This is a genomic window from Paenibacillus ehimensis NBRC 15659, from assembly GCF_004000785.1.
In the GTDB taxonomy this organism is placed as follows: Bacteria; Bacillota; Bacilli; order Paenibacillales; family NBRC-103111; genus Paenibacillus_G; species Paenibacillus_G ehimensis.
In genome coordinates this window covers 1-56,053 of sequence record NZ_BILX01000018.1, presented here as the reverse complement: position 1 = coordinate 56,053, position 56,053 = coordinate 1, and the positions used below count along the sequence as shown (strand labels likewise).

The 56,053-nt window shown below is 54.6% G+C and carries 57 protein-coding genes, 3 riboswitches and 1 other annotated feature (1 of these 61 cut by a window edge); of the genes, 17 read left to right on the top strand and 40 right to left on the bottom strand.

What is annotated here, in order from left to right:
• Together PEH01S_RS13085 and PEH01S_RS13080 are read left to right on the top strand one after the other, a co-directional pair.
• A protein-coding gene (locus PEH01S_RS13085; protein ID WP_025851804.1) for a FadR/GntR family transcriptional regulator crosses the window boundary here: on the top strand, positions 1–334 show its final stretch. Its footprint begins 371 nt before the window's first position; 334 of the gene's 705 nt are visible here — the last part of the coding sequence; its start codon lies off the left edge, out of view; it ends in the stop codon at positions 332–334.
• Complete coding sequence (locus PEH01S_RS13080; protein WP_025851806.1) at positions 331–1,584, top strand: CynX/NimT family MFS transporter; 1,254 nt, start codon at positions 331–333, stop codon at positions 1,582–1,584. The genes PEH01S_RS13085 and PEH01S_RS13080 overlap by 4 nt, the downstream gene beginning before the upstream one ends.
• 182 nt (positions 1,585–1,766) lie before the next feature.
• Here the strand turns inward: PEH01S_RS13080 and PEH01S_RS13075 are convergent, their stop codons facing one another.
• The gene (locus PEH01S_RS13075; protein ID WP_246062909.1) at positions 1,767–2,813 is read right to left on the bottom strand and encodes an HD-GYP domain-containing protein; all 1,047 of its coding nucleotides are present in this window, start codon (positions 2,811–2,813) and stop codon (positions 1,767–1,769) included.
• 189 nt (positions 2,814–3,002) lie between these two features.
• Entirely contained in the window at positions 3,003–4,586 is a 1,584-nt protein-coding gene (locus PEH01S_RS13070) for a basic secretory protein-like protein (protein WP_127485912.1), read from the bottom strand.
• Between the two features lie 205 nt (positions 4,587–4,791).
• Here PEH01S_RS13070 and PEH01S_RS35400 point away from each other — a divergent pair, with 205 nt between their 5' ends.
• Positions 4,792–4,920 carry a DUF6254 family protein gene (locus tag PEH01S_RS35400; RefSeq protein ID WP_223275438.1) on the top strand — a complete coding sequence of 43 codons (129 nt, stop codon included), beginning with the start codon at positions 4,792–4,794 and terminating at the stop codon, positions 4,918–4,920.
• 44 nt (positions 4,921–4,964) lie between these two features.
• Here PEH01S_RS35400 and pflA read toward each other — a convergent pair whose 3' ends face one another.
• The 6 genes from pflA to PEH01S_RS13045 form a co-directional block, all read right to left on the bottom strand.
• Entirely contained in the window at positions 4,965–5,690 is a 726-nt protein-coding gene (gene pflA, locus PEH01S_RS13065) for a pyruvate formate-lyase-activating protein (protein ID WP_025851810.1), read from the bottom strand.
• Positions 5,687–7,960: a formate C-acetyltransferase gene (pflB, locus tag PEH01S_RS13060; protein ID WP_127485910.1), complete on the bottom strand. Its 2,274-nt coding sequence runs from the start codon at positions 7,958–7,960 to the stop codon at positions 5,687–5,689. Before pflB ends, pflA begins: the two co-directional genes overlap by 4 nt.
• A gap of 31 nt (positions 7,961–7,991) precedes the next feature.
• Positions 7,992–10,616 carry a bifunctional acetaldehyde-CoA/alcohol dehydrogenase gene (gene adhE, locus PEH01S_RS13055; RefSeq protein WP_127485908.1) on the bottom strand — a complete coding sequence of 875 codons (2,625 nt, stop codon included), beginning with the start codon at positions 10,614–10,616 and terminating at the stop codon, positions 7,992–7,994.
• A gap of 14 nt (positions 10,617–10,630) precedes the next feature.
• The gene (locus tag PEH01S_RS35805; protein WP_275452169.1) at positions 10,631–10,765 is read right to left on the bottom strand and encodes a hypothetical protein; all 135 of its coding nucleotides are present in this window, start codon (positions 10,763–10,765) and stop codon (positions 10,631–10,633) included.
• A 39-nt stretch (positions 10,766–10,804) separates the two neighbouring features.
• Positions 10,805–11,335 (bottom strand): hemerythrin domain-containing protein, encoded by a 531-nt coding sequence (locus tag PEH01S_RS13050; protein WP_025851814.1) that lies wholly within the window; start codon positions 11,333–11,335, stop codon positions 10,805–10,807.
• 308 nt (positions 11,336–11,643) lie between these two features.
• A complete protein-coding gene (locus PEH01S_RS13045; RefSeq protein WP_025851816.1) occupies positions 11,644–11,922 on the bottom strand; it encodes an alpha/beta-type small acid-soluble spore protein in 279 nt (92 codons plus the stop codon).
• Between the two features lie 110 nt (positions 11,923–12,032).
• On the opposite strand from PEH01S_RS13045, the gene PEH01S_RS13040 reads away from it, so the two are divergent.
• Positions 12,033–12,983 carry an SPL family radical SAM protein gene (locus tag PEH01S_RS13040; RefSeq protein WP_246062905.1) on the top strand — a complete coding sequence of 317 codons (951 nt, stop codon included), beginning with the start codon at positions 12,033–12,035 and terminating at the stop codon, positions 12,981–12,983.
• Here PEH01S_RS13040 and PEH01S_RS13035 read toward each other — a convergent pair.
• The gene (locus PEH01S_RS13035; RefSeq protein ID WP_025851820.1) at positions 12,978–13,451 is read right to left on the bottom strand and encodes a hypothetical protein; all 474 of its coding nucleotides are present in this window, start codon (positions 13,449–13,451) and stop codon (positions 12,978–12,980) included. The genes PEH01S_RS13040 and PEH01S_RS13035 overlap by 6 nt on opposite strands.
• Positions 13,452–13,820: 369 nt before the next feature.
• On the opposite strand from PEH01S_RS13035, the gene PEH01S_RS35035 reads away from it, so the two are divergent.
• Positions 13,821–13,967: a hypothetical protein gene (locus PEH01S_RS35035; RefSeq protein ID WP_174807132.1), complete on the top strand. Its 147-nt coding sequence runs from the start codon at positions 13,821–13,823 to the stop codon at positions 13,965–13,967.
• Between the two features lie 138 nt (positions 13,968–14,105).
• On the opposite strand, the gene PEH01S_RS13025 is transcribed toward PEH01S_RS35035, so the two are convergent.
• The 14 genes from PEH01S_RS13025 to PEH01S_RS12960 all read right to left on the bottom strand — a co-directional run bounded on the left by PEH01S_RS13025 (position 14,106) and on the right by PEH01S_RS12960 (position 26,770).
• A complete protein-coding gene (locus tag PEH01S_RS13025; protein ID WP_127485905.1) occupies positions 14,106–14,768 on the bottom strand; it encodes a hypothetical protein in 663 nt (220 codons plus the stop codon).
• 102 nt (positions 14,769–14,870) lie between these two features.
• Positions 14,871–15,665, bottom strand: a complete 795-nt coding sequence (locus PEH01S_RS13020) for a sugar phosphate isomerase/epimerase family protein (protein ID WP_025851824.1) — start codon at positions 15,663–15,665, stop codon at positions 14,871–14,873.
• Positions 15,666–15,831: 166 nt separating this feature from the next.
• Complete coding sequence (locus PEH01S_RS13015) at positions 15,832–16,677, bottom strand: amidohydrolase family protein (RefSeq protein WP_127485903.1); 846 nt, start codon at positions 16,675–16,677, stop codon at positions 15,832–15,834.
• 48 nt (positions 16,678–16,725) lie between these two features.
• Positions 16,726–17,691: a Gfo/Idh/MocA family protein gene (locus PEH01S_RS13010; RefSeq protein ID WP_127485900.1), complete on the bottom strand. Its 966-nt coding sequence runs from the start codon at positions 17,689–17,691 to the stop codon at positions 16,726–16,728.
• Between the two features lie 153 nt (positions 17,692–17,844).
• Positions 17,845–18,597, bottom strand: coding sequence for an ABC transporter permease (locus PEH01S_RS13005; protein ID WP_127485898.1), 753 nt, complete (start codon positions 18,595–18,597; stop codon positions 17,845–17,847).
• Positions 18,579–19,361 (bottom strand): ABC transporter ATP-binding protein, encoded by a 783-nt coding sequence (locus tag PEH01S_RS13000; protein WP_164827816.1) that lies wholly within the window; start codon positions 19,359–19,361, stop codon positions 18,579–18,581. Before PEH01S_RS13000 ends, PEH01S_RS13005 begins: the two co-directional genes overlap by 19 nt.
• 28 nt (positions 19,362–19,389) lie before the next feature.
• Complete coding sequence (locus PEH01S_RS12995) at positions 19,390–20,277, bottom strand: cation diffusion facilitator family transporter (protein ID WP_127485896.1); 888 nt, start codon at positions 20,275–20,277, stop codon at positions 19,390–19,392.
• Between the two features lie 187 nt (positions 20,278–20,464).
• Positions 20,465–20,839, bottom strand: coding sequence for a (2Fe-2S) ferredoxin domain-containing protein (locus tag PEH01S_RS12990; protein WP_025851833.1), 375 nt, complete (start codon positions 20,837–20,839; stop codon positions 20,465–20,467).
• 178 nt (positions 20,840–21,017) lie between these two features.
• Positions 21,018–21,219: riboswitch (cobalamin riboswitch) on the bottom strand.
• Positions 21,220–21,290: 71 nt separating this feature from the next.
• Positions 21,291–21,440, bottom strand: coding sequence for a 50S ribosomal protein L33 (gene rpmG / locus PEH01S_RS12985; protein ID WP_010491717.1), 150 nt, complete (start codon positions 21,438–21,440; stop codon positions 21,291–21,293).
• 29 nt (positions 21,441–21,469) lie between these two features.
• Positions 21,470–22,693, bottom strand: coding sequence for a GTP-binding protein (locus PEH01S_RS12980; protein WP_127485894.1), 1,224 nt, complete (start codon positions 22,691–22,693; stop codon positions 21,470–21,472).
• Between the two features lie 200 nt (positions 22,694–22,893).
• Complete coding sequence (locus PEH01S_RS12975; protein WP_127485892.1) at positions 22,894–23,844, bottom strand: ferrochelatase; 951 nt, start codon at positions 23,842–23,844, stop codon at positions 22,894–22,896.
• A complete protein-coding gene (locus tag PEH01S_RS12970; RefSeq protein ID WP_127485890.1) occupies positions 23,841–24,890 on the bottom strand; it encodes an ABC transporter substrate-binding protein in 1,050 nt (349 codons plus the stop codon). Before PEH01S_RS12970 ends, PEH01S_RS12975 begins: the two co-directional genes overlap by 4 nt.
• Before the next feature lie 33 nt (positions 24,891–24,923).
• On the bottom strand, positions 24,924–25,724 hold the full coding sequence (locus PEH01S_RS12965) for an ABC transporter ATP-binding protein (RefSeq protein WP_127485887.1): 801 nt from the start codon (positions 25,722–25,724) through the stop codon (positions 24,924–24,926).
• Entirely contained in the window at positions 25,721–26,770 is a 1,050-nt protein-coding gene (locus tag PEH01S_RS12960; protein ID WP_127485885.1) for a FecCD family ABC transporter permease, read from the bottom strand. Before PEH01S_RS12960 ends, PEH01S_RS12965 begins: the two co-directional genes overlap by 4 nt.
• Before the next feature lie 222 nt (positions 26,771–26,992).
• On the opposite strand from PEH01S_RS12960, the gene PEH01S_RS12955 reads away from it, so the two are divergent.
• The 5 genes from PEH01S_RS12955 (at position 26,993) to PEH01S_RS12935 (ending at position 30,764) form a co-directional block, all read left to right on the top strand.
• Entirely contained in the window at positions 26,993–27,340 is a 348-nt protein-coding gene (locus tag PEH01S_RS12955) for a hypothetical protein (protein WP_025851842.1), read from the top strand.
• 125 nt (positions 27,341–27,465) lie between these two features.
• A riboswitch (cyclic di-AMP (ydaO/yuaA leader) is annotated at positions 27,466–27,601 on the top strand.
• 5 nt (positions 27,602–27,606) lie between these two features.
• Entirely contained in the window at positions 27,607–28,368 is a 762-nt protein-coding gene (locus PEH01S_RS12950) for a CAP domain-containing protein (protein ID WP_127485883.1), read from the top strand.
• A 144-nt stretch (positions 28,369–28,512) separates the two neighbouring features.
• Positions 28,513–28,596, top strand: a riboswitch (cyclic di-GMP riboswitch).
• A gap of 64 nt (positions 28,597–28,660) precedes the next feature.
• The gene (locus PEH01S_RS12945; protein WP_025851846.1) at positions 28,661–28,843 is read left to right on the top strand and encodes a hypothetical protein; all 183 of its coding nucleotides are present in this window, start codon (positions 28,661–28,663) and stop codon (positions 28,841–28,843) included.
• A 756-nt stretch (positions 28,844–29,599) separates the two neighbouring features.
• Entirely contained in the window at positions 29,600–29,806 is a 207-nt protein-coding gene (locus PEH01S_RS12940; RefSeq protein ID WP_025851849.1) for a helix-turn-helix domain-containing protein, read from the top strand.
• Positions 29,807–29,906: 100 nt separating this feature from the next.
• A complete protein-coding gene (locus PEH01S_RS12935) occupies positions 29,907–30,764 on the top strand; it encodes an NAD-dependent epimerase/dehydratase family protein (RefSeq protein ID WP_127485881.1) in 858 nt (285 codons plus the stop codon).
• A 61-nt stretch (positions 30,765–30,825) separates the two neighbouring features.
• Here the strand turns inward: PEH01S_RS12935 and htpG are convergent, their stop codons facing one another.
• The 7 genes from htpG to PEH01S_RS12900 all read right to left on the bottom strand — a co-directional run bounded on the left by htpG (position 30,826) and on the right by PEH01S_RS12900 (position 38,547).
• Positions 30,826–32,706, bottom strand: a complete 1,881-nt coding sequence (htpG, locus tag PEH01S_RS12930; RefSeq protein ID WP_025851852.1) for a molecular chaperone HtpG — start codon at positions 32,704–32,706, stop codon at positions 30,826–30,828.
• 163 nt (positions 32,707–32,869) lie between these two features.
• Positions 32,870–33,355: a YbaK/EbsC family protein gene (locus PEH01S_RS12925; protein ID WP_127485879.1), complete on the bottom strand. Its 486-nt coding sequence runs from the start codon at positions 33,353–33,355 to the stop codon at positions 32,870–32,872.
• Positions 33,356–33,400: 45 nt separating this feature from the next.
• Entirely contained in the window at positions 33,401–34,933 is a 1,533-nt protein-coding gene (locus PEH01S_RS12920) for a 2-isopropylmalate synthase (protein WP_025851856.1), read from the bottom strand.
• A 99-nt stretch (positions 34,934–35,032) separates the two neighbouring features.
• Positions 35,033–35,263, bottom strand: a binding site (T-box leader).
• A 48-nt stretch (positions 35,264–35,311) separates the two neighbouring features.
• On the bottom strand, positions 35,312–35,881 hold the full coding sequence (locus tag PEH01S_RS12915; protein WP_127485877.1) for an isochorismatase family protein: 570 nt from the start codon (positions 35,879–35,881) through the stop codon (positions 35,312–35,314).
• Positions 35,878–36,990 carry an AbrB family transcriptional regulator gene (locus tag PEH01S_RS12910; RefSeq protein ID WP_025851859.1) on the bottom strand — a complete coding sequence of 371 codons (1,113 nt, stop codon included), beginning with the start codon at positions 36,988–36,990 and terminating at the stop codon, positions 35,878–35,880. The genes PEH01S_RS12915 and PEH01S_RS12910 overlap by 4 nt, the downstream gene beginning before the upstream one ends.
• A gap of 79 nt (positions 36,991–37,069) precedes the next feature.
• Entirely contained in the window at positions 37,070–37,471 is a 402-nt protein-coding gene (locus PEH01S_RS12905; protein ID WP_025851861.1) for an Rrf2 family transcriptional regulator, read from the bottom strand.
• A 170-nt stretch (positions 37,472–37,641) separates the two neighbouring features.
• Entirely contained in the window at positions 37,642–38,547 is a 906-nt protein-coding gene (locus tag PEH01S_RS12900; RefSeq protein ID WP_127485875.1) for a DMT family transporter, read from the bottom strand.
• Positions 38,548–38,643: 96 nt separating this feature from the next.
• On the opposite strand from PEH01S_RS12900, the gene PEH01S_RS12895 reads away from it, so the two are divergent.
• A complete protein-coding gene (locus PEH01S_RS12895; protein ID WP_025851865.1) occupies positions 38,644–39,522 on the top strand; it encodes a LysR family transcriptional regulator in 879 nt (292 codons plus the stop codon).
• A gap of 76 nt (positions 39,523–39,598) precedes the next feature.
• Here the strand turns inward: PEH01S_RS12895 and PEH01S_RS12890 are convergent, their stop codons facing one another.
• Complete coding sequence (locus PEH01S_RS12890; RefSeq protein WP_127485873.1) at positions 39,599–41,701, bottom strand: multicopper oxidase family protein; 2,103 nt, start codon at positions 41,699–41,701, stop codon at positions 39,599–39,601.
• A 3-nt stretch (positions 41,702–41,704) separates the two neighbouring features.
• Positions 41,705–42,253 (bottom strand): hypothetical protein, encoded by a 549-nt coding sequence (locus tag PEH01S_RS12885; RefSeq protein ID WP_127485870.1) that lies wholly within the window; start codon positions 42,251–42,253, stop codon positions 41,705–41,707.
• 160 nt (positions 42,254–42,413) lie between these two features.
• Between PEH01S_RS12885 and PEH01S_RS12880 the strand changes: the two genes are divergently transcribed.
• Together PEH01S_RS12880 and PEH01S_RS12875 are read left to right on the top strand one after the other, a co-directional pair.
• Entirely contained in the window at positions 42,414–43,112 is a 699-nt protein-coding gene (locus PEH01S_RS12880; RefSeq protein WP_127485868.1) for a response regulator transcription factor, read from the top strand.
• On the top strand, positions 43,102–44,469 hold the full coding sequence (locus tag PEH01S_RS12875; RefSeq protein WP_127485866.1) for a sensor histidine kinase: 1,368 nt from the start codon (positions 43,102–43,104) through the stop codon (positions 44,467–44,469). The genes PEH01S_RS12880 and PEH01S_RS12875 overlap by 11 nt, the downstream gene beginning before the upstream one ends.
• Before the next feature lie 103 nt (positions 44,470–44,572).
• Here the strand turns inward: PEH01S_RS12875 and PEH01S_RS12870 are convergent, their stop codons facing one another.
• Entirely contained in the window at positions 44,573–44,896 is a 324-nt protein-coding gene (locus PEH01S_RS12870) for a winged helix-turn-helix transcriptional regulator (RefSeq protein WP_127485864.1), read from the bottom strand.
• 196 nt (positions 44,897–45,092) lie between these two features.
• On the opposite strand from PEH01S_RS12870, the gene PEH01S_RS12865 reads away from it, so the two are divergent.
• Positions 45,093–46,259, top strand: coding sequence for an MFS transporter (locus PEH01S_RS12865; protein WP_127485862.1), 1,167 nt, complete (start codon positions 45,093–45,095; stop codon positions 46,257–46,259).
• A 197-nt stretch (positions 46,260–46,456) separates the two neighbouring features.
• Here PEH01S_RS12865 and PEH01S_RS12860 read toward each other — a convergent pair whose 3' ends face one another.
• Entirely contained in the window at positions 46,457–47,059 is a 603-nt protein-coding gene (locus tag PEH01S_RS12860) for a DUF5991 domain-containing protein (protein WP_127485860.1), read from the bottom strand.
• Between the two features lie 259 nt (positions 47,060–47,318).
• Between PEH01S_RS12860 and PEH01S_RS12855 the strand changes: the two genes are divergently transcribed.
• The gene (locus PEH01S_RS12855; RefSeq protein WP_407669434.1) at positions 47,319–48,383 is read left to right on the top strand and encodes a serine hydrolase domain-containing protein; all 1,065 of its coding nucleotides are present in this window, start codon (positions 47,319–47,321) and stop codon (positions 48,381–48,383) included.
• On the opposite strand, the gene PEH01S_RS12850 is transcribed toward PEH01S_RS12855, so the two are convergent.
• From PEH01S_RS12850 to PEH01S_RS12830, 5 genes are all read right to left on the bottom strand, one after another.
• Entirely contained in the window at positions 48,380–49,756 is a 1,377-nt protein-coding gene (locus PEH01S_RS12850; protein WP_127485856.1) for an MFS transporter, read from the bottom strand. The two genes, PEH01S_RS12855 and PEH01S_RS12850, sit on opposite strands and share 4 nt — an antisense overlap.
• 178 nt (positions 49,757–49,934) lie before the next feature.
• Positions 49,935–50,360: a MarR family winged helix-turn-helix transcriptional regulator gene (locus PEH01S_RS12845; protein ID WP_025851886.1), complete on the bottom strand. Its 426-nt coding sequence runs from the start codon at positions 50,358–50,360 to the stop codon at positions 49,935–49,937.
• Between the two features lie 147 nt (positions 50,361–50,507).
• Positions 50,508–51,908 carry an MDR family MFS transporter gene (locus tag PEH01S_RS12840; RefSeq protein WP_164827814.1) on the bottom strand — a complete coding sequence of 467 codons (1,401 nt, stop codon included), beginning with the start codon at positions 51,906–51,908 and terminating at the stop codon, positions 50,508–50,510.
• Entirely contained in the window at positions 51,898–52,566 is a 669-nt protein-coding gene (locus PEH01S_RS12835; protein ID WP_127485854.1) for a FusB/FusC family EF-G-binding protein, read from the bottom strand. Before PEH01S_RS12835 ends, PEH01S_RS12840 begins: the two co-directional genes overlap by 11 nt.
• A 243-nt stretch (positions 52,567–52,809) precedes the next feature.
• Complete coding sequence (locus tag PEH01S_RS12830; RefSeq protein ID WP_127485853.1) at positions 52,810–53,415, bottom strand: hypothetical protein; 606 nt, start codon at positions 53,413–53,415, stop codon at positions 52,810–52,812.
• A gap of 193 nt (positions 53,416–53,608) precedes the next feature.
• Here PEH01S_RS12830 and PEH01S_RS12825 point away from each other — a divergent pair, with 193 nt between their 5' ends.
• The gene (locus PEH01S_RS12825; RefSeq protein WP_127485852.1) at positions 53,609–54,496 is read left to right on the top strand and encodes a fructose bisphosphate aldolase; all 888 of its coding nucleotides are present in this window, start codon (positions 53,609–53,611) and stop codon (positions 54,494–54,496) included.
• Between the two features lie 67 nt (positions 54,497–54,563).
• Here the strand turns inward: PEH01S_RS12825 and PEH01S_RS12820 are convergent, their stop codons facing one another.
• Positions 54,564–55,154 carry a DJ-1/PfpI family protein gene (locus PEH01S_RS12820; protein ID WP_025851894.1) on the bottom strand — a complete coding sequence of 197 codons (591 nt, stop codon included), beginning with the start codon at positions 55,152–55,154 and terminating at the stop codon, positions 54,564–54,566.
• Between the two features lie 160 nt (positions 55,155–55,314).
• Between PEH01S_RS12820 and PEH01S_RS12815 the strand changes: the two genes are divergently transcribed.
• Positions 55,315–56,053 (top strand): LysR family transcriptional regulator (locus PEH01S_RS12815; protein ID WP_246062904.1); only part of this gene is annotated, 739 nt, incomplete at its 3' end.

The window sequence follows — 56,053 nt, the reverse complement described above, 5'->3', positions numbered from 1 at the left end:
CTCCCTGCTGTCGGCATGCGATGCCGCCGCCGCGGCCCAGGACTTCGAAGGCTATCTCGAAGCGGACCTGAAGCTGCACCATGCCATCGTCCGGGCGACCCGCAACAGCGTATTGATCGACCTGTACGAGCATATGACGGATGCCTTGGAATCGTCCATCGACCAGACCCTCGACCTGTCGGTCATCGTAGACGGAGCCTCTCGCTCGCACTGCCAAATGGTCGACGCCATCGCCGCCCAAGACCCGAATGCGGCCGCCGAAGCCGTTCGCCGCTATATCCGGGAATCGCTGAACCTTCTGCAAGAAGATGTGCGCAAGGAGGGGTCCGTATGATTCCGGCTCAAGATACCGTCAGCTCGCGAGTACAGACCGGTGCCGGTTTAAGCCTGCTTATTCTCGGCATCGTCCTGATCGCCGCCAATCTGCGGGCCCCGTTAACGGCCGTCGGGCCGATTATCGGAGAAATTCGCGGGGAGACGGGGATTTCCAACACGTGGGCGGGCATGATGACCACCTTGCCGCTGCTTGCTTTCGCGCTCCTCTCGCCGCTCTCGCCCCGGATCGCCCGGCGGCTGGGCATGGAGCATACGCTGTTCGCCGGTCTGATCGTCCTGCTGGCAGGCATTTTGCTCCGCTCGCTGTCTTCGGTCGCGGCGCTGTTTGCAGGGACGGCGCTCATCGGGATCGCAATCGCCGTCAGCAACGTGCTGGTGCCGGCCTTGATCAAGCGGGAGTTCCCGAACAACGTCGGAACGATGACCGGGATCTATTCCGTATCCATGAATCTGTGCGCTGCTATCGCTTCGGGGGTCAGCATCCCGATTTCGCAGGGACTCGGCTTGGGATGGCGGGGGGCGCTCGGCAGCTGGGCGCTTCTGGCCATCGTCTCCCTCGCCGCTTGGCTGCCGATGCTTCGTTCGCGCCGGCGTCCGCAGGCGGTTCAGACGAGCGCGGCCGTCAAAAGCGATTCGCTCTGGCGCTCTCCGCTCGCTTGGCAAATTACGCTGTTCATGGGATTGCAGTCGCTGTTCTTCTATGTCAATATTTCCTGGCTCCCTGCCATATTGCAGGATCGCGGCATGAGCGCGGCGTCCGCCGGCTGGATGATTTCGATCATGCAGTTCGCCAGCTTGCCGGCGACGTTCTTTATGCCGATTCTGGCCGGACGGCGTTCCGATCAGCGCGGCCTGGCCGTCGGCGTCGCTTCCGTATTTATAGTCGGATATCTCGGCCTGCTGCTAACCGATACCGACTGGCTCGTTCCGCTCTGGGTCGTTCTCGTCGGCATCGGCGCAGGGTCCGGCTTCGGTCTGGCGGTCATGTTCTTCGCCCTGCGCACGAATTCGGTTCGTCAATCGGCGGAAATGTCCGGCATGGCCCAATCGTTCGGGTATTTGCTCGCCGCGGTCGGCCCGACGCTCTTCGGGTTCATTCACGACTCGACAGGCGGCTGGACCATTCCCCTGCTCCTGCTTCTCGTCGCTGCAGGCGGGCTGCTGTTGGCCGGTCTGAAGGCCGGAAAATACGGTTACGTGATGGCGGAAGGCAACAAGGAAGCGGACGCTGTCAAGGGGAATCGCTGAGCTAGTACGTCAAAACGCGGGAAGCCCGGGGAGGGCTTCCCGCGTCTTTTCATGTTACTCTGCCCGTTTCGCCAGGCCGGAACCAAGCGGACGGAGCGCAAGGGAGATCCGTGCGTGCCGTATGCAACAAAAAAGCCCGATACGGCCCAGAACAATCCGTATCGGGCGATAACGCCGTATATTCATCTCGTCCAAGCCGGCTGCACTTGCCCCGCGGCTTGCGGCTCCGCCGTCGGCAGCTTGCCTTGACGGACGAGCACCCTTAGCAGCGCTTGGGCGACCTCTGGGTCGAACTGCGTTCCGCTGTGCCGCCGAAGCTCTTCGGCTGCCGTCTCCGTTGACAGCTTCGCCCGGTAGGAGCGGTTCGTCGTCATCGCGTCGAAGGAGTCGCTGGCGGCGAGTATACGCGCGCCGAGCGGGATATCGTCGCCTTTTAAGCCCATCGGATAACCTTTGCCGTCCATCCGTTCATGATGGTGCCGGACCATCGCGGTTACGCCGAGCTCCTGCAGCCGTTTGATGCCTTTGATGATCTGGTAGCCGTCCTCCGCATGACGCTTCATGATGTCGTATTCTTCTTCGGTAAGCCGGCTTTCCTTCTTGAGAATCGACTCCGGCGTGCCGATTTTGCCGATGTCGTGAATGAGTCCGGCCAGATGAACGGCCTCCGTCTCCTGCTTGGACAAACCAAGCTCTATGGCGATTTCCCGGGCGTAGTCGGCCACATTCTTCGAATGGAACGCCGTATAGGGGTCGCGCGCGTCAATGCTTTTGGAGAACGAGAGAATCGTGTTCATGAACAGCTCCTCGTACTCTTCGCGCTGCCGAAAGTTGCGCCGGGATACAATGACGACCCGTTGCACCAACAACGCGAGCAGCAGCAAGCCCCCCGCTCCGGCAATACCGGGCCATCCGGTCCCTGTAAAATACACCCACAGCGCCGTCACCCCTGCCGAAAAGGCGCCGACCAAATAAACGTTAAACACGAATAAAGCAAATATGAGCACAGGAACCGCATATAACCCGAGCAGCGCCGGCGATTGGACATTCGTGTTGATCCAGACCGCGGCAAGCAGACTGATGAACATAACCAGCCACAGCCCGTAGCTGATTGATCTTCCCAGCGATACCGGACAAAAATACGCATTCCCTCCGATTCGTATCCCCGTATGCCACAGCTCTTCGGATTCCAGGGCATCCGTGCCGCATTCGGATTTGATCCATTCCATCTTCACTATCGTTCCCCTCCCGTTGTATGGATTGGCAGAACCGGGTAATTTGACCTACATTACCCTTAGCGTACACCCCGGGATGGGCCTTGTCAACGATAGTTCCATGACGAAAGACTCAAGAATGGGACGAAGAGAGCCGGTTCAAGCGGCAGCATTCGCAGGATGCGGACGGTGCCGGATCGCCGCTTACGGATTCGGCAAAGATTGCTGGTACTCGTTCCAAAGGGAGAGGACATCGGAACCCGTCAGCTGTTGGAACACGCTCTCGTTCCATTCCACGCCGTCGAACTCGGACAGACTTTGGTTCAACTCCCGCAAAAATCCGGGTCGCTTATGCTCGTCGATCCAAACGAAGAAATTGCCCGTCACCCCGTAGCCGTCCTTCCAGGTGCCGCCTTTTCTTACCGCCAGACGGTCGTGATAACCGACTTTGAAGCGGATCGCATCGGCCATGCCTTCGATCATATATCCGATCTGACCGTAGCGGTCGTCATCCAATTGATACAGATGCGTCAGCTCATGATACAACACGCCCAAAATCTCATGCCTTAGCGGCGTGCCGGAATTGCTGACGTTTTTCAGGTGCCGCGAGCTGATGGTGACCTGCCCCTCCACAGGGGTTCCGCCGGCCCAAGCGACCCCATCCTCGTCCTTGATGAAAATAACGACCTTTTTCGGGCCCACATCCATCCGGTTAGGATGCCCGTACAAGATTTCGTTGAGTTTCAAAATAATCAGCTTGATTTGCTCTTGGGCGTCCGGGAGCGCTTGATCGAACAGCTTGCCGTTTCCATTGGCATCCAGATTGCGGATTTCAATGCTGGGCAGGATGCTTTGGAACGGGCTGTCTTTCGGGATGAACTCGATTTCCGCAAGCTGCAGCTCGTTGCCTCCGTTGGCTTTCATATTTAGCTTATAATAGCTGTATTGCGCGTCGGAACGGACGCCATAGCTCGTCCGCTGATAGCGGTAGCGGAACTGCTCCCCTTTGCGGGTATCCAAAGTGACCCATTGCTTCCCGTCGTTCGACGCTTGAAGCGTCCATTCAGCCGGATCGCGTTCCGGGTAATCGTTGGCCGAAGTCAAGGCATAACCGTCGAGGGCGATCGGACGGTCGAAACGATAAGTGACCCAGCCTGACTTTTGGAAGGTCAGCCATTTGGTCAGGCTGGACCCGTCGTTCAGCTTGTCCTTGCCCTCGTGCGGCAAGTTTTCGCCGCTTGCCGCAATCTGCGCCTTGGCCGGCTCGGGCCACTGCCGGGCATCGTATAGCTTCACCTCGGAGAGCTGAAGAATCGATCCGCTGTGGTTGCTTAATTCCAGTCGGTAATACGCATAGGCCGTTTGGTTCGAGAAGCTGTACGTCTTCGTCTGGAATCGCCAATCGAAGCTTTCGTTCTGGCGGCTATCCAGTACGGTCCAGTCCGTTCCGTTGTTCGAGCCTTTCAAGGTCCAATCTTTCGGGTCCCGCTCCGGAAAATCGTTTGCAGAGGTAATCGAGTAGGAAGTGATCACATAAGAGCTTTGGTTCGGAAAAGCATACTGCAGCCACCCCGAGCTTTGGAAGGTCAGCCACTTGGTCTTTAACAGATTATCGAACGCATTCTCTTTCTCCTCCTCGGCTGGACTTTGGCCGTTGGACGTCACCGTGCCGCCTTGCGTTCTCTCGATGGGAAAGGCGGCGGCTTGAGCGGAAGCATCCGCCAAGGCCGACGAAGTCGCGCCTGCCAGCACGATGGCTGCAAATAAAAAAATTCGACTCTTCTTCATCCTTATATTCCTCCTTATCGTTTACTAGGCTTGATGGCCTCAGACAGCGTATGAATCGAGGACCGCCACCCTCCTCTCTGTATTTGAGATTCAATTAATATATTAACAAAAATACTATATTGTTCCAATACATGAAATAACCTTTCTGCCGACATCCTAAGGAGGCAAGGCCGATTTTTACCATGCCCGAAGGAGTTGAATTGCGATGAGCCATTCGAAACGCCGCAAGGAAAACCAATGGAAAATCCGCAAGCAAACCCAGCAGCCGCACGGTAAAATCAAGTCCTTGGCTGCGTATTCGGACGAGTACGACGCGCAGCAGTCCAGCCGCTAAATGCGCGAAAAACCCCGCAGACGGCATGTCCGCGGGGTTCCCTTCTAGGCTTGTTCTCTTCCTTGTTCGATCAAACGTTTCGCCCGCTCCAGCTCCCGGTCGCTTGGCGTCGGCACGTGCTCCAGCGGATAGGCTTTTCCAAGCTGTTCCCATTTGTAGACCCCCATCCGGTGGTAAGGCAGCACCTCCACTTTATGCACGTTGCCCAGCGAACCGATGAAGCGTCCAAGCTCCAGCAGGTCCGCCGCATCGTCGGTGATGCCCGGGATGAGCACATGGCGGATCCAGACCGGCTGTCCGCGGTCCGACAACCAGCGGGCAAACCGGAGTATTCTTTCGTTCGGCTGGCTTGTCAGCGCCTGATGCTTGTCGCTGCGGATATGCTTGAGGTCCAGAAGGACCAGATCCGTCACGTCCATCAGTTCCCCCGCATGCTCCGGCTCGCAGAAGCCCGACGAGTCCAGCGCGGTATGCAAATTCCATCGTTTCTTCGCTTCCCGAAACAGCGCGGCCACAAAGGGAGCCTGAAGCGTAGGTTCGCCGCCGGTCACGGTCAATCCGCCGTTCGAGCTGCGGTAATACGGAAGAAACGGCTCGATCTCGTCCAGCACGGACGCGACCTCTGCCACACGGCCTGTAGCCGTCTCCCACGTGTCGGGATTATGGCAGAACGCGCACTGCAGGGCGCAGCCCTGCATAAAGAGCACGAAGCGGATGCCCGGCCCGTCTACCGTGCCGAACGTATCGAGCGAATGGATGCGTCCTTTCATCCGACCGAGCCGTGGAACGTCCGGTTGATGACGTCAAGCTGCTGCTCCCGGGTCAGCTTGATGAAGTTGACGGCATAGCCGGATACGCGGATCGTCAGCTGCGGATATTCCTCCGGATGCTCCATCGCATCAAGCAGCTGTTCGCGGTTGAACACGTTCACGTTCAAGTGGTGGCCGCCGCTTGTCGCGTAGCCGTCCAGCATGGCGACGAGATTCTGCGCTCTCACGTCGGTCTCCCGGCCGAGCGCCTTCGGCACGATGGAGAACGTGTTCGAGATGCCGTCGAGGCAGTGCTCGTAAGGCAGCTTGGCTACCGATGCCAGCGAAGCGAGCGCGCCTTTGCGGTCGCGGCCGTGCATCGGGTTCGCGCCCGGAGCGAACGGCTCGCCGGCTTTGCGGCCGTCCGGCGTGCTGCCGGTCTTCTTGCCATAGACGACGTTCGAGGTGATCGTCAGCACGGACATCGTAGGCAGCGCGCCGCGGTACGTTTTATGCTTGCGCAGCTTGTTCATGAAGGACTCGGCCAGCTCCACGGCGATCCGGTCGACCCGTTCGTCGTTGTTGCCGTACTGCGGATACTCGCCGGTAATCTCGAAATCGACGGCGATTCCTTTCTCGTTGCGGATCGGCTTCACCTTGGCGTAACGGATGGCGCTCAAGCTGTCCGCCACGACGGACAAACCCGCGATGCCGCAAGCCATCGTCCGCAAAATCTCCCGGTCGTGGAGCGCCATCTCCAGCCGCTCGTAGCAATATTTGTCGTGCATATAATGAATGACATTGAGCGTGTTCATGTAGAGCTTCGCGAGCCAATCCAGCATTTTGTCATACTTGGCCATGACTTCGTCGTAGGAGAGCTCATCCGACGTAATCGGCACCGTCTCCGGCCCGACCTGAATGCCGAGCTTCTCGTCGACGCCTCCGTTAATCGCGTACAGCAGCGCTTTCGCGAGGTTCGCGCGCGCCCCGAAGAACTGCATCTGCTTGCCGATCCGCATGGCGGATACGCAGCAGGCGATCCCGTAGTCGTCGCCGAACTGCAGCCGCATCAAATCGTCGTTCTCATATTGAATCGAGCTGGTCTCGATCGACACTTTGGCGCAATATTGCTTAAAGGCATCGGGCAGATCGACCGACCACAGCACGGTCAAGTTCGGCTCGGGCGCCGGACCGAGGTTATAGAGCGTGTGCAGGAAGCGGAAGGAGTTCTTCGTTACCCGAGTCACGCCGTTCATTCCCATGCCGCCGACCGATTCCGTCACCCAAGTCGGGTCGCCGCTGAACAGCTCGTTGTAATCCGGCGTGCGCAAAAATTTCACGATCCGCAGCTTCATGACGAACTGGTCGATCAGCTCTTGCGCTTCTTCTTCCGTCAGCGTGCCGTTCTGCAAATCCCGTTCGATGTAGATGTCCAGGAAGCTGGAGACGCGGCCCAGGCTCATCGCGGCGCCGTTCTGTTCCTTAATCGCCCCGAGGTAAGCAAAGTACAGCCACTGCACCGCTTCCTGCGCATTCGTGGCCGGGACCGAAATGTCGTAGCCGTACGATTGCGCCATCCGCTTCAGCTCATCCAAGCTGCGAATCTGCTCGGACAGCTCTTCCCGGGCGCGGATGATGTCTTCCGTGATCGCATCGGTTTCGAGCTGAAGCAGATCGTTCTTCTTGTCCGCGATCAGCCGGTCCGTGCCGTAAAGCGCTACGCGGCGGTAATCGCCGATGATGCGGCCGCGGCCGTAAGCATCCGGCAGCCCGGTGATGATGCCGGCCTTCCGCGCGGTCTTCATCTCGGTCGTATAAGCGTCGAATACGCCCTGGTTGTGCGTTTTCCGGATGTCGGTGAACAACCGCACCAGCTCTTCCGGCAGCTCGAAGCCGTAAGCCTTGCAGGCGTCGACCACCATGCGGATGCCGCCGAACGGCTGGACGGAACGCTTGAGCGGGGCGTCGGTCTGAAGACCGACGATCCGCTCTTTCTCCTTGTCGATGTACCCCGGCGCATGCGATGTAATGGTGGAGACGGTGTGGACGTCGACGTCCAGCACCCCTCCGTTTTCCCGTTCCTTGCGCATCAGTACGCTAAGCTGCTGCCAAAGCTCCGTCGTCGCTTGCGTCGGTCCGGCCAGGAATTCCGAGCCTCCCGTGTAGGGGGAAATATTCCGGTCGATGAAATCCTTCACGTCGATCCGATGCTGCCACTTGCCCGGTACAAACTGACGCCAAGCCTCCGATTGTTCGGGATTCCGGTTCAATTCCGCTTCTTTTAAGCTCATAGTTGGGTCTCCTCTCCAAGATGTCGTCTCTTTATTCGAATTTCCCGTAGAACGCGTTGCGGTATACGTCCGCCAGCTCCGTCACGAGCGGCAGCCGCGGATTGGCTGTCGTACATTGGTCCTCGAACGCGCGGTCCGCCAGCACATCGACCTTCGCTTCGAACTCGGCCGGATCGAAGCCGAGATCCTGGAATCTCTCCGGAATGCCAAGCGATTGATTCAGCTTGCGCACCGCGGCGATCAGGCTGTTCACGCCTTCTTCCGTCGTCTTCGCCGGCAGGCCGAGCACCCGGGCAATTTCGGCGTACCGTTTATCTGCGATGAAATGATTGTATTTCGGGAACGAAGCGAACTTGGTCGGCTTCTGCGCGTTATACCGGATCACGTGCGGCATCAGAATCGCGTTCGTGCGGCCGTGTGCCGTATGGTATTCGCCGCCCCATTTGTGCGCCAAGCTGTGGTTGATGCCCAAGAAAGCATTGGCGAAGGCCATACCGGCGATCGTCGACGCGTTATGCATTTTTTCCCGGGCCAGCGGGTCGCCGGTGTGGAACGAATTTTCCAGATGTTCGAATACGAGTTGAATGGCTTTCATCGCCAGTCCGTCCGTATAGTCGTTCGCCATCACCGAGACGTACGCTTCTATCGCATGCGTCAGCACGTCCATCCCCGTATCCGCAACGGCCGTTTTCGGCAGGCTGTAGACGAATTCCGGATCGATAATCGCCACGTCCGGCGTCAGCTCGTAATCGGCAAGCGGGTACTTGGTGTTGCCTTTATGATTGTCGGTAATAACCGCAAAGGAGGTCACTTCCGACCCGGTGCCCGACGTCGTCGGAATCGCCACGAACTTCGCTTTCTGACCGAGGCGCGGGTATTTGTACACCCGCTTGCGGATGTCGAGAAACTTCTGCTTAAGCGAATCGAAGCTCGTGTCCGGATATTCGTAGAACAGCCACATCGCTTTGGCCGCGTCCATCGGCGATCCGCCGCCCAGCGCGATAATGCAGTCCGGCTTGAATGCAGCCATTCGGGCCGTACCGCGGTCTACCGTATCGACGGAAGGATCGGGCTCGACTTCGGAGAACACTTCGATGGCTACAGGCTGCTTCCGCTTGCGCAGATAGTACTCTAAGCGCTCCACATAGCCCAGCTTCACCATCATGGCGTCGGTGACGATCATCACCCGGGTAATGTCCGGCATTTTCTCCAGGTATTGCGTCGAGCCTTTCTCAAAATACACTTTCGGCGGCACCTTGAACCACTGCATATTGACCGTCCTTTCGGCGACACGCTTCAGGTTGAGCAGGTTGACGGCGGAAACGTTGGCGGTCGTCGAGTTATGCCCGTAGGAGCCGCAGCCAAGCGTCAGCGAAGGCAGGTTCGTGTTGTAAATGTCTCCGATCGCCCCGTGAGTGGACGGCGCATTGACGATGACGCGTCCGGTTTGCAGTCTCGCCGCAAATGCCTGAATGACTTCCTCGTTCTTGGAATGGATAACCGAGGAATGCCCCATGCCGCCGAAGGCGACGACTTCTGCCGCGCGCTCGATGCCTTGCGCCGCATTTTTCACTTTATAGCAAGCGAGCACCGGGCTCAGCTTCTCCGCAGACAGCGGATAGGCGTCGCCTACCCCCTTCAGCTCGGCCACGAGCACCTTCGTATCGGCGGGTACCGTGATGCCGGCCATAGAAGCGATCTTGACGGCCGGTTGGCCGACGATGACCGCATTGACCGCGCATTTCTCGGGGTTAATGACCAGCTTCGATACCGCTTCGGTTTCTTCGGCGTTCAAGAAGTAGCAGCCCAGCTCCTTCATCAGCTTTTTGGCTTGCTCGTAAATCGGTTCTTCCAGGATGACGGCCTGCTCGGAAGCGCAAATCATCCCGTTGTCGAATGTTTTGGACAGAATCAGGTCCGTTACCGCCTGCGGCAGATCAGCCGTCTTCTCGATAAAGCAAGGAACGTTGCCCGGCCCTACGCCAAGCGCCGGCTTGCCGGTGCTGTACGCCGCTTTCACCATGGAGGAGCCGCCTGTCGCGAGCACCAGCGCTACGTCCGGATGATTCATCAGAAGCTGGGTCGCCTCGACGGACGGATTCTCTACCCACTGAATCGCGTGCTCCGGCGCTCCGTGCTTCACGGCCGCTTCCAGCAGCGTAGAGGCAGCCGCGACGCTGGAGCGCTGCGCCGACGGATGGAATGCGAAGATGATCGGGTTGCGCGTTTTGGCGGCGATCAGCGACTTGAACATCGTCGTAGACGTCGGGTTCGTGACCGGCGTAACCCCGGCGATGATCCCGACCGGCTCGGCCACCGTTTTGTAATGCTCGTACGGATTGTTATCGATCACGCCGACCGTCTTGTTATGCTTGATGCTGTGGTAGATGTACTCGGTAGCGAAAATGTTTTTGGTAATTTTGTCCTCGTACACCCCGCGGCCGGTTTCTTCCACCGCCATCTTCGCGAGAACCATATGCCGATCGAGCCCGGCAAGCGCCATATGCTGCACAATGTCGTCCACTTGGGATTGATCCAGCTTCAAATACGCTTCTTGCGCCTTTCTTGCCCGGGCTACGAGCTTGTTCACTTCCTCGAGAGCGGCTGCTTTTGCGTCGGCTTTCACTTCTTTAACGGCCATTGATTCTTCCTCCATTCGTGTCGCTTGCGTTATTGTGGTTGGTTCGGGTCCGCTTGGTCCGGATTGGACGGCGGAACAACGCGGCAGTCGTTGCAAATCCATGAAGTGCCTTTCGGGCCTTGGCCCTTCGTCTTGCCGCATTGCTCACAGGTGATCAGATTCATCGGCATCCCCCTTCCTAAGGCCTGAATCAAAGCTGTATGTTAAGAAAATAAACTATCGATATCGTCAAGGATCTGATCGGCCATCGGGTAAACGACGTCTTCCTCCAAATTCAGGTGCTCGTTCAGAATGAGGCAGGCTTGGATCAGATGCGAGCTCGTTTCCCGGATAGCTTCCCGGGTCGGCAAGTTCAGCCGGTCCACCGATTCGATGAACGAGTCGATGAACGTTTCCGCAAGCTCGTGGTCTTTTTCCATCACCCAGAAGGACGGCATCATAGACGGACCGGAATATTTATTGAAATAACTGCAGAGTAAAGGGAACAGCTCCCGCTCCTCCCAGGTCGCATGCCGGTCCAATTCGGTGCGGAAATCCGTAATTTCCTCCCGCAGCTGCTGGAGAAGCGCCATCGCTTCCGGAACAGTTTTCATCTTTCCGACCGATTGAGCCTTGGCCTGCACTGCGGACAGCCGGATTTTTAAGGCATCGTGCTCTTCCTTGAGACGGTCCACCGCATCCATAAACCGGGTCGGACGCGCGCTTTGAACGCTGGCTTCCGTTATCGTACTCATTGAAACAATCCTCCTCTTATTGGGATTGCCTTCATTGTAACCGCAATGGAAGAAATACACTGTGAAAAAAATCACTAGTCACAAAAGGGACATAATCCGACAAAAAAACCGGCATCCACCCGGCTCCATATCGCTGTTACAACCCGATAAACACGGGCAAAAAACGGCTTGTTTCATCAAATCTCATTTTACTAATTTCAATTTATTTCGATATTATTCGACAATTATATTTTCAGCACAGCAAAAAGAGCTCGGTCTGTAGACCGGCTCTTTCGGATGAAAATTCATTCATGCGCTTGTTCCGCAGATTAACGTTTGGCTAACTGTTCCTGGGCGAGCCGAACCATCTCGCGCACCATGCTTCCGCCGATGGGCCCGCCGATCTTGCCCGCCTGTTCGGTCGAGAGCTGGCCGTTATTTCCGGGACTCAGCGGAATACCGAGCGTCTTGGCCACCTCGTATTTCACCAAATCCGGGCGGTTCGGATCGACGGCATAGCCTTTCCGGCGCATAACCTCCGACTTCAGCCGGTCCAGCGCCTGATTCGCTCCGGGCACGACCGGCGTACGGCCGCGTCTTCTTGCCATCGTGATTCCTCCTTTGTTTCCCAGTTGCAGGAACATTCGTTCCCATGTATACTTTAACCCAACAAACAGAACATATATTCGTATATCCGTGAATTATGGAGGTGTTCTCCTTGCCCTTGCAAACCCGATATGAGCCTGTCCGCGCCAAACAACTGCTGAATCCCGTCAAAGCCCCGTCCATGCCGTTCGATTGGTCGATCAATCCGTACCGCGGCTGCCAGCACGGCTGCAGCTTCTGCTATGCCCGTTCGACCCATGCCTTCCTCGGCATGGAAGCCGACGATACGTTTCAGCATCACATCCTGTACAAAGACAATGCGCCGGAAGCGCTGAAAGCACAGGTCGAACGCATGCTGCGCGCCAAGGGCGGACGAAACAGGCTGGGCCGAATCGCTATCGGCACCGCCACGGACCCTTACCAGCCTTTGGAGGGCCGCTTGAAGCTCACGCGCCAATGTCTCGAAGTGCTGGCCGCCTACCGGCTGCCGGTCAGCATCACGACGCGCTCTCCGTTGATTTTGCGCGATATCGATTTGCTCCGCAAGCTGCCCGGAAGCTCGGTGAATATCAGCCTGAATACGCTCGATAAGCGCATTTGGCGAAGCTTCGAGCCGATGTCTCCCGCTCCGGCCCAGCGGATCAAGGCGCTTCAAGGGTTGAGGCAGGAAGGTATCGACGCCGGAATTTTTATGGCTCCGATCCTGCCCTTCCTGACTGATCGGCCGGAAGAAATGGAGCAGGTCGCAAAGCAAGCCGCCGAAGCCAAAGCATGCTTCGTGATGGGATCGGTCCTCCGCTTGAGCACGTCCGAAGTGAAATCGTGGTTTTTCGGGACGCTCCGGGACACATATCCTCACTTGGTCGGCTCGTATGCCGATTGGTACGGACATTCCCCGATTGCCCCCAAAGCATATCGGGAGCAGGTCCATGCCCGGCTTGACGGGCTTCTTAAACGGTATGGGATTCCCTCGTACCTCCCTACAATCGGAGCCAAGCCTGCTCAATCGGAAAGCCCCGAAGACGATAAGCCGGTGCAGCTCGCTTTTGCACTCGATCTATGAGGATCTTCGGAACCCTTTCCACAAACGGTACAAAAAGAACAAGACCCCGCCCCATAGAAGGATGCCGAGAATCGAGAACCCTCCGTGCACTGGCGCTGCCCCTCCGAACAAGCCGAACGGATTCAGAAGGCTGCTGAGCAGCGCGCCGGCCGCAAAGCCCCCGAGAATGCCGCCCAATCCGCCCCGCGCAGGAGGCGGCGCCGTTCCCGGTGCCGGTGTCGCCGGGGTTCTCCGGACATTGTCTGCGGGCGTCCTTGCGCCGGGTGCCGGCGTATATCCCCTTCGGCCGCCGGAGTAGCCTCCTCGTCCCGAGCGGTAAGCCTCCGTCTGGTAAGTGCCCTGCGGACCGCCAAGCATATCGATATCTTCCTGACTATAAGGAACCGGCAGGCCCCCCTCCTGCGCACTCGCCGGGGTGGACAACGCGCATAGAAGAACGAGCCATAACGAAAGCAACAATTTTTTCATGCCACACCTCCTTCGCTTCAGGCAGCGCTAGGTAAAGTATCCGTCCGAAGGATGGCGGCTATGCATGATGGGCAATCGAATCTGTCTAAACAGACGGAGAGGCTGGCATGAGCCGGTTGTTCTTCTTAAGAGGAACGGCCTCTTCGTCGCTGCCCCGCTTCTGGCATACTCCTTCCTTCCTCCAACCTTTTGCACACCGATCGCCCCGCTGCGGGTAAGCGACAGCTTCCCTTCCCCACCAACCATGTTCTGCACCTCTTACAGGGCCACCTATGCCAAATTTTGTGCCGGGTGTAGGCGGCTATGGGGCCGACGGCTGCTCGGACGCGAGTCTGGCGGAGTACCGCGGACCACATCGATAAGGTGGTCTTGAGCTACAAAACGCCCGAAGCGAACTTCATCGGCAAAAATAGCTTCAAGCGCTGCTCTGACGAACACGCCAAGGCCGCTTACCTGTACGACGGCAAGACGTTCATTTCGTACGAGGACAAGGAAGGTGGTTGCAAGCCAAAATAGCTTACATTCAACAAAGGATTTGGCCGGAGCCATGGTGTGGGAATATTCGCAGGATGCGGAGAGCGGACCGGTCATGAGTAGAGGAGATCGTTGAAAGGATAAGCGCGCCTTCTCGTACAAGCGATAAGCGCGCTCGTTCTATTCCAAATAGTCTTTTCGATAAAAAAGTAACACCAAATAAACAAAAAAAATGAAGAGAAACGAAAAAAATGTGTAATAAGTAAGTTGGTTGCCATATCCAGTGGAAATCAAACCGACAATTAGAAGCACCCCGCTGCAGATAAGGCTTCCGAGAATGCTCCGATTGATTCCGGTCCACTTCGCTCTTCTCCGCATGTGACTGGAGATGAACGTGAAGCCTCCATTTTTCTTTTTGATAATCCATGCTATTCCAAGCCCAAGGGGGAACGTAACCATCTGCAGCATGAAGGTTTGATACGATGTGATATCGTGGTAATCTTCCAAAAAATAACCATACCCTATCTTAAAGAAAAGTACAACCAGTCCCTGAAGCAACAAGTACATCAAACATCCAAAACATAGCATAATCGAAGCATCGAACCAACGAATTCGATAAACGAACTTTAAGTATATGCACATGGCAAATAATTGAAATAAATTGTCTACTATCGGCTGCATAAGAACCATTCGCGCCCACAGAGAGAATACGGCAAGAACGAGCCCTAGACTGGCGACGGCCAAAAGACGATAGGATTGTCGATAACGGAAAGAAACCATTATCAGAACAAATATCGTAACCGTCTCAAGTGTGGAAAGTGCTATGGAAATGGCTAGTTCCACGTATTTTCCTCCCTTATAAAAATTGAACGAGCTGCATGCTCCTATAAAAATTCTCCAGCCCCTTTACCACGATTTTCGCCCCCTCCAACCTCTCTTTAATCTTTAAGACGGATTTCCGCTCCAAATGTTACGCAAAATTTGCAAATCTTCGAGCGCCGCTTCGTATAATGCCTCCCGGTCTTCGTTTACGCGGACTCCCTCGGTGAATTCCATCGTAAACGAGCCGCGAAAGCCCCAGCTTCTCATTAAAGCCAGCCGGTCTTTCACGAGCTCCGGCTGTCGGCTTAAGCGGACAAACCGGTTGTCCCCGTCTCGAAGCTGCACATGAGCATGGGTGATCGCAGACCCCAGCTTTTTGAACCAATCTCCGAGTTCTCCCAAGCAGAAGAACGGATGCACAATCGCCTGGAACGGCCCGTCCCCTAACCGGCGCAGCATTTCCGCAGCGGCATCGGGGTGCTCCGCGACCGTTCCCGGGTGACACTCGCATAAGATTCGGCAGTCTGCCGGCAGCAGCTCCGCCCAGCGTTTGACGTTGGCTATATAAACCGGAAGCCGCGCCGGGTCCGCACCGAGATTGAATTTAACCGCCGGGGCACGCAGCCGTTTTACCAAAGATGCAGCCTCATCACGCTTCTTCTCCGCCTCGTCGCCATCCTCGAAACCGATATACGAATTGACGATCGCTACGCGGCCTGAAGCCTCCAGCGCCGATTGCTCCCGTTCGTCCGCCAGTAGCGCGTGATTGTCCCACAGCTCCATTCCGTCGAAGCCGTCTTCTTGAAACCGTTCCTGCCAATCGCTGACTGCATAGGACGGCTTGCGCTCCGCCGCCCACCGGTTCCGTTCCAGCAATATCGTGCCGATATACAGCTTGTTCTCGTAAGACTGTGCCATCCGAGCAGCCCCTCCCGCTTCAAAATATCTTCATGGAAGCATAGCCCACCCGGAAGCTTTCGTCAAGAACGCTGTCCCCCGCCGACGGGAGCCAGCCTAGAAAAAAAGAGACCGCGCCATTGGCGCGTGTCTCTTCAACGCTTTAACTATGCTTTTATGATCCGCTTCACAACAGATGCTCCAGCTTGTAGAAGCGAAGGGCGTTTCGGCCAAAAACGGCTTCCCTCTCCGATGCCTCAAGCCCGTCGGGAAGCGCGCTGTCCAGCATCTCCACGACCTGATCGTAGCTGGCCGCCAGCAGACAGACAGGCCAATCGCTGCCGAACATGACCCGGTCCGTGCCAAAAACGGACACCACATGCCTCACATACCGGACGAACTGCTCCGGCTTCCAATTCCGGTGGTCGGCCTCCGTGACCATCCCCGACAATTTGCAGTAGAGCCGCGGGTGGGACGCTGCGGCTTCCGCTACGAGCTCGCTCCAGGGCTCCCATTCGCCCGCGGCGATTTGCGGCTTCGCGATATGGTCGATCACCGCCCGCAGATTCGGCGTCCGTTCCAGCAGCTTGAGCACCGCCGGCAGCTGATGCGATTTCAACAGCAGGTCCACCGGAAAGTCTTCCTCGGCAAAAAATTGCATCGCCTCGACGATGTGCGGCCGGAGCATGTCTTCCGCCCGCTCCATCTCTTGAATCATGGCCCGAAAACCGACAAACGACGGATGCCGCTTGAAAATCCGGTACTGCTCCCGGTAATCCGGGCGCTCCAGATCGATCCAGCCGACAACCCCTGCAATGCGTTCGGATCGCCCGGCCAGCTCCAGCATATATTCCGTGTCCGACAGCGTAGGCGCCGCTTGAACGGCAATCGTCCGGTCGATCCGGTTCGCCGCCAGATGAGCCTCCAAATCGCGCGGCTCGTAATCCCGGTACAACACGCTCATTTCCGGCGTAATCCAGCCGTAATCGCCCCGTTCCAGCTTCCAGTAATGCTGGTGCGCATCGATTCTCACCTTAGCTCCTCCTTAGCATGCGTAGTGCTTAATCTCGACTCCATTAAATTATATGCGGTGCAGTAGAATATCTATAGCCCGGCCTTCGCGGCTCGATTCGGCCGCATAATACACCAGTCCTTGCGTCCGAAGATAATCGCGTCCGCTCGTCTCGCTTTCCCGGCCTTCGCGCAGCGAATCCAGAAACTCGGTGAGCGTATCCGTTGCCACGACGTCGCTGTAATCGTCGAAGCGGGTGACGGCGCCGTCTTTGAGCACAAGCAGCTCCTTATTTTTCACTTCGATGACGCCCTCCGTCCCTTCGATACGCCAATTCCCGCCCCATTCGGTTGGTTCGCCCCGGGACGTAATCGAACCGGTATAGCTTACCGCGATCCCAGCCTCCATTTCCAGAAACGCGTACAAATTCATATTCGCGGGCTCCGCGCTCCAGCTGCCGACCGGATTGAAATTCCGGGCGAATATCCGGACGCCCTCCTTTCCGGTCAAATAGCGCATCAAATCAAAATGATGCACCGCGATATCGTCCAGCAGGCTGACGGTATAGTTGCGCTGCGTATGGTGGTACCGGTAAAATTGCACGTCGATGGCCGAAATCCGGCCGATCGTTCCGGCGTCGAGCAGCGCTTTCAGCTTCCGCATGTACGGGAAGCGGCGGTAATTTTCCGCGATCATGAACGGAATCCGTTCCTTCACGGACCGTTCCACGATCTGTATCGATTCGGTATAATCAAAAGCGATCGGCTTCTCGCACAGCACCGGCAGCCCGAGATCGAACACCCGGTTGTTGATGGCGGTATGCACATGGGGCGGCGTCACATTGACGAAAATATCCGGCTTCTCCGCTGCAAGCGCTTCCTCAAGCGAAGTATAAAAAGGCGTGTCATCCGCGCCGAGCTTTTCCTTCATCGCCGGATTAGGCTCGACGACCGCCACTTCAATCCCCCCTTTCTGCCTTAGCTTTTTGTACATGCCGAACCCGGCAACTCCCAAACCCGCCAACAGAGCTTTCATAGGCTGACGAACCTCCGCTTCGATTGTTGTCGCGAAACATCCGCTAAATTGATTCCCATTCTAACGCAACGTTTTTTAATTGTATAGATCAAGATCCGACAAAGCCGTGCAATAATGAACAAGCCTCCTTCCCGCTTAGGAAGAAGGCTTGTCCTATCCGCCTGGCCGCAAGCGGCCATCACGGGTAAACCACAGCTTGTAGCTGATCAGCCCAAGCAGCATTCCCGTAATCGCTGCCGAGGAGGAAAGCACGAACATGATCAATATTTGGTACCGCACCGCTTCGACCGGATTGGCTCCCGCCACGATCATCCCGGTCATCATGCCCGGTAGCTGAACGAGGCCGACCGTCTTCATCCCGTCGATCGTCGGGATCATGCTGGATTTGATCGAGCGCTTGAGCGACTGCTGAATCGCCTGCCGCAGCGTCGCGCCCAGCGCCAGCAAAGCTTCGATCTCGCCCCGGGAGGCCTCCAGCTCCCGCTTCATCTGGTTCAGCAGCAAGCCGGAGACGATCATCGCGCTGCCGATCGTAATCCCGCTGATCGGGATGATATACTGCGGCGTCGGCTGAATAATACCGAAGCCGAGCAGCAGCGTCATCGTGATCGCTTCCGTTGCCGTAATCGCAACGGCAATGCGCAGCCGGATGCCGGCGACGCCCTTGGCACGCTGTCCGGCGTTCCACGAGGCGACCGCAATCATCACGCCGATGATCAGTACCATGAACCAGGGGCGGTCCGTATGGAAGACGAACTGGAGCACATACCCGACGAGCAGCAGCTGCACCGCGGACCGGATAGTGCCGATCGCCACGTCCTTCTCCAGGCCGAGCTTCTGCCAGACAGAGACAAGCATGGTCACGACGACGAACACCAGCGTGCTGATTAGCGCCAGGTTGGACATTCCGCATCCTCCTTCCCGGCGGCGGCCGCAACGGATAACGCTGCCGTGAACCGGCGGCCGGGCTCCGTTTCCGGCGCATGAAAAAAATCCCGCGTCTCCCGGTTCTCCAGCAGCGTCCCCTCGGCCATAAACCATACGCGCCGGCTGACGCTGCGCGCCTGCTCCAGATCGTGCGTTACCCACAGCTGTGCGGTCCCTTCCCGCTCGTTCCATTCCCGCAGCAGCCGCTCGGCTGCCGTCCGGCTGTGCGGGTCCAAGGATGCGGTGACTTCGTCCAGCAACAGAACGTCCGGCCGAAGCAGCAGCGAGCGGACCAGGGCGAGCCGCTGCTTTTCGCCGCCCGACAGCTCTCCTGCAGGCTTGCTCCAAGCCATCCCGCCGAGACCGAGCGCTTCCATGCAGCGGGCGGCGAGCGGACGGTCGAACGGGCGGCGGTGCAGGCGGCTGACCGTGGACAGATTATCCTCCACGGTACCCGGCAGCATGACGGCCTGCTGGGCGACGTAAGCTACCTTCGTCCGCCACTCCTGCGGCTTCCATGCGGAAGCCGGCTTGCCGCCCAGCCGCAGCTCCCCCTCGTCTGCGGCGTCAAGCCATGCGAGGATGCGCAGCAGCGTGCTTTTGCCCTGCCCGGAAGCGCCAAGCAGCGCGACCATGCCGCCTTCCTCCAGCTCGGCCGTCATGCCCCTGAATAACGCAGCGCTTCCTTCACCGCCTCGCTGCCGGTATTTCGCAAGCTTTTCCATCGTTAATACGGATGCCAATCGCGAGCGCCCCCCTTTTTCAAAAAGCTTATTCATACCATGGATTCAAATGGATGAGCACTTCGTCGACATCGGCATGCCGCTCCATAATGGCCCGCTTGATTTGCCGGGAAATATCGTGTCCTTCCTGAACCGTAAGCTCGCCCGGAATGCTGACCCGCAGATCGACCAAAATATAATGCCCGTGCTCTCTCGCCCGAAGCCGGTCGATCCGCTTCACCTGCGGAATCGTTAAGATGAGGGCTGCATATTCGCCCAGCTTCTCCGGCTTCACCGCTTTTTCCATCAGCACGTCAAACGCTTCCTGCCCCATCGAGTAAGCCAGCTTCAGCACGAGAATCGATACGATAATACCGGCGAGCGGGTCGCCATAGGCCAAGTACGGGATGCTCCAAGCCTCCCCGAGCATGGCAAGCGAGATACCTACGACGGCCGCAAGCGACGCGTACACGTCGGCCAGATGGTCGTAAGCCGTAGCGATGAGTCCTTTGCTGTTCGTGCGTCTGCCGATCCGGATCGTGTAAATATACAAGGCTTGCTTCCAGACCAAAGAAACCAAGGCAGCGATCAGCGCCAGTACGCTGGCTTCCGCCGGTTCCTCGAACAGCGCGGCAGCGGCGTGATAGCCGATGAACAAGGCGGCGAGCGCCAGCACGACGGCCACGAAGGCGGAGCCGAGCACCTCGGCTTTGCCGTGTCCGTACGGGTGATCCTCGTCCGCCGGACGTTTGGAAATCCGCATCGAGCTTAATGCCGCAGCCGTCGCAATGACGTCGCCCGCATTGTGCACGCCGTCCGCAAGCAGCACTTGGCTGCCGGATAGAAAGCCGACGGTCAGCTTGAGCAGCGTCAGAACAATATTGCTGATCAGGCTGATCCACACCGCTGCAATGGAAGCATTGTTCCCCTTACTCATCATTTATGACCCCCGCCAGAACTTTTTCCCATAGGAAACAAAAAACCCCCGGCCGTCCGGCCAAGGGTTGGAAAAGCTTTTTTATGAGGCAAAACCGTCCTATGCAGAATCATAACCATCACCGCGCTCAAAAAATAACATCGACCATTATAGCACGGAATCCGGAAGGTTGCAAAACCGCTGCATATCAGCCGGCCGAGGGCTGCGGTTTGTTCGTTCCTTCGGCCCCCCGCGTCGTCGCGACGAATTCTTCCTGATACGTATAGAGAACCTGCTCCCGGATCGGGCGTCCGCCGAGCAAATGATCCCTCACCAGCTCCCGTCCCAGCTCGGGGGTCATTTCTTTGTACCAGACGCCCTCCGGATAGACGATGACGATACAAGCGTCTTCGCACCGTCCGTTGCATCGCGTTCTTGTCGTGTGAACGATGGCGTCCGCCTGCTGCCGGGCAATCTCCTCGCGGATCGCCTTGGTCACTTCCTCGCCTTGCTGTCTCATACAGCTTCCGCCGTTGCAGATAAACACATGGTGGCGCGTACCGGACAAATTCCATGTCGTCATCTTCCCGCCTCCTCCTTTTCATAAAAAGAAAAGGAGCATTCCAACCCTGTCGGTTAGAAATACTCCTTGTCAGACCCGTATCTGCATGCGCGAAATGCTCTGTCTGTAGGACAGCAGCTCCGTGCATCGGCATATCCGTTCTTCGTATCCTAACACCTCCCTATGCTCCGTAGGGTCCAGCGTGCTATCGGATCAGGCAGGTATCCTGGCTTAGGGCATCCCGCTCGGCGCCTTCCCGAAGACCTGTCTTCAGTGGCATGCTGCCGAGCGATAGCTTGAATCAAGCACCCTTCACAGTGGCGGGACCGCGACGGTTTTGCACTCGTCTTCCCTTTTAAGCTTCGGACAAGGTCCGAAGCACCCGATTCCCCGTATTCGGTTGTTATGAACCTAACGATACCCGAGGGGAGGAGGCATTGTCAATATGTTCCTGCCCCTTACCTGCCGCATCTTACCGCGTTTCCCGGTGCAGGGTAACCTTCTTGAGCCGGGGGCAGTATTTGCGGAGCTCGAGCCGTCCCGGATGAGTTTTCTTGTTCTTAGTTGTCGTGTAGTTCCGGTCGCCGCATTCGGTGCAGGCTAAAGTAACGATGACGCGCATAAGGGACACCTCCTTTCCATCTATAGGGTTTATTGCAGCAATGCCGCTTCCAATTGCTCTGTCGAGACGTTCGGCAGCCTGTCGGGCAGCAGCCGCCAATCCCCAGCCATCTCTTCATCCGTGAGCAGGCACGCGTCCAGCTCGGCTACGATCCGTTGCTTATCCGGCGCGATCCCGATCAAGACCAGCTTCGTCGTCCGGTCCCCGAAGACGGGGTCCCAATGCTGCGCCAGCTCCGGCTCCTCGGCCAGCACGGCCTGGCGCTCCGCTTCCGGGAGCGCGGCCACCCAGTAGCCGGCCGGGCCGAATTGAATCGAAGGGCCGGCCTGGCTCAAGCTTTGCGCAAGCGCATTGCGGCTCGCCAGCCACACCGTCCCCTTCGCGCGGACGATCTCCTCCGGCCAATCGGACATCCACGCCGTAAGCCGTTCGGGATGGAACGGACGGCGGCGCTCATAGACGAACGAGGTGATGCCGTACTCCTCCGTCTCCGGCGTATGATGATCGTTCATCAGCTCCTGCATCCAGCCTGCCGAGGTGCTCGCAGCTTCGAAGTCGAACAGGCCGGTGTTCAGAATCTCTTCCGGGTTCACCCGCCCCCGTTCGGCGCGCAGCAGCTTCGCCCGCGGCTGAAGCTTTCTCAGCACGCCTTCCAGCTCATTCAGCTCGCCCTCTTCTACCAGATCGCACTTGTTCAAGACAAGCACGTCGCAGAACTCGATCTGGCTGATCAGCAGGTCGACCACATCGCGCGTATCGTCCGCGCCTACGGCCTGCTGCCGCTCCAGCAGCGATTCGCCCGAGGAGTAGTCGTGCCAGAACCGGTAAGCGTCCACCACCGTAACCATGCAGTCCAACCGGCACCATCGGGACAGATCGATGCCGTGCTCTTCGTCGATATACGTGAACGTCTGCGCCACCGGCACCGGCTCGCCCACCCCGGTCGATTCGATCAGGATGTAATCGAACCGGCCGTCGAGCGCCAGCCGTTCCACCTCGCGGAGCAGGTCTTCCCGCAGCGTACAGCAGATGCAGCCGTTTGACATTTCGACCAGCTTTTCCTCCGTACGGGACAGCCCGCCCCCCTCTTGAATCAGCGCCGCATCGACGTTCACTTCGCTGAGATCGTTGACGATGACCGCCACCTTCAAGCCATGACGGTGGTTCAGCACATAATTTAAAATGGTCGTCTTCCCGGCGCCCAAATAACCGCTCAGCACCGTTACCGGTATTTTCGTTCGATCGTTTTCCATAGTCAGCAGACCTTCCTTAAACGTAATTATTACTAATAAAAATCATTGTACTGAGGCGCCCACCGTTTGTCAACGAGCAAATTTCAGTCCGCAGCGTGTTCCTCCTCTGTTTGAGGGGTTGACGTTCATTGTATTATTCAAAAAAAGACCCGCCCCCCGGCATCAACGACAGCCGGAAGCAGGTCCTCGTTCCATTCCCCTCAGTTCAAAGCACCACCCGTGCCGTGCGCATCGTCCTTGCATCGGATGCGGCGGGCAGCGTAACGGCTCAGCATATCCATAAACTCGTACGAATCGTTGAGAAACTCCGTGCGCACGAACTCCATCCCGCCTTTGGCAGCCTGCTCCCAGCAGTCAAAGCCGGCATCGTACAGCACCTCCACATTCTCGGTCAGCGACATCAGCTCGCATACGACGACGGCTTTGCGTCCGGCCGCAGCTTCCGCCTCTATGACGTCCCGTATGTCCGGGCCCAACCAAACCTGCGGCGCCGGTCCTCCGCTGCGGTACGCCAGCCTCCACGGATAGCCCCCTGCCGCCCTGGCAACGCTTCCGGCCAAAGCTTCAAACTCCGTGCAGAACCGCTCGTTGGCCTGCGGCAGCCCCGGTTGGCTGTGCGCGGTGAAGAGTACGATAAAATCGCTCCGGCCTGCCGCCGACAACCAGTCGACCGCCGAGCGAAGACGCCTTCCCAAGAGGTCGATGAACCGCGGCTCGGCCCACCAGCCCTCGATATCAAGCACGGGAAGGTCGACGCCGTTTCGCTGAAGAGCGTCCCGGACCTGCTTGCGGTACGCTCCCGTGCCAGACCGCGTATACAGCGGCGTGATCGGTAGCGTCGCCACCCGGCGTACGCCGTCCCGGATCATTTGCTCCACCGTATCGGGAACAAAAGGCGGCGTATGCTTGCAGCCGACGTATACTTTAACTTCGTCCAGCAGCAGCGCTCCGATCCTTCGCTCCAGCGCCGCCGCTTGTCTTAGCGTGACGGAGGCGAGCGGATCGCAGGTGCCAAGCTGCCGATAACGCCAGACCGCATCCTGCAGCCGGGCTTCGCCCGGAGGCTGTCCGTGAAAGATATGCGTATAGAACGGCTCGATCCCGTCGACGGACCGGACCAGCCCGTACACCGGCAGCAGTATCCCGATCATGCTCCCGCCTCCTCTTTCAAGCCGGAAGGCGCCTCCAGGAAATCCGCGATCTCTGCGATCGAATCAACGACGGCCGGATTGGCATTCACAAGCTGCTTGGCGGCCATGACCCGAACCCGGCCTTCTTTCACCGCCCTCAGAGCGCTCCAGCCCGGACTCCCGGTCAGCTCCCGGAACGCCAGCTCCTTCTTCCCTTCCCAGTCGGAGAGCAAGATGCAGTTCGGGTCCGCCTGCATCATCTGCTCGATCGTCGCTTTCGTCGTGCGGGACAGCCCCATCGCTTCGACAGCGGGCACGCCGCCTGCCAGCCGCACCAGATCGCTGGATATGTTGTCCGGTCCCATCATATACGGCCCTGTATTCGGACCTACCGGCGAAAGGACGAGCACCGTCGGTTTAGAAGCCGCTTGACGTTCCCCGACTTTGTTCCGGATCGCATCCAGCTTGCTCTTCATCCGGTCTGTCACGGCCTTGGCCTTCTCCTCTTCGCCGAGAGCCTGCCCGATCAGATCCAGTTGGTCCATGATTTGCCGAACCGTGCCCCATTCCTTAAAGGTCAGCACGGGAATGCCCGCCTGCTTCAAAATCGGATCGGCGTCCTTCTCCCCGTCATGAATCGTCGTCATCAGCACCAGATCGGGCTTGTAAGACAGCACCTGCTCCGGATCGAGCTTCGTCGCGCCCGTTATTTTGGTGCCGATCCGCTTGCCTTGCTCCGCATGAACGGACAACTGCTCGTTGTCCAAGCTGCGGGGAGCAACGACAATCCGCGAAGGATCGGCCAGCTCCAGCGCCATCTCGGCCGTATCCAGCGACAACGCGGCGATGCGTTCGGGCTTGGCCGGAACGACCACCTCGTGCTTACCGCCTGTCGCGATCGATCGCGGATAAGCCCCCGTCCCCGCCTGAGCCTTCCCCTCCGATCCGTCGGCCGGCGACGCTTGGGGACCGCACGCTGATGCGAGCAGCAGCAGCGCGAGCGTTCCTCCGAGCCGCCAAGGCTTGAAACGCGATCCTTCACTTCTTATTTGATTCCGATGCAGCATGACTTTCTCACCTTTTCCATGTTTTCTATGTATTTAATAAGCCGCCTGCATTCGAATTTCGTCCAAGGCGGTAACCGCAGGCTTGCCGGTCCGTTCGTCGCGGCGGATCGAGGCTTCCACCCCGTAAGCTTGCCGGAGCCGTTCGGATGTTACGACGCACTCCGGCGCCCCGGAAGCCAGCACGCGACCGTGCCGAAGCAGAATCAGCTCGTCGCAAAACCGCGCCGCCAAATTCAAATCATGCAAAGCGGCAACGACGAGCAGCCCGGCGTTCGTTCTTTCCTGCAGCAGCTTCATGACACGCAGCTGATGCCGGATATCCAGCGCCGAAATCGGTTCGTCCAATAGCAAAATCCGCGGCTGCTGGGCAAGCGCCTTGGCGATGAACACCATCTGCCGCTGTCCGCCGGAGAGCTCCGACACCCTCCGGTTCGCAAGCGGGGTAATCCCGGTCGTCCGCATCGCCTCCCGCACCGCTTCGCGGTCCTCTGCAGCGGCGGCGGCAAACCGCCCCCGATGGGCATACCGCCCCAGCATCACGATCTCTTCCGCCGTAAAATCAAGCTCCGCGCTCAAATCCTGCGGCACATAAGCGATATGGCGGGCGATCGTCTTAGATTTCATCCGGTGCAAGCAGGCTCCATCCAACAGCACTTCTCCGGCGGCCGGCCGGCGCAAGCCGCCCAAGGCGCGAAGCAGCGTCGATTTGCCGCTTCCGTTCGGACCGATCAAGCCAATGAAACGTCCGGGCCTCATCTCCAAATTCACGTCATGCAGGATCGTCTTCGATTCGGCTCGCTGCCACAGCTGCCGAACCGCTATGAACGTACTCATGCCATCGCCCCTTTTCCGGATTTCAGTACCATTCCCAAGAACAACGGCGCCCCGATAATAGCGCAGACAACGCCGACCTGCAGCGTCACCGGCTGGAGAACCATCCGGGATATCAGATCCGCAACCACCAAAAACACGGCTCCTCCAAGCGCGCTGGCCGGCAGCAGCACCCGGTGATCCGGTCCGGTCCATAAGCGGATCATATGGGGAACAACCAAGCCGACGAACCCGATGATCCCGCTCACCGCGACGGCCGAGCCGGTCATGAGCGAAGCGAGGCCCAGAATCAGATAGCGCACCGCGCGCACCTTCATGCCGCTGCTTTGGGCATGCTCGTCGCCAAGCAGCAGCAAGTTCAAATCCCGGGCGAAGGCGCACAACAATACGCATGAGATGAGAATCGGCACGGCAATCAGTTGCACGTGTCCCCAAGTCCGGGCTTCCAGCCCCCCTTGAAGCCAGAAAATAATGCTCCGCAGCTCCTGCTCGTTCCGCGAGCTGGCGATCAGGATGTTGATCACGGCGGACAGTAAAGCATTCAGACCGATCCCGAGCAGCAGAAGCGTCGTTACCGTAGAACGGCTGCTCCAACGCCAAACCGCAAGAATGACGCCGACGGCAAGCAGCGCTCCGGTAAAAGCGGCAGCCGGCAGCAGCCATACCCCCAGGTGGGTCAAGCCGAAATACAAAGCGCACACGGCCCCGGCAGCGGCTCCGCTGGATACGCCGACATAGCCCGGCTCAACGAGCGGATTGCGGAACAATCCTTGCATCGAAGCGCCCGAGATGCCGAGCGCCGCCCCTACAAGCGCGCCCGCCAGTACGCGCGGCAGCCGTACCTGCTCCACCACCAGCCGCTCCCGTTCCCCTGCCAAGCTGTCCACCGGAAAGGCCAATTTCTCCAGCAGCAGAGCAAGCGTTTGTTGAAACGGAACCGACACGGGTCCGAAGCCGGCAGCCAGCACGATACTGGCCAGGAGAAGCACGGAAAGCAGTCCAAAAACAAAAAACGGGGAGGAAAACATAAGATGCCGACGCTTAAACAACGGGAATCCTCCTTTTGACTTCGTTATACGCCCGATTTTCGAACGTTGCGCGACGGACGGCAAAAGCAATGTTTGTCTATGTACAAATATTTTTACCTAATGCAAAATTTATTCTATAAGGAAATTTTCTTAGCGTCAATAAAATTTGTTATTTCAGGGAAACATTCAAGAAAGCCCGATGCTTGTTCACTTGTTTTTACTATGGAGGAGGTCCTTCGATTCATGTCCGCTGTTCTTGGCTTTTCGTGTCTTTTCGTCGGTCTGGTGATCGTCAATGCCGTCTACTCTTATCAAAGCAAACACATCGATCCCGCCTTCGGGCCGACATTTCTTTTTCAATTGAAGATGCTGCCTTTGTTTCTTCCGGCGAATCTGCTGATCGGGTACGGCGTCCGCTGGGTACAGCATAGCTTCGGTCAACTGACAACGGCTCTCGTCTCGGCCAAAATCGTCGAGCTTCTCGTATGTCTGCTCATGGGATATATGTTCATGCAGGAGATCCCTACGTGGAAAACTTGGGCTGGACTTCTCATTATCATCGGCGGGTTTATACTCATGAAGTGGAAGTAAGCGGTGCTTCGGCTGGAAGACTTTGTGGGGTGAAATCTAGCGATCCTCGTGATAGACTGTAAGGGCCCTTGAGAGACCGGCCGGGCCGAGAATGCTTGGCTTATCCGGTTCTGTCGAGAGGACAACTACAATCAAGGCCGAAGCTTCATTGGAAGCGCGGGGGAACCCATTTTTTGGGGTGAAGCCAGTTTTTCTATGGCCGGGTATTGCTCTTTGACCCGAACCCGTCAGCTAACCTCGCAGGCCGAAAAAGGAGAGGATCTTTTTTGAATCGCATGAAGAAAGCCGCTTTGGTTAGTGTTTTAGCCCTGAGTTCGGTGTTCGGAGCTGGTATGGCATCTGCTTCGGCCGCACCATGCATCGTTGCCGATAACGATACGTTGTCGACAATTTCTCAAAAATACGGGGTTGATCTTGCATCGCTGCTTCAATCGAACCCGCAGCTTTCCAACCCGAATGTGATCTGGAAAGGAATGATCATCCACGTTCCTGGATACGGCAGCGGATCGCAGCAGCCGGCGACTCCGGCCAAGCCGCAACCGGTTCCTGTTAAGCCGCAACCGACGACGCCGGTGAAACCTCAGCCGACAACGCCAGCGAAGCCGCAGCCGACGACACCTGCAAAACCGGATTCCGGCTCCCAGCAAGGAACGACTCAATCCGCTTTTGCCAGCCAAGTGGTGAACCTCGTGAACCAAGAGCGTGCGAAAGCCGGCCTGAAGCCGCTTGCTTCCGACAGCGCCCTGACAGCTATGGCATTGGACAAGGCGAAGGATATGTACAACAATGGCTACTTCGATCACACGTCCCCGACGTACGGGTCTCCATTTGATATGATGAGATCTTACGGCATTCGTTATTCGTATGCCGGTGAAAATATCGCTAAAGGCCAGCGTTCTCCGCAAGAGGTTATGAATGCGTGGATGAACAGCGACGGTCACCGCAAAAACATTCTCAGCCCGAACTTTACAAAAATCGGCGTTGCTTACTACAACGGCGTATGGGTTCAAGCATTTATCGCGAACTAATAGCTTACCGTACAAGCAGCGGATCGGTCCTCTTTGTCAAGGGGATCGATATTGCTTTTTTTCGAAAAACAGGCATTTCTAAAGTTTTTTTTAGAAAATTCCGTATGAAACGATACAGACATATTCAATTGTTTACTGGTATCATGAGGTTTGGTAGGCAATGAATTCGAATCTGTATGTGGGCACTTGGATTCGAGGGAGCTAGTAGTGCAACCGGACCATCTTTCTTAGCCGTCGCTAGGAAAGGTGGTTTTTGTTTTTTTAATTATTTTCTAACTAGGGGGTATCCTAAATGAAACAACCGATAGATTGTCAACTTCTCATCGAACAATTAGAGATCCCGCTGGAAAAATTCGAAGCGTGGAAAAAAGAGCAGCTTAAACATATGAACACTCAAAGCCATGAAATAACCATGAACGAGAGCGGGCATGCCGATCATTCCGAAGCTTCTCTGCGTCCGCCTTCCGAATTGTGATTGCGGGTCGTTCGACCCTCGGTGGAGCCGAAAACAGACCAGTATCCCCCTTTTATAAGCAGGCCTTCCCCACCAGCCAGGATCGCCGTTTCCCAAGGACGGGGACATCTTGGTTCTCCACATCCCCGCCTTCGTCGCTCCGGGAGGTTTGTCCCATCTTGAGGCGTCTCCCGGCGAATCAGACTAGCAGCATATCATTTTTTGCTTCGAACATCCAAGCGGGGCCGCTACAATCATTGCCCAAGACCGAGTACATACGAACAACAGACAGAGGCAGGACACCCATATTGCTAAGCGTTGTGGGCAAAGATATAGCCAAGCGTCAGCACCTGTTGAATTTAACACTTCGGTGGCATTTTACAATTGAATTTAAAGCTATGGCAGCATGCCTAAATCCGTTACTCCTCCTAAAGCATACATTTTTCACCAGATTCTTCTTTTCGAATTTTCGCTTCGTCACTCCAAATATGTTCGAGTTCCCGAAAATCTTCAAGTAGCTTATTCAACTCTTCGACCAATACCCCTCTCTCCCCTTCGCTCTAACTGTGTTGGTACTCTCATGATTTTGTAAACATTTTGTGTTAAGATAAGGGAAAATTCATATTCTGTAGATCACATCGATTAAGTGCTGTCTATTTCTTTTTTGTTTTACTTCACAAATATATTATATGCTTTATTGAATATGAAGTCAACCATTATATTTGCTTAATTAAATATTTAGTTTTACATATCAGATAACCTTTAAGGAGTATAACCATGCCTTTCTCTTATAAACCGTTATGGAAATTGCTCGTTGAGCACGAATTGACGAAAACCGAATTTCGGGAAAAGCTGGGTTTGTCCACCGCAACGCTTGCCAAATTAGGGAAGGACGAATACGTCTCCCTGGAGGTCATCGATAAGATTTGTACGCATTTTGGCGTCCAGCCGAACGAGATCATGGAGCATAAAAAGAATCGGTAAAACCCTTCAGCGTCACAAAATGCTCCCCGTCTCTGTCTTGTATAATGAGTCAAAAAATACAAGGCATATTTGGAATGCCGTTTAACGGGAGGCAAGAAGTATGAAAATATTGGTCGCCGGAGCAACCGGTGTCATCGGGCGTTCGCTGCTGCCGATTCTGATACGGGAAGGTCACGAGGTGTTCGGCATGACGCGTAACGAAGCCTCGAAAAACGCTATTTCGGGAATGGGGGCATCCCCTCTGGTTGCAGATGCCTTAGACCGGCAGTCCGTGATCGACGCGCTTCGGGAGGCGCGGCCGGAAATCGTCATCCATCAGCTCACTTCTTTAAGCAATTATAGCCTGGAAGACAATGCCCGAATCCGAACGCTCGGAACCCGCAATCTGGTTGACGCCTCGCAAGCGGCCGGAGTGAGACGCATGATCGCGCAAAGCATATCGTGGACCTACGAACCGGGACATCATCCGGCCACGGAAGAAGTGCCTTTGGATCTGGAAGCGCCGCAGCCGCGAAAAACGACGGTCGACGGAGTGCTGGCACTGGAGCAAGCGGCTGCCGAAATGCCGGAATACGTTATTCTGCGATACGGTCTGCTTTACGGTCCAGGAACTTGGTACGACCGCAACGGGCTCATGGCCGGGAAGGTGCGGCGCAAGGAGTTGAAGGCAACTGAAGGAGTAACTTCCTTTCTGCATGTCGAAGATGCGGCGCGGGCAGCGGTCGCTGCGCTGGAATGGCCCAACGGGCCGGTGAACGTCGTGGACGACGAACCGGCTCCGGGAACCGAATGGCTGCCTCTCTATGCCGCAGCCATCGGCGCGCCCGAGCCGGATATCCAGGAAGGCAGCAATCGCGGCGAACGCGGAGCAGCCAATGCCAAAGCGCGAAAAGACTACGGCTGGGAGCCGCTTTATCGGACTTGGCGCGAAGGCTTCCTGGCAAGCTTGCCATCCTAAACGAGCGACACAACAATAAAGCCGACCCTCTCCAGGGTCGGCTTTTGTTCGTCAGCCCGTCTTACACCATAATTTTGCAGATGTCGTTCGTAAATTCGACCGGATCTTGGATCGGCAGTCCTTCGATCAACAGCGCTTGGTTGTACAAGAGTGCCGTATACAGATTCAGCTTCTCTTTATCTTGCTCGTACGCCGTCTTCAGCGATTGGAAAACTTCATGATTGATATTGATTTCCAGCACCTTTTCCGCCTTGACATTCGGGTTATTCGGCATGGCGTTCAAGATTTTCTCCATCTCGATGGTCACGTCGCCCTCCGTAGACAGACATACGGGGTGAGACTTCAACCGCTTCGATGCCTTGACGCTGGCGACTTTGCCTTCCAGCTGCCCCTTCATGTAGTCGAACAGCTCTTTGTGGTCGTTTTTGTCGGCATCGTCGTTGTCCTTGTTGTCTTCCGCTTCAATGCCCAAGTCGCCGCTGGAGACGGATTTGAATTCTTTGTCTTTGTATTTCATCAGCATTTTGACAGCGAACTCGTCGATATCGTCCGTGAAGTACAAGATTTCGTAGCCCTTGTCGGCGACAAGCTCGGTCTGCGGAAGCTTCTCGATTCGTTCGTTCGACGGTCCGGAAGCATAGTAAATATATTTCTGGTCCTCCGGCATTCTCGATACGTACTCCTCCAGCGTAACCAGCTTCTTCTCCTTGGAGGAGTAGAACAGGATCAGATCCTGCAGCACCTCTTTGTGGCTGCCGTAGTCGCTGTAGACTCCGAATTTCAGCTGTCTGCCGAACGATTTGTAGAACTGCTCGTACTTCTCTCTTTCGTCCTTAAGCAGGCTCAGCAGCTGGCTTTTGATTTTGCTTTCGATATTTTTGGCGATCAGCTTCAACTGCCGGTCGTGCTGCAGCATTTCTCTGGAAATGTTGAGCGACAGGCTTTCCGAATCGACCATCCCTTTGACGAAGCTGAAATAGTCCGGCAGCAGATCGGAGCATTTGTTCATGATCAGCACGCCGTTGGAATACAGCTCCAGCCCCTTCTCGTATTCCTTGGTATAGTAATCGAAAGGAATATTTTCCGGGATGAACAGGATCGCCTGGTAAACGACAGCCCCGTCGGCGCTGATATGGATATGCTTGAGCGGCTTGTCGAAGCCGTAATGCTTCTCCGCATAGAACTTCTCGTAATCCTCGTCCGTCAGCTCGCTTTTGTTTTTTCTCCAGATCGGGACCATGCTGTTAATGCGCTGCTCTTCCGTGTAATCCTCAAACTCGTTGTCGCTGCCTTCCTTCAACCGCTTGGAGGTAACATCCATCTTAATCGGGTAGCGGATGAAGTCGGAATATTTCTTGATGATGCCTTTCAGACGGTACACGTCCAAAAACTCGTCGTAGCTCTCGTCCTCGGTGTTCGCTTTGATCTTCAGAACGATTTCCGTGCCGACCGTTTCTTTGTCGCAAGGCTCAATCGTATAGCCGTCCGCGCCTGCCGATTCCCACTTGTATGCGCTGTCGCTGCCCAAAGCCTTACTGATCACCGTCACCACGTCGGCGACCATAAAAGCCGAATAAAAGCCGACGCCGAATTGGCCGATGATGTCATGGCCGTCCTTCAGCTCGTTTTCCTTCTTGAAAGCAAGGGACCCGCTTTTGGCAATGATGCCGAGGTTCGTTTCCAGCTCTTCCTTGGTCATCCCGATCCCGGTATCGAGGATGGTCAGCGTTCTGCTGTCCTTGTCCGGAATCACTTTAATATAGTAGCTGTCTTTGTCGAAAACCAGCTTATCGTCGGTTAACGCTTTGTAGTAAATCTTGTCGATGGCATCGCTGGCATTCGATATCAATTCTCGAAGGAAGATTTCTTTTTGCGTATAAATCGAATTGATCATCATTTCCAGTAATCGCTTGGATTCGGCTTGAAACTGCTTTTTTTCCACTCGAAATCGCTCCTTTTTGTACAATAAAGGGTGACAATGGCTGCGCACGACCACGTTGTTAGCACTCTCTATCCTTGAGTGCCATTCTTTATTTTTTATAACATTCCTCCTTTTTAATGTCAACCCAAAAGAAAAACGCTTGGAAGCCCAAGCGTCAAGCGTGTTATCCCTTTTTGACAGACGTTACTTGCCCGCGTGTCATGGCGGCCAGCTCATCCGGCGTCAGCTCGAATACGGCCTTCGGATGTCCTGCCGCCGCCCATAATTTACGGCAGTGAAACAGATCTTCGTCGATGAGTGTCAGGATCGGCTCGGGATGTCCGATCGGCGCAACGCCTCCGATGACGAAGCCCGTATGCTCCCGCACGAAATCCGCATCGGCCTTGACGAGCTTGTCGTCCATCCGGGTGGAAATGAGCTTCTCATCCACGCGGTTCACGCCGCTGGCCACAACCAGAAGCGGCTTATTCGACGTCTTCAGCCGGAAAACGATCGATTTGGCAATTTGCCCCACCTCGCAGCCTATGGCGTCCGCCGCTTCCTGCGCGGTTCGCGTGCTGTCCGGCAATTCCACAACCCGGTTCGGATATCCCAAGTCCGACAATTTGTCCTGCACGCGCTGCGCGCTTTCCTTTAACTGGCTGTTCAAAACGTGTCCCTCCGATCGATCCGGACGGTCGATCCGGCCTATTTTTCAGTCTTTGGCAAGGTCCAGCAGGATGCCGTTAATGCCGTTCAGGAAAGCATTCGCGCTGGCCTTGATAATGTCCGTGTCCATCGCCCGTCCGGAATAGATTTTGCCTTGGTGCTCGATCCGGATGTTGACCCGGCCGACCGCCTCCTTGCCTCGGGACAAGCTGTTGATCTTATAATCCTTCAGCTCGATCTCCAGACCGACCAGCGTTTTGATCGCGCTGTACAACGCGTCGATCGGACCGTCGCCCACGGCGCTCCCTTTCATCGATTCGGTGCCCTTGTTCAATTTGACTGTCGCCGTCGGATACAGATCGTTGCTGACTACCTGGAAGGACTCCAGCTCGTATAGCTGCTTGCTGCTCTGCTCCACGGTACGGTGATTCGTTACAAGATAAAATACATCGTGATCGTACACTTCTTTCTTCGCGTCGGCCAAGGTAAGGAACTTCGCGAACAGCTGCTCGAAATCGTCGGCATCGCTCGTATCGAAGCCCATTTTCTCGACGGCGTTCTTGAAGGCGTGCCGGCCGGAACGGGCGGTCAGGATCAGCTCCATGCTGTCCGCACCGACCTCTTCGGGCGACATGATTTCATATACGCGCTTGTCTTTCAGCAAGCCGTCCTGATGGATGCCGGAGGAGTGCGCGAAGGCGTTGTCGCCGGTAATCGCTTTGTTCACCTGCACATCCAGCCCCGTTAAATGGCTGACAAGCTTGGAGGTTCTATGCAGCTCCGTCGTATTGATATTGGTATAGGCGTTAAAATAGTTCTCCCGGACCTTAAGCCCCATCACGACTTCCTCCAGCGAAGCGTTGCCTGCCCGCTCGCCCAGTCCGTTAATGGTGCACTCGACCTTCTCCGCCCCGTTCTTGATCGCGCTCAGCGTATTCGCCGTGGCCAGTCCAAGGTCGTTGTGGCAGTGGACGCTAAGGATCACGCGGTCGTCCAAATTTTTGAGCCGTTCGTTGATTTTACGGATCAGCTCTCCGAATTCCTCCGGAACGGCATAGCCTACCGTATCGGGAACGTTAATCATAGTTGCTCCCGCTTTCACCACCGCTTCGATTGTTTCCCACAAATATTCGAAATCCGACCTCGATGCGTCTTCCGTGGAATACTGCACCTGCGGAAGCAGCGTCTTGGCATACTTGACCGCGTCGACCCCCATCTGCAGGACGGCCTCCTTGGACCGGCTGAACTTCTTCTCCACATGAATGTTCGAGGTGCCGAGCACGATATGAATGAGCGGGTTCTGTGCCAGCTTGATGCTTTCATAGACCGCGTCGATATCGCTTTTGACTGCCCGGGCCAAGGCCGTAATCGAGACGCTGTTGCCTACGCTGCGGGCAATTTCCTGGACCGCTTGAAAATCCCCTGCGGACGAGGCGGGGAACCCTGCTTCGATAATATCGACATTCAGCCGCTTTAACTGCTGGGCGATCTCTATTTTTTGATGAAGATTCAGCTTCGCGCCCGGAACTTGCTCGCCGTCGCGCAGCGTCGTATCGAACACCATAATTTTACGTTTCATCCTCTATTCCTCCCGAAATCGCATTTTTTTCGATATCTATAAATGAAGCGGGGTTGATTAAACCCGGACTTTAATCAACAAAAAAACCCCGTCTCTACGTATAGAGACGAGGTTGAACCCGCGGTACCACTCTAATTCATTTCCTGAAGAAATGAGCTCAATTCGATGGCCATCACCATCTATCCCTGTAACGGTGGAATTCCGGCTTACCCTACATATCAGGCAGCTGTTCATAGACGAGTTCGAAATGAACGACGTTACCGTTTCGCACCGACCAACGGCTCTCTGAAAAGTCATTGCACTTCTACTATTTCTAATCCTCACATTTGAATATGGAATTATTGGTCATTATAGGGGATTCCGATCGCTTTGTCAATCCTATTCTGCGCCGCCCGCTTCCGTCATAAACTGCCCGACGCTTCGGACCTTGCCGATTCTCGGGAAAATGTAGCGGCAGGTAGCCTCGTGCTCCTCCTGGCTATAAGTCTTCATCGCATCCGTGACGAAAATTTGGTGATAACCGAGCTGAAACGCTTCTCTTGCCGTGCTTTCTACCCCGATATTGGTGGCGATTCCGCACAAGACGATCGTGTCGATCCCTCTCCGGCGAAGCTGCAGATCCAGGTCCGTGCCGAAAAAAGCGCCCCACTGCCGCTTCGTGACCACGTAATCGTCCGGGCGGACGCCCAGCTCCGGGACGAATTCGGCCCAGCCGTCAGGAGGTTGAATGACCGGAACTGGCTGGTCCGTTGCCGGTTTTAAGCGGTCTGCGCCGTCATGGAAATCGACATGAACGAATGCGATAAACCCGCTTTTCTCACGGAACAGCCGGACAAGCCGCACCGCCTTCTCGACCACCTCTTGCCCGTTCGAGCTTGCCACGATTCCCTGTTGCAAATCGATCAGGACCAAAGCCGTTTTGTGAAAATTCACGTCTAGTGGCGTCATTGCGTTTCCCTCCGCTTAATGGATTTGCCGTGGTACCGGAACATCAACTTCAACAAAGGCGGGACCGCGAAAAAGATAAAAAAGGTGCGGAACAGCTGGTAGCCGGCCACCATGGACAAATCCGCGTGAATCTCATGCGCGATGATGCCCATTTGATCCATGCCGCCGGGAGCAAGGCTTAACAGGCCGGTGGCGCCGGATATCGGCTGGAGCTTGGCCAGCAGCACGCTCAGCCCCCAAGCCCCCAGCATCAGCAGCAGTCCGCTGCCCACCGCCAGCGAGATCGTCCGCAGCTTATGCGTCAACCGACCCGGCTTCAGCATCAGCCCGACGTGAACGCCTATCAAGAGCTGCGCCGCGTTCAGGATAAAGGATGGCAGCGCCGGCCCGGGGAAGCCGGTCAATTGAAGAACCGCCGTTCCGAGCGCCGGGCCCAGCAAAAAAGCGGTCGGAAACTTGATCTTGTTTCCCAAGATCGCGCATCCAACACTGACCAGCGCATAAACGAGCAGGTTCGGAAGCAGCCCAGTGTTCCAACCCGCCGCAACGGCGGACAGCGAAGCGCCGGCCGCTGCTCCCCCATGCATCTGCCCGAAGAGCGGACTCATGACCAGCAACGGCACGCACGTGATGATCAGGATCAGCCGAATGACCTGCGTGACGGTCACGACCGTAAGATTGACCCCGTCCGTTTCCTCCGCCAGAACCAAAACCTGCGTCAGCCCTCCGGGGATGCTTCCCAGCAGCGAGGTTTTGTAATCGATCTCCGCCAGCCTGGAAACAGGATAGGCGATACCCGCGCACCAGAGCAGCAGCAGCAGCGTCATGAGCAGCATCAACGGCAGTTGGTATGACATCTCCTTCAGCTCCGACGCTGTCATGGCCAGCCCGATCGTGTATCCGACGACGATCATACCCGCGTCTCTGAACTGCCCGGGCCAAGCGAAACGTCCCTTGAACGTATTCGATCCGATCAAAACGGCGAACATCGGACCGAGCAGCCAAGGGATCGGCAGATGCAGCAGCTTGAACGCGATGCCGCCGACGACAGCCGCAATAAGCGAGCGTGCGATCCCGGGGAAGCCGATCGGGGCTTTTCGTTTATCCATCCGCTCTCCCTCCCTATCTTTCGTTCGTTATTCGAACAATTTGTGCAATTTTATGCACAGATTAGACTAAAAAAAGAGATTATTCGAGCAGGTCGGCAATCGTATAGGTGCCCAGCACATGGTCTACCTGCGCAACGATGTCGGTCATGATTTTCTGAAACGATTCGTTGACCTTTTGTCCAAACAGATGATTCCCCGTCGTATCCAGCATCCGGTTCCATAGGGGGTCTTCTTCGTGCAAAGCGTTGTAGATCTCGGACAGCGTAATCTCCCCGGGCTTGCGGGTCAACTGGTAGCCTCCCGCTCTCCCCTGCTTCACTTCCACAATACCCGCTTCCGCCAGCTGAGCTAAAATTTTGCGGAGCGCCGTCGGCTCGCAGCGGATCTCTTCCGCAATTTCGGCGCTGGAACGCTGCTCCGAAGTTAAGGCCAGTACGATTAAGGCTTGCAGCCCGAAGCCGAACCGCTTGATTTGTGCCATGGTGCCCTGAACAGCCTCCTCCGGCCACAGCTTTTAATGTGCTTAATTTAGCACACTTTAATGCAAAAAAGCAACCCTCGCGCTTGCGCCAGGCCCTCCGGTCCAGCGCAAGCATGCGTCAGAGGGTCATTTTTTTGCCCCAATTAAAGCAGCTCCGCATCCGTTGAAGGTTACCTCTGTAGCCCTGTCGGCTTTTTCGCGAGGCGTATCGATCTTGCATTGACCAGCAAAATGCTGCCGACGATGAGAACGAGTCCCGCCACCAAATTTAGCGATATTCGCTCGCCCAAAAAGAGGACGCTGCAAGTAATCGCAATCAGCGGGATCAGAAACGTAAACGCGCCGACCTTGCCGGCTTCGCCGGAGCCGACAAGCTTAAAGTAAGCGAGCCAGCCCAACGCGATCACGAAAACCGAAATAAACAGCAGACTCGATATGAACGGAACGTTCCAGACGATATCCGTCCATTTTTCCAGGACAGAGCCCGAGCCTAACAGCAAAATGCCGCCGATCATCAATTGAAGCGCCACGGCCCAAACCATATCGACCCGCGCCGACATTTTCTTCGTATACAGCGTGCCCAAAGCCCAGCTGACCGCACAGCCGAGAGCGAGCACGATCCCGGTAACGGACAGATGTCCGGCCAGGCTGCTTGCGCTGATCTCGAATACGCCAAGGAACCCGAGCACAAGCCCGATCCACTTCAAGCCGAACATCTCTTCCCCCAGCCATAGCCAGGATAAAATCCCCAGCAGCACGGGCTGCAAGAACACGATGGCCGAGAAGAGACCGGCCGGCAAATAGTTCAGTCCTATCGTCTGAAGACCGTAAAAGAGGATGATATTGAGCACGGACGAAATCACATAAACGGGCCATGTCTGCTTCCAATTCAGCCTCTTGTAGCCGGGCAAGGCGACCAAGATAAGAATCAATCCCCCAATGCACGTCCTCAAGCCTGCAAATAATAAGGGCGGTGAAAAGGAAAGCGTGTATTTGGACAACGGCCAGTTAATTCCCCAGACGATGACGAGAAAAGCGAGATATAAAGCCGCCCGCGAGCGTGAGAGCTGCAACACGATGAACACTCCTTGTTGTTAATGTTTACTCATGATACAATAACTAACTAAATAAATAAAATGAATGTTTATTATAAGGAGCATATCCTAAGTGTTATGACCCATTCCCAAATTCAGCTGTTCGTCAAAATTGCCGAAACCGGCAGCTTTACCAAGGCCGGTCATCAATTGAATATGACACAGCCCGCCGTTAGCCGCGCCGTCTCCACGCTGGAAGCCGAGTTAGGAGTGACTCTCCTGATCCGCGACCGCAGGAACGGGATTATTTTGACGGACATCGGCGAACGCCTCTTGATTGTTTTCCGGGATATTTTACAAGGCTTTGAGAAGGTCGAGCAGGAAGTGATGGCCGAAAAAGGCTTTGAAGTCGGGACGATCCGGATCGGCTCCTTTCCTTCGGCTTCCGCTTATTTTCTGCCCAAAATTTTCAGAGTCATCGGGGAGAAATATCCCCGCATTCAATTCGATCTGTACGAAGGCACCATCGACGATCTCCGGGAACGGCTGGCCTCCAGAATGATCGATGTCGCTTTTCTCATTCCGCCGCACGATGAATTTGAAATTACCCCCTTGCTGAAAGAAGAGATGTTTCTGTTCCTCCGGGACGACCATCCGCTGGCGGGCCGTTCGGCCATTCATTTGCAAGAATTGAGCGACGAGCCGATGATCATATGCAACGGGGGCTACGAAATCCCGATCTATGAGCGATTCCGGGAAGCCGGGGCCCATCTCCAGGTAAAATATATCGTCCACAACGTGAACACCTCGTTGAACATGATCCAAGAGGGGCTCGGCGTGGCCATCATGTCGAACATCTCGATTTCTCTATCCACCTTGCCTCCCAACGTCCGAATGCATGCCTTAACGCCGCACCCTTACCGAGAAATTAACCTGGCGGTGCCTTCCCTGCAAGAAGCCTCCATCGCCGTAAAGCTGTTTATCCAAACCGCACGGGACTTGTTTGCAAAATCTTAAAAGCGGCTCCGGCCACGTGAAAAGAACCGCGAATCCCTATGAACGGGTTGCGGTTCTTTGATCAGTCTTGCCCCTGTTACTCCGGCAGGTTCCCGGACCTCGTTCCTACTTCATACGAAGGCTGCACATGGTCATACATCAGATGCAGGATCATGCCGGTTGCCGCATGGTCCAGATTGTGGCAGTGGTCCATCCACATCCCCGGATTATCGGCGATAAAGGCCACTTCGTACGTTTCGCCCGGCAGCACGTTTAACGTGTCGGTCATCCATGGCGTCTTTACGGGCTTGCCGTTTTTCTTCAGCACCGTCATATGATGCCCGTGAAGATGCATCGGATGCTCGGTCAGGCTTCGGTTCACAAAGGTTGTTTTGACGTTCTCGCCTTCTTTCACGACAAACGTAGGGGTGTTCGGGTGAACCTTCCCGTTAATGGTCCAAAGAAAATGAAATTTCCCGTTGTAAAATCCCATCTTGTTCCCAAGAATCATCGTGAATTCTCTATCGAACTTCACAGCGGAGGTCGTCCCGTTCACGACAGCCTTCCCGTATTGAGACGGATCGAACCACGCAAACTCGGCTTCGAAGCTCGGGCTCTCCGTCTGAGACCGTGTATCCGTATCGAACAACAGACTCGGCTTTCCATCGTGCTTGCCTTCGCCAAGCTTAAACAGGACAGGGTGGTCCGGCATCGTAAAGGCGATATCGTATCTTCCGCCGGAGGCAAGCCGGAATGCGGTTGAATCCGGCAGCCGGTCCGGCTCTTGAATGTCAACGCCGTCGATGCTCACGATCCGATAATCGACCCCTTGCAGCATGTATTTTTGCGACAGGTTATGCGTATTCACGATTCTCAGCCTGATTTTCCGGCCTGGCGCCACCTGCTTCGTTTGGGCTTGATCCTGATCTCCAAATGCGGTCTTGTACCCCCGGTCCGTTTCCCATCGGTGGGTGACGACCGTGAACTCTTCATCGTAAACCCCGGTTTCATTCTTGGGATCGACGATTAACGTGCCGAAAAGTCCCTTGATCACTTGTTCAGCGGCCTGCTGGTGCGAATGAAACCAGTAGGTTCCCGCTTGCTTGGCTCGAAATTTATAAGTAAAGGACTGTCCCGGTTTGACGACATTTTGAGTCATCCCGGGCACGCCATCCATCGCATTCGGCACGTTATAGCCATGCCAATGGATCGTGACCCCTTTGTCAATATCCTGGTTGACCAGTTTCACTTCCACCATGTCCCCTTGCCGCACCCGGAGTTCCGGGGCGAGTTGTCCGTTATAGGTCCAGGCATCGATTGTGGCGCCGGAAGCAAGCGTGATCTCCTTCTGCTGGGCGACGAGTTCAAACTTGATGTCTGCCGGAGCCGAGACGTCCCCGGTAAGCGCCGCGACTTCTCCCCCACTGGAATGGTTCCGATGCATAGCATGCCCGCCGGAAAGCAGGGTAGGAGCTCCGCCTCCTTCGTCCATCAGATGATGGTTCATCATATCGGAGGCTTCCGGCAATTTGGAAGAGCTAACTCCCGCCAATACATTCACGACTATAACCGCAATCACAACTACTGCCGTCAGGCCGCCCGCTAAACCAAACTTCAACAGCCTTCTCCATAACGGGGACGGAACGAAGTTCCCCCTCAGAACCTTACGGTATGTTTTCATGGCAAAGAAGGACGGAACAAGCAGCAGGACTACAAGCAGCAACAATCGCTGCACGAGCTCGGCCAAGGTTGGCAGGACCGGCTGCGCAAAGATGTGGCTGAACGCATTCATGCCGGAAACTACTGCAGCCGCGTATATGGGAATAACTGTCATAGGATGGGTCAGCTCGACTAGTGCGGCCGCCGCTAGTCTTTCGCCAGTTGATTCTCTTAAGCTTCTTACCTTGGGCAGCGTGTGCGTAACGACGGGCAAATGACCGATCAGCATGAGCGGAATGACCGCTTTCATTGTGCCTTCAACGAATAACCAGCCTTTGCGGATGTACCAGCCTAAGACTAGAAACAACCATAGCGCAGCGAGCGCAAGCGCGATGTAACTGATCCAAAGCAGAACGGTTTTCCACCGTTTAAACCGCCGATTGTTTTTCGTATAGGGAAGCCCGGAAACGATGAAAGCGGCAAGTCCCCACAAGAGTGTCATTGCGGATGCCAATATGATGCCGGCGAAGGTTTCGAACATGGCTTAGCGTTCCTCCCGAGCTGTGAGCTTCGTTTCATGTTTCCCGGAGCGCTTTTTTATTTTTCCAAACGGCTTGAAATAGGAAATGGCCGTCATGAAAACCATGGCCAAAATGTTCGCTGCGGCGCCGCCGAGAAGCGAGTAGCTTGTGCTCAGGAATGCGGCATCGTGAAGGGCAGCGGCTCTCTTGCCATCCGCCTCATGAATGAGCTGCGACAACCAGTCGCTCATATACTTAATTCCAAACAAGATCAAAGCCACCGTCAAAATCAGCTTGACCGCGACCCAGTAATATTTGAAAAGCCCCCAATTCGTCCACAGCGATAGCGCCAGCCCCGTCAATAAAGCGACAAGCGCGGTGTACCGGATCAAGACGACATCGACGACGTGCATGTTATCGAGCGTGTAATAAAGCTGCTCCCCGTTGTCCGCCAGCAGCATATGCGAGCCTAACGTAAGCATGCACACCGCCCCTCCCAGCCAGCATACGACGGAAAGCACATGGATCGTGACGATGAATTGCTTTGATTTCATGGATAATTTAAAAGCCATTTTCCTTTCCCCCTTTTCGTTCTTGCGATCTGAAGCTGATCATAACAACGAAATGTTGCGAACTTGTGGTGAACTGATTCGGAGGTTGTGACGTTTCCGAATATTCCATCAGAATATTGTATAATAGGGATAACCGAAACAGAGGACAGGTGGGGCCGGAATGGGAATCAAGGTTCTTGTGGTGGAAGACGAAGAGAAAATATTGTCGCTGGTGGAAACGTTTCTCCAGAGGGAAGGATACGACGTGCTTACCGCGAAGGACGGGGCAGCCGCGGTGCGGCTCTATACGGAAAACAAACCGGACATCGTCATTCTGGACTGGATGCTTCCGCAGATGAACGGCTTGGACACGTGCCGCCGTCTCCGTGAAATCGGCGAACCGGGAATCATCATGGTAACGGCTAAGAACGAAGAAACGGACAAGATCGTCGGTTTGGAAATGGGCGCGGACGACTATTTGACCAAGCCTTTCAGCTTGAGAGAGCTTGCGGCGCGCATCCGCTCTTTGCAGCGGCGTATGAACCGCGGGGAGAACGGCGGACCGGACAACGTGCTCCGGCGGGGCGACCTGACGATTTACGAAGAGAGCTTGCAGGCGTTCAAAGGAAATCAAGAGCTGCGGCTGACTCCGACCGAGTTCAAGCTGCTTCATCTGCTCGCATCGAAGCCCGGCCGCGTATACAGCCGGATGCAGCTGCTTCAGCACGCGTTCGAAGAAGAATTCGTCATGGACGAGCGGACCGTCGATTCCCATATCAGCAAGCTGCGCAAAAAGATCGAGGACGATCCCAACCATGCCGTTTACATCCAAACGGTGTATGGATTCGGTTACCGCTTCGGAGCAAGCCATGAAAATTAGAACGAAGCTGATGCTGTCGATGAGCATCCTGATCGCCTTCATATTGCTCTGCTTATTTTTTGTCACCCATGTTCAATTTTACATTGTCCGCGATCTGGCCTATGCCGAGCAAAAGGCGGCGTTTGAAGCGCTGCGGGATGAGTTCGAGCAATACTATACGGACCACAAGGCATCCTGGAGAGGCGTTCAAAACTATCCGTTTGCAAACAGCCGTCATTTCGCCGAAATTGCTCTGTTCGAAAACGGCAATGAAATGTACCGAAAGGGGCGTCTGAGCCCGGAGATTATGCGGGATGAGGCCTTTTCGCTGATCCTTCATGCCAACGACCGGAAGATCGGCCGGCTCTTCGTGATGAATGAAAGGCAGTACAAGACATACGAGTTCAAAGCGATGTGGTACGGCATCTTCCCCAGCATCACCCGGGTCGCCTTGCTGTTCACCTGCATCGCCGCCCTGGTCACAATCTCCTTGTTGTCCTGGAGGCTGACGGCCCCTATTCGCAAAATCATCCAAGGCATCGACGCGATCAAAATGGGAAAGCCGCATCCGGCATTACCGGTACACAGGAAGGATGAGTTCGGAGCGATCTCGCGGGCGCTGCACGAAATGAACGAAAGCCTCGAAAAGATGGAACGGTCCCGGAAGCAGCTGCTGTCCGATGTCGCGCACGAATTGAAGACGCCGCTGATGATCATCCAAGGCGAGCTGGAGCTGGCACAAGATACAGGGCTTGCTCTCCCCCCGGGAAAGCTGTCGTCCCTTCACGACGAAGTGCTAAGACTGTCGCGCTTGGTTCACGACGTGTTGCATTTGTCCAGACTGGAGGCAGGCGGAATGACGCTTCGCCCGGCGTCCGAAAATATCGTTGCCATCCTGGAGGGATTGATCGAGAAGACTCAATTTCTCGCCGAGGAGAAACATATCCGTATCTCCATGCATCCTTCGAAAGAAACCATTGCCGTACCGGTCGAGAAGCACCGCATCCTGCAGGCGTTGTATAATATTGTGATTAATGCGATTCATTACACGGATCGCGGCGGGCAAGTGCAAATCCGGGTGGAGCAAGTATATCAACCCGACCGGCGGATGGACTATGTCCGAATCACGATCGAAGATAACGGGGTCGGCATCCCCGAAGAGGATCTCCCCCACATCTTTAACCGGTTTTACAGGGCGGATCATTCCAGAACCCGTTCGAATGGCGGGACCGGCCTTGGCCTTGCGATCGCGCAGCAAAACATTCTTTTGCATCAAGGCTGGATCGAGGTGCAGAGCAAGGCTGGAAAAGGGACGGCGTTTGCCGTCTTTTTGCCGGCAGCTTCCGGGGATTTCGTTGGTTCCGGCAGAGGATTGTAAGCAAATCGCCAGGATCTCCAGGCAGAAAAGAGGCTCCAGCCTTGAGCCAGAGCCTCTAAATCGTTAACTGCGCGAGAGCCATATCCGCTCTCTCATCAACTTCTCATTTCCCCCACTTGGCGGCCCATTTCTCCATTTCCTTGAGCGCGGCTTGAAAATCCAATCCTTTTTCCGTCAACGAGTATTGCACGGTTACGGGGACCGTCGGAAAAACCTCGCGACGGACAATCCCGCTGTTCTCCAAATGGCGCAGCACATCCGTTAAAGATTGCGTCCTGACGATCGCCACATCCCGATGAAGCTGCTTGAACCGTTTGGGCCCCTTGGACAGCTCGGCAATCACCAGAAAAGCCCATTTCGCCCCTAATATTTGCAGCACCGAGCAGATGTTCGAGAAACCTTTCTCCTCTTCCTTTACAGGCTCCATGCCCTTCACCTACTTACTTTTATTTAGTTAGTCAAAACAATTGGATAATATCCAAACATTTTGCCTTCTTACGTAAAATACGTACCCTTATTATAATACAACCAAGAGATCTCGCAATCCCGAAAGCCGAAACGACATGCGCCGGCCATGACCCGATTTCGGATGCTGTCCCCGACAGCGGAAAGGAATGATTCCAATGCATCGCATGTCTATTTATACTCTTGCGCTCGGCGTATTTTTAACGGCAACCTCCGAACTGGTCGTATCCGGCATTCTGAATGTCATTGCCGATAGCTTAAACATTTCCCTTGCCCTTGCCGGGCAATTGATTACCGTCTACTCCCTTGCCTTCGCCATTGGCACTCCGGTTGTGGTATCCGTCACTGCCCGCTTGGGGCGCAGAAAAGTGCTGCTGGGCTCATTGGCTCTCTTTATTCTGGGCTGCCTTGTAGCATTCGGGAGCTCGAATATCGTCATCCTGATGGCCTCCCGCGTGATCCTTGGGGTAAGCGCCGGCGTCTATCTTGTCGTAGCGCTCGGCGTGGCCGCCAAGTTGGTGCCCCGCGAGAAATTGGGCAGCGCCATCGGCACCATCGTTCTTGGCTTTAGCAGCGCCATGATCTTAGGCGTCCCGATCGGGATCGCGATAACGAATTGGCTGAATTGGCAGTCCATCTTCCTGATTCTGGGCTTATTCAGCTTAGGGATTGCCTTTGTCATGTTGCGTCTTCTCCCGGATCTCGAAGGGGACGCGCCCGTCTCCTTCCGGCAGCAATTCAAAGTGCTGGGAAGCGTCGTTGTCGTAAGCGGCCTGCTGCTCACGTTTTTCCGGGAGTCGGGAAATTCCGTCTTGTTTACTTATTTAACGCCGTATATTCAAGACATTCTTCATATCAAAGCCTCGAACATCAGTATCATTCTGCTGGCTTTCGGCATTTTCGGTGCTATCGGTTCCCGTCTGGGCGGCTACGGCGTCGATCGGTGGGGAGCGGCCCCGATCATCGCATTCAGCATTGCCGTTCATATCGCAGCGCTGGCTGTGCTGCCTTTCGTTTCGGAAGTGCCCGGGATCGGGTTGGCGCTGCTGGCCGTCATCGTATTGTCCATGTTCGCAAACGGCCCGGCGATCCAAAGCTATTTCATTCAACAAGCGCCCGAGTCGTCGAATCTGGTTCTAAGCCTGAATACATCGATCGTGCATTTAGGGTTGGCAGCGGGAGCCGGGACAGGGGGGTTCATGGTCAACGCCACTTCCACCCTTCTGTTTAACCCTTGGGTCGCCGGCGTCATCCTGGTTCTCGGCCTCGCAGCCGCTTTAGTCAGCTTCTCGAGGGGGAAGAAGGTTTCGGTCCAGTCCGCCTGACCTGTCAATACGGCGAACATAAAAGGGGGCCGTCCCCTCTCCGAAAGAGAGTACGGCCCGGAATGGCGCAAGATGGCGGTTGTTGAGTTGTACAGCGCGGCGAGTTGTGCCAGGTTTACGTTCAAGGCGTCCGGCTGCACAATACAATTGCCATCTGCTTCAGGCGATCCGATAGCGGCGGCCGCTCTCGGTTATCGTCACGGATTGACCTTGTCCCGGGTCTGATCATACTTCGCGAGTCCATCCTCCTCTTCCTCAACCTCATCTTTTTTAGACGCAGCTTCAAAGTAAGTTTTGCCGGATTCGCCATGATCATCCTTGAGCATGGGTTGAATCTTCCCCCAAAACGTTTTCAAGGCGGAATCCGTTTTTTCCAAACGCAATAAAACGTCTCCCGGACGATACGGCTCCCATAAGTTATCGGGTAAATACTTATCGAAAATTAATTTTATCGCTTGGCCATCTCCCTCTACTTGTGCCTGAAGTCTTGTCATCGTTTGAAATCCATCCATATGTATCGTCGCATAATAGCTTTTATCCTCTTCATAAATAGAAATGGAATAAAACATATTTTGATCCGGTGGAGCATATTCCGAAAATCCATACTCCCCAATCCACGATTCCAACGATAAAGGAGCTTTGGTCGTTGCCGCTTCTTCCCGTTTATTTAACGGCGGCTCATGCTGAGCGTTATAGTTTAACGCCGAAGATGGAGTAACAGCCCCGCATCCGATCATCGAAACGATGACGAGGGCAAGAATTGCGCTCTCTATGGATCTCGCTATAAATCTATTTATCATATGGATCCTCCTTATCATTCACAAACTTCCATTCTTCCAATACTTTCCTCCTCTTTACAAGATTTCAGTATAGCGAAAGGACGGGAATAATTCAAAACCAAACGAAATTAGTCGGTTCCAGTCTACGACGGCAGGCTTCCCCTGAAAATCAAAAAAAGGACGGCGTTTATTTTTTATGCGGAAATTGTAAATCATTTCTAAAAGTGATATCATTATAATATCGTCAACTGAACAAAAGCATAAACAACCCCGAATCGAGGTGATTAGCTTGGATAATGCTATAGCGGATTTCATGTCGGAGAAACGCATCCACCGATGGGCGAATCTCCCGACGCATCATTTAACGGTCGGTTTGATCCGTAAATCCAAACGTACGATATGGACCGGGCGACAATCCATGGAAGCGGACGTCAAGAAGTCGATCTATGAGATCGGCTCGATTACCAAAACCTTGACCGGCCTATTACTCGCAATAGGAGAACAGCACGGGATGTGGAGCCGTTCCGACCGGCTTTCGGCTTTCGTTCCGGAATGGTCTTCCAATTCGTTTGCCAATCAGACAACGCTCTTGGAGCTTGTTACGCACACCGCCGGCCTGCCCGACGTACCGGGGAATTTCAGAGCCACTATAACCGATCGGTTGAATCCTTACGCGAAATATGATGATGCCCGTTTAACCGAAGCTGTTTTATCGGAAAGTCCCAAGAAGAACAGCAAGCACCGCTATTCCAATTATGGCTTCGGCTTACTTGGCTGGCTGCTTGCCAGACGATTGGGAACTAGCTTGAATGAAGCGCTGGCCGGGCTTATATTCCAGCCTCTTGGCATGGCGGATTCCGGCACAGGCACGAGCCGACAGACGGCCGGACAGCTTCTTCCCGTGTTCAACTCCAAAGGCAAACCCATGCCGCATTGGGACTTTCTTGATACGCTGGGGGGCGCCGGGGCCGTCCGTTCGACGGTAGACGATATGCTTACCTATTTGGATGCGCATTTAACCCGTGTCGATCCTCCCCTCGGCCCGGCAATTGCGGAATGCTTGCAGGAGCATTATGCCATCATGCCAAGCCGAGGAATAGGAATCGGTTTCGGTTGGATGAGATTCAGAGAAAAGGACGGCACGATTACGCATTGGCACAACGGAGGAACGTATGGATCGAGTTCCTTTATTACTTTTAACCGCGAAAAAGAGATCGGTTTGGTTATTTTATCAAACCATGGCTCTACGATTTGGAGCCAGCTCGCACCTTTGATTGGTATTCAAGTGATGTCTGTCGATCATTTAGCCTCTATGCTGACAAAGAAGCTGTTTATGGAAAGCTAATCGCCTCTTTTGGCAATACGAAAAGATAGGAGGAAGCTCAATACAATAAAGAGCAGCTGAGCGAATAGGGCCAGCATGATCCCCGTAAAAATACCTTGACTAAAATGCCCGCTCACAGCGATTAAAGCTCCGCCAATTCCGATGCTCAGCCCCGGGCAAAAAGCGTCGACGAATTGGAGATAGGAGGAAATCTCGCCTTCCTCGCCCGGGCGGGCATGCTGCAGCGCAATGGCTCCTGTCGTCGGATTGGCCAAACCGATGCCGAACCCGGTAAAGATTTGCGATATGACGGCAAACCCAATTCCCCCGCTCTCCAGTCCTACCGACGTGATCACCAGCGATACGCCCACGATCATTAAGCCAATACCTGCTGTAATCCGTTGTTTTCTACCGCGGCCGCTATCCTTTTCGTCCAATTTGGATTGCAGCCAAGCTGCGGCGGACCAGCTTAATGCACCTGCGGCGACAATCAGCCCGGCAAGGTCTGCGGGCAAGCCTTTGACCTCCGTCAGAGCCAATACGACATAGCTCTCGGTAGCAACATAGCAGGCTACATACAGCCCTCTCGAAACGATGGTGGCCGGCAGTCCTTTTTTTGCGGAGAAAGTTCCCGCGGGGAGCAGCTGCCGCAGAGGCCGAACCATGACGATCAACCCGATAAGCGCAAGCGCAATGCCCTTCCAACCGGAAATAAAACCCAACCCGCTCAGCAGCAGCCCCGTGCCGATCGTCAGCCATAAAGCGTATCCTTCCTTGCGTCCGCTTTTCATCACCGGAGCGCTATCCGCTTGAAGCTTGCGGAAGGAAGGAAGCGTCAACAATACCGCCAATGCGATCAGGGGCAGAACAAGCCAGAACACGAATCTCCACGAGACATATTCGGCCAGCAATCCGGCAATATACGGACCGATCAACGCCGGCAAAATATAAGCGCTGGAAAACGCGGCCAAAATTTTCGTGCGGAGCGCATCGGGATAGCTTAAGGTGATGCTGTAGTACACGCATGTTACAATAGCCCCTGCGCCGAAGCCTTGAAACGCTCTTCCGGCGATTAACATCGGCATATTGACGGAGGTAGCCGCGATCAGAATACCGGCCACAAACAAAACGATGGACAAGGAAAATGAACGGTACACGCCTATCTTTCCGATTTGCTGGCCGATGACCATCGTGCCCAAGATTTGCGACAACAAGAAGGCGCTGAAGATCCAGCCGTATAACGAAATGCCCTTTAAATGCTGCGCCAAATCCGGCGCGATGGTCGTAATCGCCAAGCCCTCGAACGCTACGGTAGTCACAGCCAAAATGATGCCGATGGTCAATGCCCGATAACCGGCGTCAAAAATACCAACCTTGCTTTCACCTTGTTCCATTCCCGTTACCTCCATTTACTTGCTATAACATTGGTTGCTATAGCAAGTATATAATATAAAAAAAAGTTATAGCTGCCAACGACTTTTCGGCATTTAACATTTGAAAAGTAGTCTTGTCTATAGTTGCCATAGCAACTATATAGTTAAAAAAAAGCAAAGCAGTGATATGAGCAAATCTCTACAAATCCTTCACGTTATTATACATCACGGCAAGGATTCTTCTAAAGGTCTCGACTTCTTCCTCGGACAGCCCTTCGACAGTTTTCTTATAAGCTTCGATCGACGGAGCAAGGATGTCCTCTTTAATTTCCCTGCCTTTGGGGGTCAAATATACCCGCAGCGATCTGCGGTCCGTCTCATGGGTTACGCGGTGAACGAAGCCCTTCTTTTCAAGCTTGAACAGCATCCGGGCAATGTTCGTCTGGTCCTTGTACAGCCTTTCCGCAAGCTCTTTTTGGGTGATCCCCTCCTTTTCCCAAAGGATGACCAATATCTCCCATTGGTCCACGGTAATCCCGAAAGGATTCACTACCTTTTGATAATAATTGTTAAGCTTCAAATCTGCCCGGTGCACGATAACGCCGATATACTTTTCTAACTCCAATGGCAGCCTCCAACATAGTCGACATGATGATAGTTGCTATGACCATTATAATTTTCGTATCTGGACGTGTCAATCCGCAAAATGGTTTATTTTTCAAAAAGGCAGCTCGGGGGGATCATCCCCCGAAACTGCCTTTTTCTTATCGAATTACGTATTCTTTTGCACCGCAGCGTCTTTTCCGTCGCCGAACAGGTCCCGGTTGGAAATGCCCGGAAGCCATAGCGAGACCAGAAAAGCCAGCACGGTAACGACCGCGACGCAGACAAAGACGACGTGGATGCCGTGCGCCGGATCCGCGATTTCGCTAGCGGACGCGGATGCATTGAACACCACGCCGAAAACCGCGATAAACACCGTCTGACCCAGCGTATTCATGAGTGCGCTCGTCGACATGGCGATGCCGCGCTGGCGGTTCTCGACGGCGTTCTGCATCAGAATCATGAGCACGGTCCGGCAAAGGCCGAGGCCGAAACCCGCCAGAAGCATGAGGACGAAGAAAACCGGTACCGGCGTTGCAGTCGTAATGGTTGACAGCATCAGGCCGCTGAAGCCGAGCAGACCTGCTCCAAGGACGGCGACCCGCTTAGGCGGAACCCGTTTCATGAGCTTGCCTGCCGCTGTGGCGCCAAGCGGCCATCCGACTGTCGCAATGGCGACCGCGAAGCCCGACACGATCGGCGACTGATGCTTGAGCGTTTGCAGCCAAAGCGGGAAATAGACCGTCGTCGCGATAGGAAAGGCATACGCCAGAAAGCTGAACAGATTCGGAATGAGGATGACTCGGTTCCGGAACAGGTCCAGCGGCATGAACGGCTCGGATACGCGCCGCTCGACCGCGATAAAGACGATGCCAAACAGCACGAACAAAGCCGCGAGCAGCAGATGGACCGGCGAAAGGAAGCCGCTCGCTCCCCCGAACAGCAGCACGATGAGCAGCGACGAAATACTTGCCAGGAACGAGACAGCTCCAAGCCAATCGATGGATCTGCCCGCTGGCTGGAACATCTCCCTGTAAGCGAACGATAGCAGCAGCAGCGCCGCCAGGCCGAGCGGCAGGTTAAGGAGGAAGATCCATCGCCAGTCGGCGAATTCGACGATCAGCCCCCCGATCAACGGGCCGACGATGCTGGAGAGAGCCCATACGCTGCTGAAAATCCCCTGCAGGCGCGTCTGTTCCTCCGGCGTATAGATGTCGCCGATGATGGTCATCGTGACCGGAAAGATCGCCCCGGCGCCCAGTGCCTGTACGGCACGAAAGAGGACGAGCTGCTGCATCGTAGCCGCCGCCCCGCAAAGGACGGAGCCAAGCAGAAAAATGGCAATGGCGATCATGAGCACGCGCTTGCGGCCGTACAAATCCGCGAGCTTGCCGTAAATCGGCGTGGTTACGGCCGTGATGAGCAGGTAAACGGAGAACGTCATATTCATCAGTTCCATGCCCTTCAAATCGTCGACAATGGATTTCATCGCCGTGGTGACGATCGTCGCTTCCATCGCGCTCAAGAACAGAACGATAAGAATGGATACGAGAACCCAATTACGATTCATGGGTTCCCACCGCCTCTCGAACAAACTTCTCAAGTGCGGTGACATCCGTCATGTTCTTGTTGCAAACCTCGCTGTCTACGCATAAATAGTTGCCGATCGCCTTGTAGTAATCAGGCGAAGCGTTCGCCGGCTTCGATTTGGTGACCGTCGTAAATAACGCAACCTCCGCATGCCTATTGCACAAAAAGCAGACGCTTTTATTCGTCGGAATATATCTTCCCTCGACGCCGACGAGCCGCCCGTTCAGACGGTACACGATGAACAATTTATGGGTCGCGATGTCCACCCAGCCAAGATAAGTGACATAGCGGTAATCGATCGCGGCGAAGTCGGGAAGCTTCAGCTTTTTGTTTTTGGGGAACAGCTTGGCAAGCTGCTTTCCCGTCACTACCGGAAATTCCGCCAAATAAGGCTCCAACGAGCGCAAATAATGCCGGAATTCTCCCTCCGTACGCAGCATCGCAACCTTTTCCAATAGTTGCTTTTGAAGCTCGTCGGCATCCGGGAACGCTTCTAGAATGTTGAAGTGAACGCTATATCTTACCGATTCGACCACTTTCGGATCGGTAACGGAATTGCAGGCACGCTCCAGCAGATCGACCTGCTTGTTGATGAAGTTATACTGATGGTTTTTAATGAATGGTAATGGTTTGACCATGGCTTTCAGCCCCTTATTTTTGATGAAAACAAAAATAGGTGCAAAGCCCATGATTAGAACCGATCCAAGCTATCTCGGGCGACAAGTTAACGAAATAACCGTTCGGCCCATGCAAAGTATCGCCCTAATGTTAGGCTTTGCATGAGCTGCTTCTTGTTCCGGCAAAATACTTTGCCATCTCAACCGCCTCCATTCATCCGTCATTATAAAAGAACTCGGTCTTTGTCACAATTGCAAATTCGATTATAACGAAAGTTCACCGAAGTTAGCTTTGTTGTTTAACCACTCCTGGAATTGAAACGGTGTCCGCACGTTATCGTCCAGTACGGCCGTATAAATGTCATAGCTCTTCACTTCTTTTCCGTATTCAGCGCGCGTGGCCCAGCAATCTTTGATGGTCAGAATGGACTCCCGCAGCTCCGGGGTAAGCCGGCCAGGCATCGTCCGGATATGCATGAGATCAGGCTGTTTGTCCGGTTCGTCGACGAACCAGATATCGAGCTTCCAATCCATCCCGCTCCGCGCTCTATACTTTAATCCGAGGTATAGCCCATCAGGATAGCCGGGATCCGTATTCCAGACGCCGGAGTCATTCAGAAACCGAAGCTCCCGCATTCCTTGGCGGACCATGAGCGCCGAAGCGATCCGGGTTACTTCATCGATGTTGAGCTTGGAGCACACCACGGTAATATCCAGATCTCTCCACACCATCAGCCCGAGCGCCGCGCTTCCGACTCGAACCGGATGGCCTGCCGAAGACAGCAATTCGTCGATTTTCAATTCCTCCGCTACCGCTGCCGCTTCGATTTGCAGCTCCTGCTGCCGTGTCAAAAGTTCATTGTCGGCCATTGCCCGTCACTCTCCTTATTAATAACCGATTTAAGTATGTATTCTTATGATGTTCGACAGTTTCACTGTATTTTCCTTTTGCGTATTTTTTCACATACCGGTGATCTGCAGCAATGTATGTCTGCAAATAAAAGTGCTATAATAAAAGAATTCAAGAGGTCATTCAGTCCACAAAAAGGAAGGAGAAACATTCATGAATACAAAACAATTGGAGCGAATCCATACGGGAAAAGGCTTTATCGCGGCCTTGGACCAAAGCGGCGGAAGTACCCCTAAAGCGCTGGCCCAGTACGGCATCCAAGAATCGAGCTATTCCAACGAAGAAGAGATGTATGCACTGGTTCATGAGATGAGAACGCGCATTATTAAAAGTCCGGCGTTTGATTCCCGGTACATTTTGGGGGCAATCTTGTTCGAGAACACGATGGACCGCTCCATAGACGGCCAATTGACGGCCGATTATCTATGGGAGAAGAAAGGGATTGTGCCTTTTCTGAAAGTCGATAAAGGACTCGCCGATCTGGAAGACGGGGTTCAGCTCATGAAACCGATCCCTGATTTAAACGACCTTCTGAAGCGGGCGGTTGAACGAAACATCTTCGGAACGAAAATGCGCTCGCTGATTAAAGAAGCGAATCCTGCCGGAATCAAAAAAGTCGTTGAGCAGCAGTTTGCCATCGGGAAACAAATCGTGGAAATGGGTCTGGTTCCGATCATCGAGCCGGAAGTGGATATTTATAGCGCGGATAAAGTAACATCGGAAAAACTACTGAAGGACGAAATTTCCGCTCAATTATCCGCTCTCGACAAAGACGCAAAAATCATGCTGAAGCTTTCCATACCGACGGAAAACAATTTCTACAGCGATCTGATGAAGGACCCGCACGTTGTACGGATTGTAGCTTTGTCGGGCGGTTATTCGCAAGCGGAAGCCAACGAAAAGCTGGCACAAAATCACGGATTGATCGCAAGCTTCTCGCGTGCTTTATCACAGGACCTCACCGCCGGGCAAACAGACGAAGAATTCAACGCGGTGCTTTCCAAATCCGTTCAGGACATTTACGAAGCCTCCATTCAATAAGAATAACGACCCCGAACTTGAACTAAGCTCGGGGTCGTTTCTTATGTCCAGCGATCCGAAATTGAAATTAAGCGAGGAATCCCATGAGTCTTTTCACGTGGTTTGCATTTTCCGTAGAAGTAAGAGATTCTAGAAGGTCAAAGGCTACGGCGAATGCGGTCGACGGATTAAACGAAGTAATGACATTTCCATCTCTTACAACGGGTTGATCCGGAATCACGTGGGCTCCCATGGCCTCCAGCTGCAGCTGCCGCTTGCGGTTATTCAGATTATAGGTCGTCGCCTTTCTTCCTTGCAGAATGCCGCTTTGGCCAAGCGGCAAAGCCCCTACACAAATCGATGCAATGATCTTCCCCTGCCTGTCGAATTCACGTATAAATTCAAGAACATCGGGGCGAAAAGCATCCTCATAAAATCCGGCCTCTTCAAAACCGCCAGGCAGCGCCAGCGCATCGAATTCCTGGACGGTCACCTCTGAAATGACCTTTTCGGGGATCACGGTAAAATTCCAGGTGCATTTTAATTCTTTTCGAGTTCCGACAGTAATGAGCTGCGTTGATCCATCCCCCTCGTCCTTGTTCCATCCGATCACATCTGTAAATACGCTTGCTTCCACAGCTTCAAAGCCATTCGGCAATAGTAGACATACTTTTTTCATATGATTCATCTCCTTTTTTAAGAATCATATGATACTATCATTCATTAGTAAAATTGAAATAACTAATCTTTATGTTTAGAATTACTGATAACAATGTACATCTACGGGGGAGATAAAAATCGACATTCGTCAATTTCAATCCTTTAAAGCCGTTGCGGAATTGAATAGCTTTACAAAAGCAGCTCACGCTCTTCAGTACTCACAGGCCACGATTACTTCTCATATTCAGCAAATCGAGCATGAAATCGGGGTTCCATTGTTTGACCGATTAGGAAAACAAATTAAACTCACCACGGTTGGACAGGAACTGTATCCTTATGTAGTAGAATTGCTAACCGCATATTCAAAAATAAAACAAATTTCTTCCGATGACTCTACGGTCAAAGGCCAACTCCGCATCGGCGCATCAGCAACCTTAACCGTATACAAACTAGGGCCCGTGCTATCCAAGTATAAAAAGAATTACCCCGAGGTGACCGTCTCTCTTATTAACGATCATTGTTCCGCCTTGCGACAGAGACTCCACTCCGGAGAGTTAGACATTGCGATCACCTTAGAACCGCAGGTATGCGATCCACAGCTCATCACCGAAATTTACTCGGAAGAACCGTTAGTCTTTGTAGGAGAAAGTAATCATTCCATCAAAACTATAGAAGAATCAAATGGCGAGTGTATCATTTTTAGCGAGAAAAATTGTTCGTTAAGGCGATTTTTTGAGGAGTACTTAATTCAGAAAGGAATAGATACGTGTAATTACTTGGAATTTAACAGCATGGAGGCCATGAAAGAGTGTGTTGTAAGCGGGTTAGGGATTAGCTTAATGCCATACATCAGTGTGGAAGCGCTGCTGCGCGACAAAAAAATGAAAGTGATAGAATCCGCTTGTGAAAATCTAATGT

Bases quoted from the DNA above. Each gene is read 5' to 3' on its own strand.
- PEH01S_RS13080 (WP_025851806.1), top strand. From the start codon at position 331: ATGATTCCGGCTCAAGATACCGTCAGCTCGCGAGTACAGACCGGTGCC.
- PEH01S_RS13075 (WP_246062909.1), bottom strand. From the start codon at position 2,813: ATGGAATGGATCAAATCCGAATGCGGCACGGATGCCCTGGAATCCGAA.
- PEH01S_RS13070 (WP_127485912.1), bottom strand. From the start codon at position 4,586: ATGAAGAAGAGTCGAATTTTTTTATTTGCAGCCATCGTGCTGGCAGGC.
- PEH01S_RS35400 (WP_223275438.1), top strand. From the start codon at position 4,792: ATGAGCCATTCGAAACGCCGCAAGGAAAACCAATGGAAAATCCGCAAG.
- pflA (WP_025851810.1), bottom strand. From the start codon at position 5,690: ATGAAAGGACGCATCCATTCGCTCGATACGTTCGGCACGGTAGACGGG.
- pflB (WP_127485910.1), bottom strand. From the start codon at position 7,960: ATGAGCTTAAAAGAAGCGGAATTGAACCGGAATCCCGAACAATCGGAG.
- adhE (WP_127485908.1), bottom strand. From the start codon at position 10,616: ATGGAGGAAGAATCAATGGCCGTTAAAGAAGTGAAAGCCGACGCAAAA.
- PEH01S_RS35805 (WP_275452169.1), bottom strand. From the start codon at position 10,765: ATGAATCTGATCACCTGTGAGCAATGCGGCAAGACGAAGGGCCAAGGC.
- PEH01S_RS13050 (WP_025851814.1), bottom strand. From the start codon at position 11,335: ATGAGTACGATAACGGAAGCCAGCGTTCAAAGCGCGCGTCCGACCCGG.
- PEH01S_RS13045 (WP_025851816.1), bottom strand. From the start codon at position 11,922: ATGGCAAGAAGACGCGGCCGTACGCCGGTCGTGCCCGGAGCGAATCAG.
- PEH01S_RS13035 (WP_025851820.1), bottom strand. From the start codon at position 13,451: ATGAAAAAATTGTTGCTTTCGTTATGGCTCGTTCTTCTATGCGCGTTG.
- PEH01S_RS13020 (WP_025851824.1), bottom strand. From the start codon at position 15,665: ATGGCACAGTCTTACGAGAACAAGCTGTATATCGGCACGATATTGCTG.
- PEH01S_RS13010 (WP_127485900.1), bottom strand. From the start codon at position 17,691: ATGAAAGCTCTGTTGGCGGGTTTGGGAGTTGCCGGGTTCGGCATGTAC.
- PEH01S_RS13005 (WP_127485898.1), bottom strand. From the start codon at position 18,597: ATGTCCAACCTGGCGCTAATCAGCACGCTGGTGTTCGTCGTCGTGACC.
- PEH01S_RS12995 (WP_127485896.1), bottom strand. From the start codon at position 20,277: ATGAGTAAGGGGAACAATGCTTCCATTGCAGCGGTGTGGATCAGCCTG.
- PEH01S_RS12990 (WP_025851833.1), bottom strand. From the start codon at position 20,839: ATGACGACATGGAATTTGTCCGGTACGCGCCACCATGTGTTTATCTGC.
- rpmG (WP_010491717.1), bottom strand. From the start codon at position 21,440: ATGCGCGTCATCGTTACTTTAGCCTGCACCGAATGCGGCGACCGGAAC.
- PEH01S_RS12980 (WP_127485894.1), bottom strand. From the start codon at position 22,693: ATGGAAAACGATCGAACGAAAATACCGGTAACGGTGCTGAGCGGTTAT.
- PEH01S_RS12975 (WP_127485892.1), bottom strand. From the start codon at position 23,844: ATGATCGGGATACTGCTGCCGGTGTACGGGCTGGTCCGGTCCGTCGAC.
- PEH01S_RS12970 (WP_127485890.1), bottom strand. From the start codon at position 24,890: ATGCTGCATCGGAATCAAATAAGAAGTGAAGGATCGCGTTTCAAGCCT.
- PEH01S_RS12965 (WP_127485887.1), bottom strand. From the start codon at position 25,724: ATGAGTACGTTCATAGCGGTTCGGCAGCTGTGGCAGCGAGCCGAATCG.
- PEH01S_RS12955 (WP_025851842.1), top strand. From the start codon at position 26,993: ATGTCCGCTGTTCTTGGCTTTTCGTGTCTTTTCGTCGGTCTGGTGATC.
- PEH01S_RS12945 (WP_025851846.1), top strand. From the start codon at position 28,661: ATGAAACAACCGATAGATTGTCAACTTCTCATCGAACAATTAGAGATC.
- PEH01S_RS12940 (WP_025851849.1), top strand. From the start codon at position 29,600: ATGCCTTTCTCTTATAAACCGTTATGGAAATTGCTCGTTGAGCACGAA.
- PEH01S_RS12935 (WP_127485881.1), top strand. From the start codon at position 29,907: ATGAAAATATTGGTCGCCGGAGCAACCGGTGTCATCGGGCGTTCGCTG.
- PEH01S_RS12920 (WP_025851856.1), bottom strand. From the start codon at position 34,933: ATGAAACGTAAAATTATGGTGTTCGATACGACGCTGCGCGACGGCGAG.
- PEH01S_RS12915 (WP_127485877.1), bottom strand. From the start codon at position 35,881: ATGACGCCACTAGACGTGAATTTTCACAAAACGGCTTTGGTCCTGATC.
- PEH01S_RS12910 (WP_025851859.1), bottom strand. From the start codon at position 36,990: ATGGATAAACGAAAAGCCCCGATCGGCTTCCCCGGGATCGCACGCTCG.
- PEH01S_RS12905 (WP_025851861.1), bottom strand. From the start codon at position 37,471: ATGGCACAAATCAAGCGGTTCGGCTTCGGGCTGCAAGCCTTAATCGTA.
- PEH01S_RS12895 (WP_025851865.1), top strand. From the start codon at position 38,644: ATGACCCATTCCCAAATTCAGCTGTTCGTCAAAATTGCCGAAACCGGC.
- PEH01S_RS12890 (WP_127485873.1), bottom strand. From the start codon at position 41,701: ATGTTCGAAACCTTCGCCGGCATCATATTGGCATCCGCAATGACACTC.
- PEH01S_RS12885 (WP_127485870.1), bottom strand. From the start codon at position 42,253: ATGGCTTTTAAATTATCCATGAAATCAAAGCAATTCATCGTCACGATC.
- PEH01S_RS12880 (WP_127485868.1), top strand. From the start codon at position 42,414: ATGGGAATCAAGGTTCTTGTGGTGGAAGACGAAGAGAAAATATTGTCG.
- PEH01S_RS12875 (WP_127485866.1), top strand. From the start codon at position 43,102: ATGAAAATTAGAACGAAGCTGATGCTGTCGATGAGCATCCTGATCGCC.
- PEH01S_RS12870 (WP_127485864.1), bottom strand. From the start codon at position 44,896: ATGGAGCCTGTAAAGGAAGAGGAGAAAGGTTTCTCGAACATCTGCTCG.
- PEH01S_RS12865 (WP_127485862.1), top strand. From the start codon at position 45,093: ATGCATCGCATGTCTATTTATACTCTTGCGCTCGGCGTATTTTTAACG.
- PEH01S_RS12860 (WP_127485860.1), bottom strand. From the start codon at position 47,059: ATGATAAATAGATTTATAGCGAGATCCATAGAGAGCGCAATTCTTGCC.
- PEH01S_RS12850 (WP_127485856.1), bottom strand. From the start codon at position 49,756: ATGGAACAAGGTGAAAGCAAGGTTGGTATTTTTGACGCCGGTTATCGG.
- PEH01S_RS12840 (WP_164827814.1), bottom strand. From the start codon at position 51,908: ATGAATCGTAATTGGGTTCTCGTATCCATTCTTATCGTTCTGTTCTTG.
- PEH01S_RS12835 (WP_127485854.1), bottom strand. From the start codon at position 52,566: ATGGTCAAACCATTACCATTCATTAAAAACCATCAGTATAACTTCATC.
- PEH01S_RS12830 (WP_127485853.1), bottom strand. From the start codon at position 53,415: ATGGCCGACAATGAACTTTTGACACGGCAGCAGGAGCTGCAAATCGAA.
- PEH01S_RS12825 (WP_127485852.1), top strand. From the start codon at position 53,609: ATGAATACAAAACAATTGGAGCGAATCCATACGGGAAAAGGCTTTATC.
- PEH01S_RS12820 (WP_025851894.1), bottom strand. From the start codon at position 55,154: ATGAAAAAAGTATGTCTACTATTGCCGAATGGCTTTGAAGCTGTGGAA.